Annotated in this window: 59 protein-coding genes (2 of these 59 running past the window's edge); 28 read left to right on the top strand and 31 right to left on the bottom strand. The window is 57.8% G+C overall.

Annotation, left to right across the window (positions count from 1 at the left end):
• The 3 genes in view from GOX21_RS19120 to GOX21_RS19110 are tightly spaced (at most 9 nt apart) and all read left to right on the top strand, a layout consistent with a single transcriptional unit that may run on beyond the window.
• Positions 1–347: the 3' portion of a YeeE/YedE family protein gene (locus GOX21_RS19120; RefSeq protein WP_170379201.1), read on the top strand. 76 nt of this gene lie to the left of the window's left edge; only the last 347 of its 423 coding nucleotides appear in the window; the start codon falls outside the window, past its left edge; the stop codon is at positions 345–347.
• Positions 347–778 (top strand): DUF6691 family protein, encoded by a 432-nt coding sequence (locus GOX21_RS19115; RefSeq protein ID WP_170379199.1) that lies wholly within the window; start codon positions 347–349, stop codon positions 776–778. Before GOX21_RS19120 ends, GOX21_RS19115 begins: the two co-directional genes overlap by 1 nt.
• Before the next feature lie 9 nt (positions 779–787).
• Complete coding sequence (locus tag GOX21_RS19110) at positions 788–1,219, top strand: TIGR01244 family sulfur transferase (RefSeq protein WP_170362573.1); 432 nt, start codon at positions 788–790, stop codon at positions 1,217–1,219.
• 1 nt (position 1,220) lies between these two features.
• Here the strand turns inward: GOX21_RS19110 and GOX21_RS19105 are convergent, their stop codons facing one another.
• The 5 genes from GOX21_RS19105 to GOX21_RS19085 all read right to left on the bottom strand — a co-directional run bounded on the left by GOX21_RS19105 (position 1,221) and on the right by GOX21_RS19085 (position 7,133).
• On the bottom strand, positions 1,221–2,327 hold the full coding sequence (locus tag GOX21_RS19105; protein ID WP_170379197.1) for a FliM/FliN family flagellar motor C-terminal domain-containing protein: 1,107 nt from the start codon (positions 2,325–2,327) through the stop codon (positions 1,221–1,223).
• A 77-nt stretch (positions 2,328–2,404) separates the two neighbouring features.
• Positions 2,405–5,083 carry a sensor histidine kinase gene (locus tag GOX21_RS19100; protein WP_170379196.1) on the bottom strand — a complete coding sequence of 893 codons (2,679 nt, stop codon included), beginning with the start codon at positions 5,081–5,083 and terminating at the stop codon, positions 2,405–2,407.
• On the bottom strand, positions 5,083–5,385 hold the full coding sequence (locus GOX21_RS19095) for a hypothetical protein (RefSeq protein ID WP_170351332.1): 303 nt from the start codon (positions 5,383–5,385) through the stop codon (positions 5,083–5,085). Before GOX21_RS19095 ends, GOX21_RS19100 begins: the two co-directional genes overlap by 1 nt.
• The gene (locus GOX21_RS19090) at positions 5,382–5,762 is read right to left on the bottom strand and encodes a response regulator transcription factor (protein ID WP_170379195.1); all 381 of its coding nucleotides are present in this window, start codon (positions 5,760–5,762) and stop codon (positions 5,382–5,384) included. Before GOX21_RS19090 ends, GOX21_RS19095 begins: the two co-directional genes overlap by 4 nt.
• Before the next feature lie 75 nt (positions 5,763–5,837).
• A complete protein-coding gene (locus tag GOX21_RS19085) occupies positions 5,838–7,133 on the bottom strand; it encodes a helix-turn-helix transcriptional regulator (RefSeq protein ID WP_170379193.1) in 1,296 nt (431 codons plus the stop codon).
• 206 nt (positions 7,134–7,339) lie between these two features.
• Here GOX21_RS19085 and GOX21_RS19080 point away from each other — a divergent pair, with 206 nt between their 5' ends.
• The 4 genes from GOX21_RS19080 to aat all read left to right on the top strand — a co-directional run bounded on the left by GOX21_RS19080 (position 7,340) and on the right by aat (position 10,571).
• Complete coding sequence (locus GOX21_RS19080) at positions 7,340–7,876, top strand: LuxR C-terminal-related transcriptional regulator (RefSeq protein ID WP_170379191.1); 537 nt, start codon at positions 7,340–7,342, stop codon at positions 7,874–7,876.
• Positions 7,877–8,027: 151 nt separating this feature from the next.
• Positions 8,028–8,531, top strand: coding sequence for an acetyl-CoA carboxylase biotin carboxyl carrier protein (accB, locus tag GOX21_RS19075; protein WP_170351336.1), 504 nt, complete (start codon positions 8,028–8,030; stop codon positions 8,529–8,531).
• A gap of 9 nt (positions 8,532–8,540) precedes the next feature.
• Complete coding sequence (gene accC / locus GOX21_RS19070; RefSeq protein ID WP_170351337.1) at positions 8,541–9,890, top strand: acetyl-CoA carboxylase biotin carboxylase subunit; 1,350 nt, start codon at positions 8,541–8,543, stop codon at positions 9,888–9,890.
• A 48-nt stretch (positions 9,891–9,938) separates the two neighbouring features.
• On the top strand, positions 9,939–10,571 hold the full coding sequence (aat, locus tag GOX21_RS19065; protein WP_170379189.1) for a leucyl/phenylalanyl-tRNA--protein transferase: 633 nt from the start codon (positions 9,939–9,941) through the stop codon (positions 10,569–10,571).
• Here aat and GOX21_RS19060 read toward each other — a convergent pair.
• The 6 genes from GOX21_RS19060 to GOX21_RS19035 form a co-directional block, all read right to left on the bottom strand.
• Positions 10,526–10,894: a DUF2155 domain-containing protein gene (locus tag GOX21_RS19060; protein WP_170379187.1), complete on the bottom strand. Its 369-nt coding sequence runs from the start codon at positions 10,892–10,894 to the stop codon at positions 10,526–10,528. The genes aat and GOX21_RS19060 overlap by 46 nt on opposite strands.
• On the bottom strand, positions 10,891–11,343 hold the full coding sequence (mlaD, locus tag GOX21_RS19055; RefSeq protein ID WP_170379185.1) for an outer membrane lipid asymmetry maintenance protein MlaD: 453 nt from the start codon (positions 11,341–11,343) through the stop codon (positions 10,891–10,893). Before mlaD ends, GOX21_RS19060 begins: the two co-directional genes overlap by 4 nt.
• Before the next feature lie 12 nt (positions 11,344–11,355).
• Positions 11,356–11,739, bottom strand: coding sequence for an NADH:ubiquinone oxidoreductase subunit NDUFA12 (locus tag GOX21_RS19050; RefSeq protein ID WP_170362565.1), 384 nt, complete (start codon positions 11,737–11,739; stop codon positions 11,356–11,358).
• 79 nt (positions 11,740–11,818) lie between these two features.
• On the bottom strand, positions 11,819–12,181 hold the full coding sequence (locus GOX21_RS19045; RefSeq protein WP_170379183.1) for a RidA family protein: 363 nt from the start codon (positions 12,179–12,181) through the stop codon (positions 11,819–11,821).
• Positions 12,182–12,243: 62 nt separating this feature from the next.
• Positions 12,244–13,509: an ATP-dependent Clp protease ATP-binding subunit ClpX gene (clpX, locus tag GOX21_RS19040; RefSeq protein ID WP_170351343.1), complete on the bottom strand. Its 1,266-nt coding sequence runs from the start codon at positions 13,507–13,509 to the stop codon at positions 12,244–12,246.
• Positions 13,510–13,643: 134 nt separating this feature from the next.
• Complete coding sequence (locus tag GOX21_RS19035; protein WP_058282412.1) at positions 13,644–14,276, bottom strand: ATP-dependent Clp protease proteolytic subunit; 633 nt, start codon at positions 14,274–14,276, stop codon at positions 13,644–13,646.
• Between the two features lie 310 nt (positions 14,277–14,586).
• Between GOX21_RS19035 and GOX21_RS19030 the strand changes: the two genes are divergently transcribed.
• Positions 14,587–14,928, top strand: coding sequence for an ArsR/SmtB family transcription factor (locus GOX21_RS19030; RefSeq protein ID WP_170379181.1), 342 nt, complete (start codon positions 14,587–14,589; stop codon positions 14,926–14,928).
• Positions 14,929–14,940: 12 nt separating this feature from the next.
• Here GOX21_RS19030 and GOX21_RS19025 read toward each other — a convergent pair whose 3' ends face one another.
• Positions 14,941–15,993 (bottom strand): zinc ABC transporter substrate-binding protein, encoded by a 1,053-nt coding sequence (locus GOX21_RS19025; protein ID WP_170379179.1) that lies wholly within the window; start codon positions 15,991–15,993, stop codon positions 14,941–14,943.
• Positions 15,994–16,088: 95 nt separating this feature from the next.
• Here GOX21_RS19025 and GOX21_RS19020 point away from each other — a divergent pair, with 95 nt between their 5' ends.
• From GOX21_RS19020 to GOX21_RS19005, 4 genes are all read left to right on the top strand, one after another.
• The gene (locus GOX21_RS19020; RefSeq protein WP_170362560.1) at positions 16,089–16,568 is read left to right on the top strand and encodes a Fur family transcriptional regulator; all 480 of its coding nucleotides are present in this window, start codon (positions 16,089–16,091) and stop codon (positions 16,566–16,568) included.
• Positions 16,569–16,594: 26 nt separating this feature from the next.
• Positions 16,595–17,314 (top strand): ATP-binding cassette domain-containing protein, encoded by a 720-nt coding sequence (locus tag GOX21_RS19015; protein WP_254428622.1) that lies wholly within the window; start codon positions 16,595–16,597, stop codon positions 17,312–17,314.
• Positions 17,314–18,108 (top strand): metal ABC transporter permease, encoded by a 795-nt coding sequence (locus tag GOX21_RS19010; RefSeq protein ID WP_170379177.1) that lies wholly within the window; start codon positions 17,314–17,316, stop codon positions 18,106–18,108. Before GOX21_RS19015 ends, GOX21_RS19010 begins: the two co-directional genes overlap by 1 nt.
• 75 nt (positions 18,109–18,183) lie before the next feature.
• Positions 18,184–18,321, top strand: a complete 138-nt coding sequence (locus GOX21_RS19005; protein ID WP_082643663.1) for an entericidin A/B family lipoprotein — start codon at positions 18,184–18,186, stop codon at positions 18,319–18,321.
• A 1,109-nt stretch (positions 18,322–19,430) separates the two neighbouring features.
• On the opposite strand, the gene GOX21_RS19000 is transcribed toward GOX21_RS19005, so the two are convergent.
• From GOX21_RS19000 to GOX21_RS18985, 4 genes are all read right to left on the bottom strand, one after another.
• Positions 19,431–19,880, bottom strand: coding sequence for a hypothetical protein (locus GOX21_RS19000; protein WP_170351349.1), 450 nt, complete (start codon positions 19,878–19,880; stop codon positions 19,431–19,433).
• Between the two features lie 178 nt (positions 19,881–20,058).
• Positions 20,059–20,544, bottom strand: coding sequence for a hypothetical protein (locus GOX21_RS18995; RefSeq protein WP_170379175.1), 486 nt, complete (start codon positions 20,542–20,544; stop codon positions 20,059–20,061).
• A 131-nt stretch (positions 20,545–20,675) separates the two neighbouring features.
• Positions 20,676–20,855 carry a CTP synthetase gene (locus GOX21_RS18990; RefSeq protein ID WP_170362555.1) on the bottom strand — a complete coding sequence of 60 codons (180 nt, stop codon included), beginning with the start codon at positions 20,853–20,855 and terminating at the stop codon, positions 20,676–20,678.
• A gap of 99 nt (positions 20,856–20,954) precedes the next feature.
• Positions 20,955–21,275: a hypothetical protein gene (locus tag GOX21_RS18985; protein ID WP_170379173.1), complete on the bottom strand. Its 321-nt coding sequence runs from the start codon at positions 21,273–21,275 to the stop codon at positions 20,955–20,957.
• Between the two features lie 264 nt (positions 21,276–21,539).
• Between GOX21_RS18985 and GOX21_RS18980 the strand changes: the two genes are divergently transcribed.
• On the top strand, positions 21,540–23,246 hold the full coding sequence (locus GOX21_RS18980; protein ID WP_170379171.1) for an AIPR family protein: 1,707 nt from the start codon (positions 21,540–21,542) through the stop codon (positions 23,244–23,246).
• Between the two features lie 5 nt (positions 23,247–23,251).
• Here the strand turns inward: GOX21_RS18980 and lepA are convergent, their stop codons facing one another.
• The gene (lepA, locus tag GOX21_RS18975; protein WP_170379169.1) at positions 23,252–25,051 is read right to left on the bottom strand and encodes a translation elongation factor 4; all 1,800 of its coding nucleotides are present in this window, start codon (positions 25,049–25,051) and stop codon (positions 23,252–23,254) included.
• A 226-nt stretch (positions 25,052–25,277) separates the two neighbouring features.
• On the opposite strand from lepA, the gene GOX21_RS18970 reads away from it, so the two are divergent.
• From GOX21_RS18970 to GOX21_RS18960, 3 genes are all read left to right on the top strand, one after another.
• Positions 25,278–26,321, top strand: coding sequence for a Hint domain-containing protein (locus GOX21_RS18970; RefSeq protein ID WP_170379167.1), 1,044 nt, complete (start codon positions 25,278–25,280; stop codon positions 26,319–26,321).
• On the top strand, positions 26,318–26,623 hold the full coding sequence (locus GOX21_RS18965) for a hypothetical protein (protein WP_170351356.1): 306 nt from the start codon (positions 26,318–26,320) through the stop codon (positions 26,621–26,623). The genes GOX21_RS18970 and GOX21_RS18965 overlap by 4 nt, the downstream gene beginning before the upstream one ends.
• A gap of 66 nt (positions 26,624–26,689) precedes the next feature.
• Positions 26,690–27,631, top strand: coding sequence for a LysR family transcriptional regulator (locus GOX21_RS18960; RefSeq protein ID WP_170362549.1), 942 nt, complete (start codon positions 26,690–26,692; stop codon positions 27,629–27,631).
• On the opposite strand, the gene GOX21_RS18955 is transcribed toward GOX21_RS18960, so the two are convergent.
• Positions 27,628–28,071, bottom strand: coding sequence for a low molecular weight protein-tyrosine-phosphatase (locus GOX21_RS18955; protein ID WP_170379235.1), 444 nt, complete (start codon positions 28,069–28,071; stop codon positions 27,628–27,630). The two genes, GOX21_RS18960 and GOX21_RS18955, sit on opposite strands and share 4 nt — an antisense overlap.
• A 28-nt stretch (positions 28,072–28,099) precedes the next feature.
• Here GOX21_RS18955 and GOX21_RS18950 point away from each other — a divergent pair, with 28 nt between their 5' ends.
• Together GOX21_RS18950 and GOX21_RS18945 are read left to right on the top strand one after the other, a co-directional pair.
• A complete protein-coding gene (locus GOX21_RS18950; RefSeq protein WP_170379233.1) occupies positions 28,100–28,795 on the top strand; it encodes an NAD-dependent deacylase in 696 nt (231 codons plus the stop codon).
• Between the two features lie 60 nt (positions 28,796–28,855).
• Positions 28,856–29,464 carry an HdeD family acid-resistance protein gene (locus GOX21_RS18945; protein WP_170351359.1) on the top strand — a complete coding sequence of 203 codons (609 nt, stop codon included), beginning with the start codon at positions 28,856–28,858 and terminating at the stop codon, positions 29,462–29,464.
• Positions 29,465–29,551: 87 nt separating this feature from the next.
• Here GOX21_RS18945 and GOX21_RS18940 read toward each other — a convergent pair whose 3' ends face one another.
• From GOX21_RS18940 to meaB, 5 genes are all read right to left on the bottom strand, one after another.
• The gene (locus GOX21_RS18940) at positions 29,552–30,025 is read right to left on the bottom strand and encodes a copper chaperone PCu(A)C (RefSeq protein ID WP_170379165.1); all 474 of its coding nucleotides are present in this window, start codon (positions 30,023–30,025) and stop codon (positions 29,552–29,554) included.
• A 41-nt stretch (positions 30,026–30,066) separates the two neighbouring features.
• A complete protein-coding gene (locus GOX21_RS18935) occupies positions 30,067–30,417 on the bottom strand; it encodes a hypothetical protein (protein WP_170379163.1) in 351 nt (116 codons plus the stop codon).
• 402 nt (positions 30,418–30,819) lie between these two features.
• Positions 30,820–31,107: a 50S ribosomal protein L28 gene (gene rpmB, locus GOX21_RS18930; protein WP_170362546.1), complete on the bottom strand. Its 288-nt coding sequence runs from the start codon at positions 31,105–31,107 to the stop codon at positions 30,820–30,822.
• A 146-nt stretch (positions 31,108–31,253) separates the two neighbouring features.
• Positions 31,254–32,423 (bottom strand): Hint domain-containing protein, encoded by a 1,170-nt coding sequence (locus GOX21_RS18925; protein WP_170379161.1) that lies wholly within the window; start codon positions 32,421–32,423, stop codon positions 31,254–31,256.
• A 100-nt stretch (positions 32,424–32,523) separates the two neighbouring features.
• The gene (gene meaB / locus GOX21_RS18920; RefSeq protein WP_170351482.1) at positions 32,524–33,501 is read right to left on the bottom strand and encodes a methylmalonyl Co-A mutase-associated GTPase MeaB; all 978 of its coding nucleotides are present in this window, start codon (positions 33,499–33,501) and stop codon (positions 32,524–32,526) included.
• 205 nt (positions 33,502–33,706) lie between these two features.
• On the opposite strand from meaB, the gene hrpB reads away from it, so the two are divergent.
• The 3 genes from hrpB to GOX21_RS18905 all read left to right on the top strand — a co-directional run bounded on the left by hrpB (position 33,707) and on the right by GOX21_RS18905 (position 38,292).
• Entirely contained in the window at positions 33,707–36,148 is a 2,442-nt protein-coding gene (hrpB, locus tag GOX21_RS18915) for an ATP-dependent helicase HrpB (protein ID WP_170379159.1), read from the top strand.
• 112 nt (positions 36,149–36,260) lie between these two features.
• Positions 36,261–36,719 carry an NUDIX hydrolase gene (locus tag GOX21_RS18910; RefSeq protein WP_170351364.1) on the top strand — a complete coding sequence of 153 codons (459 nt, stop codon included), beginning with the start codon at positions 36,261–36,263 and terminating at the stop codon, positions 36,717–36,719.
• A 94-nt stretch (positions 36,720–36,813) separates the two neighbouring features.
• Positions 36,814–38,292: an inorganic phosphate transporter gene (locus tag GOX21_RS18905; protein WP_170351365.1), complete on the top strand. Its 1,479-nt coding sequence runs from the start codon at positions 36,814–36,816 to the stop codon at positions 38,290–38,292.
• Positions 38,293–38,298: 6 nt separating this feature from the next.
• Here GOX21_RS18905 and GOX21_RS18900 read toward each other — a convergent pair whose 3' ends face one another.
• From GOX21_RS18900 to GOX21_RS18890, 3 genes are all read right to left on the bottom strand, one after another.
• Positions 38,299–39,273 (bottom strand): 2-dehydropantoate 2-reductase, encoded by a 975-nt coding sequence (locus GOX21_RS18900; RefSeq protein WP_170379157.1) that lies wholly within the window; start codon positions 39,271–39,273, stop codon positions 38,299–38,301.
• A gap of 65 nt (positions 39,274–39,338) precedes the next feature.
• A complete protein-coding gene (locus GOX21_RS18895; protein WP_170379155.1) occupies positions 39,339–40,301 on the bottom strand; it encodes a pirin family protein in 963 nt (320 codons plus the stop codon).
• A gap of 125 nt (positions 40,302–40,426) precedes the next feature.
• Positions 40,427–41,269: a phytanoyl-CoA dioxygenase family protein gene (locus tag GOX21_RS18890; RefSeq protein WP_170351368.1), complete on the bottom strand. Its 843-nt coding sequence runs from the start codon at positions 41,267–41,269 to the stop codon at positions 40,427–40,429.
• Positions 41,270–41,455: 186 nt separating this feature from the next.
• Between GOX21_RS18890 and GOX21_RS18885 the strand changes: the two genes are divergently transcribed.
• Together GOX21_RS18885 and GOX21_RS18880 are read left to right on the top strand one after the other, a co-directional pair.
• Positions 41,456–41,944: a twin-arginine translocation pathway signal gene (locus tag GOX21_RS18885; RefSeq protein WP_170379153.1), complete on the top strand. Its 489-nt coding sequence runs from the start codon at positions 41,456–41,458 to the stop codon at positions 41,942–41,944.
• Positions 41,945–41,952: 8 nt separating this feature from the next.
• A complete protein-coding gene (locus tag GOX21_RS18880; RefSeq protein ID WP_438826473.1) occupies positions 41,953–42,549 on the top strand; it encodes a ferric reductase-like transmembrane domain-containing protein in 597 nt (198 codons plus the stop codon).
• On the opposite strand, the gene argF is transcribed toward GOX21_RS18880, so the two are convergent.
• Together argF and GOX21_RS18870 are read right to left on the bottom strand one after the other, a co-directional pair.
• Positions 42,546–43,472 (bottom strand): ornithine carbamoyltransferase, encoded by a 927-nt coding sequence (gene argF / locus GOX21_RS18875; RefSeq protein WP_170379151.1) that lies wholly within the window; start codon positions 43,470–43,472, stop codon positions 42,546–42,548. The genes GOX21_RS18880 and argF overlap by 4 nt on opposite strands.
• Positions 43,473–43,547: 75 nt before the next feature.
• Positions 43,548–44,735, bottom strand: a complete 1,188-nt coding sequence (locus tag GOX21_RS18870) for an aspartate aminotransferase family protein (protein WP_170379149.1) — start codon at positions 44,733–44,735, stop codon at positions 43,548–43,550.
• Between the two features lie 292 nt (positions 44,736–45,027).
• On the opposite strand from GOX21_RS18870, the gene GOX21_RS18865 reads away from it, so the two are divergent.
• Positions 45,028–45,909 carry a DMT family transporter gene (locus tag GOX21_RS18865; protein ID WP_170379147.1) on the top strand — a complete coding sequence of 294 codons (882 nt, stop codon included), beginning with the start codon at positions 45,028–45,030 and terminating at the stop codon, positions 45,907–45,909.
• 41 nt (positions 45,910–45,950) lie between these two features.
• Here the strand turns inward: GOX21_RS18865 and GOX21_RS18860 are convergent, their stop codons facing one another.
• Complete coding sequence (locus tag GOX21_RS18860) at positions 45,951–46,754, bottom strand: ABC transporter permease (protein ID WP_170351485.1); 804 nt, start codon at positions 46,752–46,754, stop codon at positions 45,951–45,953.
• A gap of 126 nt (positions 46,755–46,880) precedes the next feature.
• Here GOX21_RS18860 and GOX21_RS18855 point away from each other — a divergent pair, with 126 nt between their 5' ends.
• Positions 46,881–47,456, top strand: a complete 576-nt coding sequence (locus GOX21_RS18855) for a GcrA family cell cycle regulator (protein WP_170351487.1) — start codon at positions 46,881–46,883, stop codon at positions 47,454–47,456.
• Positions 47,457–47,461: 5 nt separating this feature from the next.
• Positions 47,462–48,106, top strand: coding sequence for an NUDIX hydrolase (locus GOX21_RS18850; RefSeq protein WP_217353055.1), 645 nt, complete (start codon positions 47,462–47,464; stop codon positions 48,104–48,106).
• Position 48,107: 1 nt separating this feature from the next.
• On the opposite strand, the gene GOX21_RS18845 is transcribed toward GOX21_RS18850, so the two are convergent.
• Together GOX21_RS18845 and GOX21_RS18840 are read right to left on the bottom strand one after the other, a co-directional pair.
• A complete protein-coding gene (locus tag GOX21_RS18845; RefSeq protein WP_170379145.1) occupies positions 48,108–49,184 on the bottom strand; it encodes a DUF2235 domain-containing protein in 1,077 nt (358 codons plus the stop codon).
• Positions 49,162–51,453: a xanthine dehydrogenase family protein molybdopterin-binding subunit gene (locus GOX21_RS18840; RefSeq protein ID WP_170379143.1), complete on the bottom strand. Its 2,292-nt coding sequence runs from the start codon at positions 51,451–51,453 to the stop codon at positions 49,162–49,164. Before GOX21_RS18840 ends, GOX21_RS18845 begins: the two co-directional genes overlap by 23 nt.
• A gap of 141 nt (positions 51,454–51,594) precedes the next feature.
• Between GOX21_RS18840 and GOX21_RS18835 the strand changes: the two genes are divergently transcribed.
• A complete protein-coding gene (locus GOX21_RS18835; protein WP_170379141.1) occupies positions 51,595–54,756 on the top strand; it encodes a valine--tRNA ligase in 3,162 nt (1,053 codons plus the stop codon).
• 136 nt (positions 54,757–54,892) lie between these two features.
• A protein-coding gene (locus tag GOX21_RS18830; protein ID WP_170379133.1) for a benzoate/H(+) symporter BenE family transporter crosses the window boundary here: on the top strand, positions 54,893–55,762 show its 5' portion. 294 nt of this gene lie beyond the right edge of the window; 870 of the gene's 1,164 nt are visible here — the first part of the coding sequence; the start codon lies at positions 54,893–54,895; the stop codon falls past the right edge of the window.

Raw genomic sequence — 55,762 nt, 5'->3', positions numbered from 1 at the left:
ATGGGCGCATCATGGGGGCCAGTGGCATTCTGGGCGGGCTGGTCGACGGCAGTGATCGATCACTTGAACGGCTGGCTTTTCTTGCGGGATTGATCGGAGTGCCCTTGTTGCTGCGACCCCTGCTCTTGCCCGCGGCCCAAACTCATCTGACCGGGAACATCACCCTCGTGATTATCGCCGGTCTATTGGTGGGCTTGGGCACACGCATCGCCAATGGGTGTACATCGGGGCACGGCGTTTGCGGAATATCCCGATTTTCCCTGCGGGGCATTGTCGCCACAATCGTCTACATCATGGCTGGGATCGCAACGGTCGCTCTGCTGCGCCATGTCTGGGGGCTGATCTGATGCGCGTAGTCATTTCATTTCTTGCAGGATCGTTGTTCGGAATCGGCCTGCTGATCTCTGGTATGACCGACACAACCAAAGTGCAGGGCTGGTTGGATATGTTCGGACAATGGGATCCAACGCTCGCCTTTGTGATGGCTGGGGCGATCCTTCCCATGCTTGTCGCATGGCGGTTGACGTCCAACCGCCGCCCACTGACCGGAGGGAGGTTTCCGCAAAAAGCCGCACCCGAATTGGACCGCCAGTTGATCTTTGGCTCTGTTCTGTTTGGCTTGGGTTGGGGATTGGTTGGGCTGTGCCCCGGACCGGCCCTTGCCTCGCTTGGCTATGGGGGAGTTGGCGGAATTGTTTTCCTGATCGCCATGATTGTGGGCATGGTTGCGGCCCCTACCCTTGGTGCGCAACTGGACAGAGCCGCCAACGCGGCCTAAGCAATTGCCATGGAGATTCGCCCGATTACCCCCCGCTACGCCGTCTCGCCGCAAATTTCGGTCGAGGACGTCCCAGCCATCGCCGATGCCGGTTTTGTCAAAGTGATTTGCAACCGGCCCAATGTCGAGGTTCCTGCGGACATGCAATCAGACGCCATCGGCGACGCGGTGCGTGCGGCGGGTATGGAATACGAGGTTCTGGAACTGACCCACCAGACCATGACCCCTGAAAATGTGGCCCTGCAACGCGAGTTGGCCGAAAGCTGCGGCGGACCGGTTCTGGCCTATTGCGCCTCGGGCACGCGGTGTTCGGTAGTGTGGGCATTGGGGCAGTGCGATCGGATGAGTGCGGACGACATCCTGAACGCGACCACCAAAGCGGGTTACACGCTGGACAACCTGCGCCCGATCCTTGAGCAGATCCGCGGCGACACTGAGTAAACTAGCTAGAATTATTGGGATCAGTTGTGGGCGTCGACAACCCGGCCAGCTGCGAAATTTCGGCAACCATTTGATCTGAGTCGGCGAAATTCAGGTTCGTTTCCAAATCCTCCGGTGCGATTGAATCGAACGGGACAGGCATCTGCGACATCTCTGGTTGTGCGGGCATGTCCGGTTCCTGATGTGATGCCACAGGCGACCGAGCCTCCAGAAACTCCTCGGCTTCAGTTTGGGTCAACGCCGTAAGCGGTGCGCATTCGTTCAGGCGCACGGCGCGCATCCCGCCACATTGCCCCAAGCGACCAACGGCAGCGCGCGCGCGGTCGATCGTCAATACCTGCGCCCGATCCAGCCGTGATCCCGTCAACGGCAGCACATCCCCAACGGCGAGGTCAGACAGCGACGCCAGCGGCAGGGTCATTCGGCAGATCACCGCGTTTAACTCTGCCCGCAAAACACCCGAAGCCTGTTCAAGGTTTGGACCTGTGTCCTCTTGCCTGACCTCCCCCTCCTGCTCTGCCGGATGATCGGGCAGGAAGACAGAAATCTGGCCCTGCCGTAGGCCACCGCCCAGTTCCACGGTAAGGTCAAACACCCGATACGTATCTTCAACCATCGCCAGCGACAATGTGCGCAAATCTGCCAAACGCGTGGAAAATTCATACCCCAACAAACTGGATTGATCCAAGGGCGCATCCACCAGTTCCACAGACCGTGCCAAGACCTGCTCGACCAACGGGGCAACCATCGCACCATCCGTGTGCGTGAAGGCACGTGGCGCAGGATCACCTGCCATTACCTCACCAATCGTTTGCACTTGAACGATGGCTGAAACAGCGCCCAGATCCATGCAGACAGCGGCAGAGATCCCATCGCTGTTCATAAACTGCAGCATCAACCAATCTTCCCCAACCGGCCCCGCCAGCATGTCCGGCGTACGGTTGGATTGTTTGGCCCCTATGACAACAAGCGGGAGTTGCAAATTGTCCCCGGCCGCGCGTGCAAAAGCCAGCCGCAGCGCCCGCAAGATCGAGCGTGGCTTATCGCCCTGCTCTTCCTGTCCCGCTGAAAGCTTGCGCGCCAATGCTGCGCTGACCGTTTGCGACATTCCCGAATCCGCTGTGTTTTTCCGCGTCTGACTCCCTGTCTAAACCGGTGCTGGTTACGAATGTCTTTATAAGCACATCACTGCGCGGCCTGCCGATAGGCCAGTGGCAAACGAACACGGAAGGCCGCCCCACCCTGACCGGGCAGATAGGTGATTTCACCGCCCAGGCGCTGCATAATCTCGCGGCAGATCGCCAAACCCAATCCGGCACCCCCCGCCTTGTCGACGCCAACACGGGCGAATTTTTCGAACACCATCGAGCGCGCCTCGGGCGGGATGCCACTGCCGTTATCGGCAAAATCAATCACAACTTGCCCACCAACATCATGGGCCGAGATTGTCAGTTCGGGCTCGTCGGCATCGCAATATTTCTGAGCATTGGAAATCAAATTGATGAACACCTGCCCCAGCCGATCCAGATCGGTTAACAGCGGGATACGCTCGGACGCTTTCGCGCGTTTGACGGTCAGTGTTTGCCCGGTTCCGGCCAATGCACTGGACACCGCCCGATCCAGAACCGAGCGAAGCGTATCCCCGCCCACGTTCAGGCTGACCTGTCCGCTTTCCAGTACGCTAAGATCAAGTAGGTCATCCAACAATCGCGTCAGGCGCAAAGCTTCGTCATGAATGATCGCGGCATAGCGCGTCTGTTCTTCGGGGCTCAGCCCGTCGGTGTCACGCATGATCTCGGAAAACGCGCGGATCGAGGTCATGGGTGTGCGCAACTCATGGCTGACCTGGCTAAGGAAACTATCCTTCTGTTCCGAGATTTGCGTGAGCTTGGTGTTTGCCTCGCGCAATTGCCGCGCGGTGCGGGACAGCTCGGCGGATTTGACCTCCAGTTGGCTGGAATATTCCAGCAACTGAGCGGATTCGTCGGCCACCGCCAACAGGTCTTCGACCGAAACGGATGATCCCCCGACGATCTGGCCAATCATCGCATGCGCTGTGGCCGCACCGACAGAGCCGCTGAGTTCCCGTTCCAGACGTTCCAGAAAGGCGGGCGTGGGTTCCGGCAGGCTAGAGCGACCACCCTGCTGTTCTGCCTCGGCATGAAAGAAGTCTTGCGCCGGGCCCGCCCCCAATATCCGCTGGGTCATGATCATCAAGTCTTCGCTCTGAGCCACCGATCCCGTCCAGCCGCGCGGCGCGACCGAATGGTCGAAAACGTTAACGAATTGCGCCCCTTGCAGGCGTTCCAACGGGCTGGGAACGCTTAGCAACGATGCAACACAGAACGCCACCGTATTCAGGGACAGTGACCACATAACGGTGTGTACCATCGGGTCCATACCTTCGATCCCAAACAGGGCCTGCGGGCGCAGCCAACCCCACCCGAAGGGCCCGTTTAGAACGACCGTTTCGGGTATCAACGCCCCACTCATCCCCGGCAACAGCAGTGTGTATATCCAAAGCAGGAAACCTACCGTCAGGCCCACCAGCGCGCCGGTCCGCGTAGCACCGCGCCAGAACAGACCGCCGACTAGTGCGGGCAGGATTTGAGAAATCCCGGCAAAGGCCACCAATCCGATTGACGCCAAAGCCGCGCCGCCACCGGACAGGCGGTAGTAAAAGAAACCCAGCGCCATGATGACAGCGATCGACACCCGACGCGCCATCAGAACGACATTCCGAACGTCCCCCGAAACTGAGCCGGACCCTTCCTGCGTGCTCAGCCAGATTGGCATGACCAAATGGTTTGACACCATGGTCGACAACGCCATTGCGGTAACGATGACCATCGATGTGGCCGAAGAGAAGCCGCCGATAAAGGACAACATCGCCAACCAATCATTGCCCTGAGACAAGGGTACAGTCAGGACAAACAGATCGGGATTTGACCCTTCGGGCATCAGGTCCAGACCAACGACCGCGATCGGCACCACAAAAAGGCTCATCAACAGCAGATACAGCGGAAAGGCCCAGGCAGCGGTCCTCAGGTGCCCTTCATCCGCGTTTTCAACCACCATCACCTGAAACATACGCGGCAGGCAGATAAAAGCCGCGGCGGATAGGAAAATAAACGTGGTCCAGCGCCCCGCATCCACATTCCACTGGCCGATCTCAGAGGCGTCGATCCGGTCCATCATCGGCCCCACGCCCCCCGCAACGCCCCAGACCACAAAGGCGCCAACCGCCAAAAGCGCGAACAGCTTGACCACGGATTCCAATGCGATGGCCGTCACTACTCCGTGGTGCCGTTCATTGGCATCCAGGTTCCGGGTACCAAACAGGATCGCAAAGATGGCCAACCCTGCAGCAACCCAAAAAACGCTGGCACCTTCGCGATACAGCCCCGAGGGGTCAGCCTCGGCAAAGATAGAAAATGACAGGGTAATGGATTGCAGTTGCAACGCGATGTAGGGGGTTCCGCCTAGCACAGCCAGAATGGTCACACAGATCGCCAGTGTATTGGATTTGCCATAGCGTGAAGAAATCAGGTCAGCGATCGAGGTCACCCGCTGACTGCGCCCGACCCGCACCAGTTTGCGCAGTCCCCACCACCAACCGACCATCACCAGCGTTGGCCCCAGGTAAATGGTCACGAATTCTAACCCCGACCGCGCGGCGTTGCCCACGGCGCCATAAAACGTCCAAGCCGTACAATAGATCGACAGCGACAGTGTGTAGATCAGTGGAGAACGAAGCCAAGCCCCCCGCCCGGCCGCCGCCATCCGATCCGCGGCAAACGCGACCCCGAACAGCAGAACAACATAGGCAAGGCAGACCAGAATAAGGACGTTCAGCGTGGCCATCAATCCGTCTCGGGCTCGGAATCGTCCGGAATGGCCATACGCCGGGCAGCAAAGCCAAACACTAGGCTGGCAACAATCAGGCCCGCCCAGCAGGCAAAGATGTAAAAAATCGCTGAGGACAGGGGCACCCCTTCCGGCGCACCCGGCTCATCAGGCCACAGCAACGGAATGGCCAGCAGCGCCGCCCCCAAAAATGGCAACAGGCGCGCGGCGTCTGACAGCCTGCGACGGCGATAACTCTGTCGCTCAAGAAAAAGCGAAGGCCGAACCCCCGAGGGCGGCCGGTCTTCGCCTGTGCTCATGACTGTGTCGCCTGCGCATGCAGGTCGCGCACTGCCGTCAGCATCTCGGTATTGGAAAACGGCTTGGTCATGAAGCGGCTGACACCGGCGTTTTCGGCCATTTCGCGATCTCGGGACTGGCCGCGGGCTGTCAGCATCAAAACCGGAAGGCCCTGCATATCCTCAAGCTCACGCAAGTCGCGTAGAATCTCCATCCCACTTTTGCCCGGCAACATCACGTCCAGAATGACCAGATCCGGGCTTGCCCCCTGAATGACCTGCAACGCGTCCGCGCCTTCGGCATGGGTTTCCACCTGCCAACCCTCACGCGTCAGCAGAAACCGAATGGCCTCGGCGATGTTGGGCTCATCCTCAATTAACAGAACCTTACGGCTCATTATCTGTCCTCCCCGTGACGGGCTACAAACTGGCAGACCCGTCTCCGACAGCTTACGCGCAGTGTCAGGAAACTGTCAAAAACCTTCGCTCAGAATTGACGGTTCGCGCCGCGACTTGCAGTCGCTGTGCGGGCAGACCCTGCAACTGGGCCCAACCCGGGCCACGGCCTGTTCGTCATGCGCCACGTCTTCGACCGAGCGTACCAGCATCACCGAGCGATAAACTGGCCCCTCGTCGTACCCGGAAACGGATTGCGGCCAGGCATAGGCATAACAGTCGAAGACAGCGGCCGTCCGACCAAGCTGTACAATGCGTTGCCGAATGGGCACCAAGGGCCTGTTCAGGGCCTGAAACAACGGCCACAGGGGGCAGGCTTCGCCAAAACGCGGCATAGCAAAGCCGGGGACGGATTTGTTGAACAGAATGCTGCCGGATGCGTCACACACCACCAGACCCGTCGGGCGGCCCAGATACCCGTCCGGCAGGGCCGCCAACCGACGCAGCACCGTCGCAAGATCCACCGAAAACCGGGACGCCAATTGCAGCGGGTTCAACGCAGATTCTGCCAAAGCCGCTTGCACATCCTCTAGCGGCATGGCCCGGGCATCTGCAGCATAGATGTCAAGAAAGTCTCGTGTCAGGGATTTGGCTGTCGCCGAATCCAGATCGCTCAGATCAATTTCAGCGCCGGGCCCACCCTGTTCGATCTGCGGGAAATGATGCCCGTTGGCGTCGAAAAACGCCTCGACATCCTCCAGCGGAACGCCCCGATGATCCCCGGCGGAATCGCTTTCATCAAGGTAAGCCACAAGCGATTTCGAGCTATCCGCCAAGCGTTCCGCATCCTGATGCAGGTTGCTGTGAAACCGGTCCCGCCATTCTGGTTCGATTTCCTGCGTGTCTGCCAGAATAGCCGCGGTTGAACGAATCGCAGCAGCGGTTGACAAGACCTCGTGCATGGACGCCGCCAGATGGGGATCATGAGTCAACCTGTCGGATAAGGTTTCGACTGTGCGCTCCAACGACACCACACGCCGATGCATCTGGGCCAGTACACCCGCCCATCCAGGGAACCGGCCCGCGAATTCTTCTAACCCGTCCAGTTCAGCCTGTTGACCAACGGCATCAGCCGCCGCCTCGCGTAGCGCGGCAATCAATGTAGCTTCGATCCCCTGTGTCAGCACCGAAGGTTCCACCGCCAGCACCGTCGCTATATTGACCAGCAACTTGCCACCGATCCGGCGGCGGTTGTGTTCGATAAGATTAAGGTAAGATGCCGATATCCCGACCCGCCGCGCCAGCTCAGCCTGGCGCATCCCGGCGATCTGACGCCTTTCCCGAATGCGACTGCCTGTCAGCGTATCGCGCATACCCTTACCCCTATCTTACACGAACTTAATTAGCCATTTCCTAACGATGTTTTCAAAACTTGTTTTTCTTTTCTATTAGTTATGCACAAATTTTCATAGCCACTTTACAAATTTAACACATCTGCACGCCTCATCGTCCGCCAGCCGTGATCAGAATCTGCGTACTGCCCCTTCTCATTTCACCCAATTCCCGGCACGATAGCTGGATGAGCGATCCCGCCTTTGAATATGCGCCAATCGGATTAGTCGAATTGGAAAACCGGATTATCCGGCGCTGCAACCTGCAGTTCGCCCGCACCTTTGGCGGCGAGGTTGCGGATTATCGGAACATGCCTCTGTTGCATCTGTACCCCTCGGTCGCCGATTGGGAGCGCATAGGCGCACGCAGCCTGCAGGTGATGCGCGACACCGGGTATTACACGGATGAGCGGGTCATGCGGAGGCGCAACAGCGATCTGTTCTGGTGCCGTGCCCGCGGGCGCTCGTTAACACCGGACGACCCGTTCCGACATGGCATCTGGAGCTTTTCCGACATCTCGGAAGAACGTCCCCTGGTCGAACTGACTGTTCGCGAGCGTGAGGTTGCCATCATGTCTTGCCGTGGCCTGTCCGCAAAGGAAATCGGGGGTGAATTGGGCCTTAGTTATCGGACGATCGAAGCCTATCGCGCGCGCCTGCTTGAGAAATTCGGGGCACGCAAACTACCCGAATTGGTGGCGAAACTTTCAGGAATGCCACTGTAGCCCCTTCCCCCCCGGGAAAACTTGGGTAAAACCCTTATCTGTCAGGCCGAGACTGCGCTTTTCATGGCCGGGCGCTTGGCTTATAACGCTGCGTAATTAGACCAAAGCCCGCAGGAACAGACGGGCCAAAGGGGAACCGTCGAGGACACTCATGACAGACACCAAACACGAAGCGGATGTGGCATTCATCAAGGCACTGGCTGAATTGCTGCGCGAAAACGATCTGACCGAATTGCAGGTCAAACGCGAATATGGCGAAGAAGACAGCCTGAACGTGCGCGTCAGCCGCATGAACCAGGTCGCCGCTGCTCCGGTTCAGGTTGCCGTTCCTGCCGCAGCCCCGGCCGCGCCCGTTGCCGCCCCTGCTGCCGCGCCCGCAGCAGCCGAAGCCCCCGCCGCACAGGAAGATCCGGCCAGCCACCCCGGCGCCGTAACCTCGCCCATGGTCGGCACCGTGTATATGCAAGCTGAACCGGGCGCACCTGCGTTCATTTCGGTCGGCGCGTCGGTGTCCGAAGGCGACACACTGCTGATCGTCGAAGCGATGAAAACCATGAACCATATCCACGCGCCCAAAGCAGGCACCATCAAGCGTATTCTGGTTGGTGATGGTGACGCTGTAGAATTCGGCACCCCTCTGGTCATCGTTGAGTAGGGCGGGCCCATGTTCGACAAAATCCTGATTGCCAACCGAGGCGAGATCGCCCTGCGCGTCATCCGCGCAGCGCGCGAGATGGGGATTAAGACGGTCGCCGTGCATTCAACCGCTGACAGCGACGCGATGCATGTGCGCATGGCGGACGAATCGGTATGTATCGGCCCTCCGCCCAGCCCGCAGAGCTATCTTTCGATGCCCGCGATCATCTCGGCCTGTGAAATCACCGGCGCACAGGCGATCCACCCCGGTTACGGCTTCCTGTCCGAGAATGCCGAGTTCGTGCAGATCGTCGAAGATCACGGCATCACCTTTATTGGCCCCACCGCGGAACATATCCGCATCATGGGCGACAAGATCACCGCCAAAGACACGATGAAACAACTGGGTGTGCCCTGCGTTCCCGGTTCGGATGGTGGTGTGCCTGACCTGGCAACCGCTAAAAAGATCGGCGAAGATTTCGGCTATCCCGTTATCATCAAGGCCACCGCAGGTGGCGGTGGGCGCGGCATGAAAGTCGCGATGAACGCCGATGAGATGGAAAGCGCATTCATGACCGCACGGGCCGAGGGCAAAGCCGCCTTTGGCAATGACGAGGTCTATATTGAGAAATACCTGACCACGCCGCGCCACATCGAAATTCAGGTGTTTGGCGATGGCAAAGGCAAAGCGGTTCATCTGGGCGAACGCGACTGTTCGCTGCAGCGTCGCCACCAGAAGGTGTTTGAAGAGGCCCCTGGCCCCTGCATCACGCCAGAGGAACGCGCCAAGATCGGCAAGGTCTGTGCCGACGCCGTGGCCAAAATCAACTATATCGGCGCGGGTACCATCGAGTTCCTGTACGAAAACGGTGAGTTCTATTTCATCGAGATGAACACCCGTCTTCAGGTTGAACACCCGGTAACCGAAGGGATCTTTGGCGTCGACCTGGTGCGGGAACAGATTCTCGTGGCTGCCGGTGAAGACATGTCGTTCGGTCAGGACGATCTAGAAATCAATGGCCACGCCATCGAAGTTCGGATCAATGCTGAAAAACTGCCCAACTTCTCACCCTGCCCGGGCAAGATCACGGCCTATCATGCGCCCGGCGGATTGGGCGTGCGGATGGATTCAGCGCTTTATGATGGTTACTCAATCCCGCCCTATTACGACTCACTGATTGCCAAACTGATCGTACAGGGCCGCGACCGGGCCGAGGCGCTGGCGCGTCTGGAACGCGCATTGGGCGAACTGATCGTGGACGGCATTGATACCACTGTGCCGCTATTTCACGACCTCCTGCAGGAACCCGACATTCACAGCGGCACCTACAACATCCACTGGTTGGAACGCTGGCTTGCTGAGAATATGCCTGACTAACCTACTGGGGGCGAAGGGCTGCAATCCTTCGCCCTTCGAGCATTCCGCATGAGCCTTTCCCCGGAACTCTTACTACACGGCTATTCCATCGGAATTTTTCCGATGGCTGAAAACCGCGACGCACCAGAATTGTTCTGGGTTGATCCCAAGTTCCGCGGAGTCTTTCCCTTGGATGGATTTCACGTCTCGCGCAGTCTGGCACGCCGCATCCGAAATTGCGGGTTCTCTGTCACCATAGATCAGGAATTTACCGGGGTGGTCGACGGCTGCGCAGATCGCGCCGACACCTGGATCAATGCCGAACTTCGCGAGCTTTACATACAAGTTCATCAGTCAGGCTATGCGCATTCTCTGGAAGTTTGGGAAAAGGATCAATTGGTTGGCGGTGTTTACGGCGTTACATTGGGGGCTGCATTCTTTGGGGAAAGCATGTTCTCACGCCGAACAGATGCGTCAAAAATCGCACTGGCCTATCTGGTGGACCGACTGCGCCAAACCGGGTTTCGGCTGTTTGATACGCAGTTTCTGACAACTCATCTGGCGTCCTTGGGTGCAATCGAAATTCCGCGCTCGCAATACCGTCAGGAATTGGACGAGGCATTGAACGCCAACGCAGATTTTACCACGCCTTTGGTTCAGTCGCCCGAGGGTGTAATACAGCGGATCACCCAGACGTCATAGCGTGCATGATCCAGCGCGTTCAGGGCTGGAGACGTTGCAATCATCCAGCCGTCAAACAATTGATCCGACTTACCTTTTTCCCAGATCGTCAAATAGGCAAACGCATCACCTGTCGGGTTATCGACAGGATAGCGGCAATCCCCCAATGCAACATCCAGACCGAATACCTCTCCGGTCTGACCGTTTTGCATTTCGACATCGACGGTTTGGCCGCTGACTTTGTCCAGGCCCCGCAGGATTGCTCCGGGGGCGGATTGAACCTTTTCCTGAGCTGATGCGCCAGAGGCGAGCAGCAGCGCAGCGATTAGGGCGAAACGCCTCATTCGCTGCTATCCCCGGCCACGAATTTGACCAGTAGTGAGATCAGGCTCACCGCGCCTTGGGTATCTTCGACCTGATCGCCCGGCTCGAAATAGAAAGGCGAACCACCGGGCATCACCTCAACGAAATTGCCGCCCAGCAGCCCTTCGGAAGAGATCACGATGGCACTGTCATCAGGCACCAGAATACCGTCCCGGATCGTGAATGTCGTGTCCGCACGATAGGTGTCTGCGTTTAGGGTAACACCGGTTACCGTGCCAATCTTGACCCCGGCCAGACGTACATCCGTGCCGACACCGACACCTTCCAGCGACCGGAAGGAGGCCCCCAGTTGATACCCTTCACCGCCTTGCGACAGACCGGTGGATTGGCTTGCATAGACGCCAAAGGCAACGGCACAGGCCAAAACGGCCCCGCCGACAAGAACTTCGGTCACATTGTAAGTAGACATTGCTCGCCTCGTTTATTCCGGGCTCCAGGCCTCGTAATCTTTGCGCTCGATCGGATCTTGCCGACGCAGAGATCCCGCGGGTGCATAAGCCAGTGCGGTACCCGTCAGGTTTTCTTGATGGGGCTTTTCCCAGGATTTGTGCTGTAACGGTTTGTCGGTTGGTGGCTCGTCCCAGGTACGGTGCAGCCAACCGTGCCAATCCGGATCGATCCGGCTTGCCTCGGCTTCGCCGTTGAAAATCACCCAGCGCTTACTGTCATCGGCGTTTTGGTAGAACACGTTGCCTTCGTTGTCCTCACCGACCTTGACGCCCTTGCGCGCGGTATAAATCTGCGTGTTCAGAGTGGCCCCGTTCCACCAGGTTACGGCCCGCAATAGCGTGTTCAGGATTCCCATCGGCTGCCTCCGGCATTTCTGTCCCCGCAGATATGGACCAAAGGCACGCCAAGGTCCAGTGTCACAAAGGCTGCACTCACTATTCCGGCAAATAAGCCGTTACTTCAATTTCGATCCGGAATTTCGGATCAATCAAACCGCATTCGATCATGGATGTGGCCGGAGGGTTTTCTCCGAAATACTCTCGCAAAATCGGCCAGCAGGGTTCAAATTCGGCACGGTCCGGCAGCATGTATGTTACGCGAACAACATCAGCAAAGCTGGCCCCAGCCTCGCTCAGAGCTTTTTCGATCGTCACCAGTGCTGCACGACATTGTTGGATCACATCATCGCCCTGCCCGACCGTCCCAGCCACATGAACCCAGCCACCGGCTACCACCGCACGGCAGTAGCCTATTTTGGCTTCGAATTCTCCGCCCGAGGAGATACGTTTGATCGTCATGATGCCTCCAAAAGAAAACGGCGCGGTCCATGCCGCGCCGTGTTTGCTAATTCGTTTTGAACTTAACCGGCCGAAGCCGATTCCGCCGCGTCCGCATAGATAATCAGCGGCTGCTTGTCGGACGACACAGCCTCTTCGTTGACCACAACCTCGGTCACGTTTTTCATGCCGGGCAGTTCGAACATCGTATCCAGCAGGATGTCTTCGAGGATCGAGCGCAACCCGCGCGCGCCGGTCTTACGTTCGATGGCCTTCTTGGCAATCGCCTTCAGCGCGTCGTCGGTAAACGCTAACTCAGCATCTTCCAGTTCGAACAGGCGCTGATATTGTTTGACCAGAGCGTTCTTGGGCTTGGTCAGAATGGTAACCAGCGCGTCCTCATCCAGATCTTCCAGCGTTGCCAAAACCGGCAGACGACCGACAAATTCCGGGATCAGACCGAATTTCAGCAGATCTTCGGGCTCCAGATCTTTGAAAATTTCGCCCACACCGCGTTCATCATTGTCACGTACGTCAGCACCAAAGCCCATGGCCGAGCCCTTGCCACGTTGCGCGATGATCTTGTCCAGACCCGCAAACGCACCACCGCAAATGAACAGGATATTCGTCGTGTCCACCTGCAGGAATTCCTGCTGCGGATGCTTACGACCACCTTGCGGCGGAACACTGGCCACGGTGCCTTCCATCAGTTTCAGCAGCGCCTGCTGAACGCCTTCGCCCGACACATCGCGCGTGATCGACGGGTTTTCGGACTTGCGTGTAATCTTGTCGACTTCATCGATATATACGATGCCGCGCTGCGCGCGTTCGACATTGTATTCGCTGGCTTGCAGCAGTTTGAGAATGATATTCTCGACATCCTCACCCACGTAACCGGCTTCGGTCAGCGTGGTGGCATCTGCCATGGTGAACGGTACGTCCAGAATTCGAGCCAATGTCTGCGCCAGCAAGGTTTTACCGCAACCGGTTGGGCCGATCAGAAGGATGTTGGATTTCGCCAACTCAATATCGCCACCCGCCTTTTGGGCGTGGTTCAAACGCTTGTAGTGGTTGTGAACCGCAACCGACAGAACCCGTTTGGCCGTCGCCTGACCGATCACATAGTCGTCCAAAACCTCGCAGATATCTTTCGGTGTCGGAACCCCGTCCGAGGACTTCAGACCGCTGGCCTTGGTTTCCTCGCGGATGATGTCCATGCACAGTTCGACGCATTCATCGCAGATAAACACGGTCGGTCCGGCAATCAGCTTGCGCACCTCATGCTGGCTCTTGCCGCAGAAGCTACAGTAGAGCGTGTTCTTGCCGTCACCGCCTGAATTCGTCGCCATGTTCTACCTTTCGGGCTTCGTCCCTGCGGCCCATCCTGAACCGCGCTTGCCACCTGTTGGTGCAGCTTAGGCCAGCACCGAGACGGCTACAATCTCAAAATGCGCCCCCGCACCACCGGCCCGGGGGCTTAAACTCAGGCCTCGTCGCCGTCCATTTTCGCGCGGTTTTCAACGATTTCGTCGATGTGACCCCAATCTTTCGCCTCTTCCGGGCTCATGAAATTGTCACGATCAAGTGCTTTTTCAACTGCCTTTTTGGTCTGGCCCGTATGACGCACGTATATGTCATAAAGGCGATCCTTCAGTTTCTGTGTCTCGGCTGCGTGAATCATGATGTCGCTGGCCTGACCCTGATACCCGCCGCTGGGTTGGTGGACCATGATGCGGCTGTTGGGCAGCGAAAACCGCATGCCTTTTTCGCCACCAGCCAGCAAAACCGACCCCATCGAGGCCGCCTGACCGATTACCAATGTCGAACATTTCGGCTTGATGTACTGCATTGTGTCGTAAATCGACAAACCCGAAGTCACCACTCCACCTGGCGAGTTGATGTAGATCGAGATCTCTTTGCTGGGGTTTTCCGCCTCAAGATGCAGCAGCTGCGCCACGACAAGATGGCTCATCCCGTCGTGGATCGGGCCGTTGATGAAAATGATCCGCTCTTTCAAAAGGCGCGAGAAAATATCGTAGGCCCGTTCGCCCCGGCTGGTCTGTTCGACCACCATTGGGACGAGCGTATTCATATAGGTATCAACTGGATCGAACATTCTGAACCTGCCTGCTTTGCTATGGATCGGGACATTACCCGAAGAAACGTTACCCGAGTCTTAGTGTCGCCATCGGGGGGCTGCAAGGGGGACCGGATACTTCACCCCCTATCGCCGTGTTTTAAGGCCCAATCCCGCTGTCGCCAAAGTTATCGCGGTGATGTCCATCAAATCTCATCGCTGTCACATCACATCATTTTGATCCGTGCATATGGAAATACATGATCATAATATGTAACCAAACATAACGCGTATCGGATCCGCTCAAAACAACACCCACCCCGCTTACGCGTAGAAAAGGAAACAAACGATGGCCCTTCCCCAGCTTTCGCAAAATATGCCTCCCGAGTCGTTCGACAAGATGGTCCACAACGCGACGCGCGCGTCGAATTTCCTGAAAGCCATCAGCCATGAGGGTCGCCTGATGATCCTGTGCCACCTGGTGTCTGGCGAAAAATCCGTGACCGAATTGGAAGAATTGTTATCGGCGCGTCAGGCTGCCGTGTCCCAGCAATTGTCGCGCCTGCGCCTTGAGGGGCTGGTGACGCCCCGCCGCGAGGGCAAGGCGATCTATTACCGTCTGGCGGATGACCGCCCGCGCCGCATGCTGGAACTTGTCTACGACATGTTCTGTGGCGAGGAAAAAGGCTGAACCTTCAGCCTTTTACGATCCGTTGGCACAGGCCTGATAACCGTCGACCAATGCGCGCAGCAAATCCGTATATTGATCTGCGCCAGGGTTAAGGGCCACGCCGATCGGATCCAGATGATAGATTGCGGCGCCCGTTCCCTCAATCGCAGTTTTCACCAAACGAGTGTCGTATTGCGGTTCCGCAAAGGCGCAGACGATCTGATCTTCGGAGACTTTTTCCTGCAGGGCGGCCAGACGCGCGGGTCCCGGCGCCGAGGCGTCGCCCAAGCTGACGGATCCAGAGGTTTCCAAGCCAAAGCGCTTTTCGAAATACTGATAGGCATCATGGAATGTGATGAAGCTGCGTGCCTGCATGCCGCTTAAGTCAGCAGCTATCTCATCCTGCAAGCCAGCCAGTTCGGCATCGGCGGCCTTTGCATTGTCTCGATACTGTTGCGCGTTTTCCGGATCAGCGGTCGCCAGAGATTCCGCGATTACCTGAATCCAAACCCGCGCATTTTCGGGGTCCAACCAGGCATGCGGATCAATTCCGTCATGGTCATGACCGTGATCGTCGTGGCCTGAGTGCCCTTCTTCGTGGTCGTCGTGGCTTTCATGTTTGTCTTCGGCATGATCGTCATGACCATCATGATCGTCGTGGTCGTCATGATCAGAATGGTCGTCATGCTTGGCGTGGTCATCGTGATCATCATGATGATCCTCTTCATGACCCTCTTCGGTAACATCGCGAAAATCGTACAGAACTGTTCCATCTGTATCCAGCAAAGTCACAAGCTGCGCATCCTCGGACAATGCACTCAGCGGCTTGGCCATCCAGGGAGTCAGCTCTTCGCCGACCCAGAACACCACATCCGCCGATTGCAATGCACGCGCCTGAGAAGGCCGCATCGCGTTACTGTGCGGTGAAGCACCCGGCGGGATGATCAGATCTGGCGATCCTACCCCATCCATGACGCGTGCCACCAAGGAATGAACCGGAGCAATATCAGTGGCGACCTTTGGGGCTTCGGCTGCAGCTTGACCTGCCAATCCGGCACCAATTACATAAAGGGAAAAACGGATCATGCGCACTCCAAGATGATATGTTATCACATTCTTTGGGCGCTTGATAAGCCTGGTGTTATAACATATCAAGCAGAAAATACCCGGAGCGCATCACCATGAGTACAGTTGGCTTCAGACAACACGACCACACGCATTGCGTTCACACAGCCCTGGCTCAGGCCGACGCAAAGTGCAAAGCGCAGCGCCTGCAATTCACACCGGTCAGGCGCCGCGTACTTGAGATTCTGCTGGAAAAACATCGGGCAATGGGCGCCTACGACATCCTCAGCGTCCTGTCCGCCGAGGGGATGGGTTCGCAACCGCCCGTGGCTTATCGCGCACTGGATTTTCTGGTGCAGAACGGGTTTGTCCACCGGATCGAGCAACTGAACGCCTATACCGCCTGCGCCCACCCGACCCATGACCATATTCCGGCCTTCCTGATCTGCCGATCCTGCAAAGCTGTAGCCGAAACTGAAACCGAGCTGACGCAGGGCCGTTTGGGCGCTGCGGCCAGCACCTCGGGGTTTCGGATCGAGCGGGTTGTGGTCGAAGCCGAAGGTCTGTGCCCCGAATGCATTGGGGATCAACCGTGACAAAAACGCTGATCTCTCTGAAGGACATGTCCATTCGCGTGGATGGCCGAACCATTCTTGAACATGTGAACGCCTCGGTTTCCGAAGGCGAGATTGTCACGATTGTCGGACCAAACGGATCGGGCAAATCGACCCTTCTGCGCGCGATGATTGGTGCGGTCTCTCCTGCCCAAGGCACCGTGCAACGCGCGCCAGGCCTGCGTATCGGTTATGTGCCCCAGAAACTGGCGCTTGATGCGGCCCTGCCGATGACAGTCCAGCGGTTTCTAGGTCTTCCCAAGCGCATCTCGGCCCGCGACGCCGTCAATGCATTAGACATTGCCGGGGTCCCCGACCTTCGCAGCAGACAGATGACGAAACTGTCCGGCGGCCAGTTTCAACGCGTTCTTCTGGCGCGTGCTTTGCTGGAAAATCCGCAACTGCTGCTATTGGACGAGGCGACACAAGGGCTTGATCAACCCGGTGCGGCTGCGTTCTACCAACGGATTGAACAGGTTCGCCGCGAATTGGGCTGCGCGGTCGTGATGGTCAGCCACGACCTGCATGTGGTCATGGCGGCCTCGGACCGAGTGCTGTGTCTGAACGGACATATATGCTGTGAAGGTTCGCCCAACACTGTCGCTGACGCACCTGAATACCGGGCATTGTTCGGCAGCGGCACCAAGGGCACCATGGCTTTGTATCAACATAAGCACAGCCATTCCCACCATCACGATCACCATCACGCACAGGACAATACCAACTGATGCTGGACGATTTTATGGTACGCGCCGCCCTTGCAGGGGTTGGCGTTGCAATTGCGGCGGCCCCTCTGGGTTGTTTCGTGGTTTGGCGTCGCATGGCTTATCTGGGTGAGGCGACCGCGCATGCCTCGGTTTTGGGGGTTGCGCTGGCGCTTGCGTTTTCGCTGCCCTTCCTGCCTGCTATTGTCGCTGCCGCTTTGGCCATGGGTCTGACCGTGACGCTGCTGCGTGGTAAGGGTTTTGCCATGGACACGTTGCTGGGCGTTATCGCCCATACTGCACTCGCAGCCGGATTGGTCACCGTAGCCTTGTTGGCGGATGTCCGACTGGATCTGAACGCCTTTTTGTTCGGCGACATCCTAGCCGTCACCAAAACCGATTTGACGACAATCTGGGTTGGCGGCACATTGATCCTTGCCCTAATGATCTGGAGGTGGTCGGCCTTGTTGGTGGCCACGCTCAACCCGGACCTGGCCTACGCCTCAGATATCGACCCAAAGCGCGAAGAAATGTGGCTGACCCTTGCCATGGCTCTGGTCGTGGCCGTTGCAATCAAGGTGGTTGGCGTTCTTTTGATCGCAGCCTTGCTGGTAATCCCTGCAGCGGGTGCGCGGTCTTTGGTCAGAACACCCGAAGCCATGGCGTTCTACGCCGCGATCATAGGCTCTGTGGCCGCATTGGGCGGGCTGTGGGGCGCGTATCTGGCCGACACGCCGGCCGGGCCCAGCATCGTTTGTGCGGCGGCTTTGATCTTTGTTGCAACCGCGCTGTTTGGTCCGTTGATCCGCAAGGAATAATACGGGACCCAAAGCTCTGGTTCCGTTCGGGAAAAACTGCTACGCAACACATAACTGACACAAATGGAGACACCGATGACCCGTGCAATTCTGATTGGCCTGGCCCTGTTCACCCTCACCGCTTGTGAAACCGCAAAGGGCGCTGGCAAAGACATCGAGAAAGCAGGCGACGCGATTCAAGGCGCGGCCACGGACGTGCAGGAAAACCTGTAAACCACTCCATTTATTGCTGGGTCGAGGCAGGAACCGCAACATATAGTTGATACCGGCCACGATCCACAGTAAACTGCGGATCACAGGTGCATAGACGCGGTATTGCATTTCTGACAACACGACGGGGTTCTTGTGTACAAACAAGAACCCCGTTCCCTTTTTTAAGGGGATAGAGTGGCAGTCTGTTTCAAGCCAATGTCCGGCAAAAGGAAAAGGCGTCAGGTGCGCAGACGCGGTCCATGCATGCATCCTTGCGGATACTCCTGACGCCTTGCCGGGTCGACACGTCCGAGGAACGTCCCGAGCCAGTTGCCCCGGCCCCCTAAAGGGCCAAAGCCGCTGCGTCGTACCTGCTGGCACCACACAGCACGCGCCGACCTTCTGAGAGGGTAATCGCCTGATCCAAATTCGAAACCTAGATCAGCCATTTGCCCACCGGTAAATCATTGCAACGAAAAACAAATCCTAAAATCCGCTCTCATCGCTCTGACCCCCTGGCCTTTGCGCCCCGCTCAGGTTCCGAAGAACCGTTGCAGTAATCAGACTGTTACATTCGGACCTGTCTCGAACAAGAAAATAGCACTGCAGCATGAAAATTAGACGGGGATAAGATGTTGATATGTGCCGGGAAGCTTATGTGGATAACTCTGGAAACTTCGAAGTGCCACTGGCTTGGCGGTGGAAAAATAAAATCATCCGACAATAACGCAATTTTGCAGTCTTTCTGCGAGTGCAAAGGCCATTAATCGGTCAAATTAGTAACAACCGTGAGATTCACCGATCCCCAGAGGCAAGTTTCCAAGAATCGATCCCACTTTTCGCAGCGGACATAATGTGAGTTTTGGGTCGAGCGCCATTGCCCACTTTCTGCAATACCGCGCTGAAGGATCGCGAAACCCGGCTGGCCTGTACCGAGGAACGCCGCTTTTGGGCATAGACCAATCCGAGCCCTGTCGCAGGTGGCACCATCACCGCCCGACCCGCCCCCTCACCGAGGGGATCATAGTTCCGCTTTTTGAGAAGCGCTCCGACCCGATCAGGATTACCTATTACGTGCTGCAACAAACCGCAGCCAGTACCCCCTACAGACCGATCGGGCCGGAAACGCTTCAGTTCACCTGACGTTCCAGAACGGTGCTGTAAGTCGTTCCGTTACGCAGGCTACGGAAATCCGCATAGATCTTTCCATCTTCGTACCGGGCGTCGATCAACGCGTTTGCGCCGATGATCATGGGCGAGGTTTCGATGATCCCGATACTTCCCGAACCGTCCAGGCTGATGGTGCCAGTGGCCTCATTTTCGTTCCACTCGGCATCGCCTTCACGACGCCATTTGCTGGGACCCCAGAACACGTTGTCTTCCTGAATCTGGACATCCAGCATCCATTCAGCCTGATTGAACCTGGGCTCATCGCCGCGTTGATAATGGCTTGGTGAAACGGTTGTGTACGAGCCCAACCAAGTACCGCGCAGATCAGGCGCGGTATCGGCCAGCGCGGCCGTACCAAGGGTGAGGGTCGTGGCCAGAGCGGCTGCTCCGGCAGTCATGTATCTGGTCATTGGCTCTCTCCTTCTGTCGGGCCGATGCTGGCCTTCTCAACAGATTGGAAGGGCGCGATCCAGTTACAACTTACCTGAGGGAAACTTCATGATTGGTTCATGGACCCCTTAGACATCCACAGCGAACGGGGGCACGTCAAACCCCGCACCCCTATCGCAAGCCTTTGTGAAGATTGATTTATTCGATTGTGATACTACCTGTGATCGTATTCACAAACTTCTTGGTGTCAGGATCAGTCAGCGACGAAAAACTCCCGCTTCCGGTGGCGCTGGCCCAACTGCCCGAACCGCCCGAGACGGTCCAGTCGCCCGTCAAAGCCCCATCCGCACCAAGGCCCGTGGCCGTCCAGGTCATCACCGCCTTATCGCCCGAGGTGGTATCGAACACACAATTCCCGGTGCCCGAGACCGCAGCCCCGTTGACCAGCAGCGCACCGAAGCACGAACCCGTTGCCCCCTCCAGCGGGTGCCCGGCGGTAACTTCGAAACTGTCATAGTCGGTCTGCGTTTTGACCACGGCGTTCCCGTCCGAGATGCCATAGACTTGGTTCGCGTTCGTCCCCATGCCTTTGCTTTCGCCGTCATAGGTCTCGGCCTGGGCCAAACCTGCGGACAAGCCTAGGGTCAGAACTGTGGCTGCGGTCGTCGTTAAGAATTTGTGCATAATAACCTCTCATTTCTGAGGGTCATGCGTTGCAGGCACCCGAAGAATAAAGCCGCCCAAACGCGGTCCCCCGCGGACACAATAACAGATTGAGATGTGTGCGTCTAAAGCGGGGAACTATGCACCACGGATCAGCTTTCGAGCTTGCGAGCCACCAGATACGAAACCGGGAACGCCGCCACAAACCCCACGACAGCTGCGACCAGAATATGCGTCGCCGACGTGTAACCCATTGCCAAAACCGCAATTACAGCGGACCCGGCAAGGGTGGAACCAAGAAAGATGTGAAGGATCAGCATCAGGGTCAGCATAGGGTGCCTCGTTTTTCCAGTCTGTTTTCGCGCACACTAAAACCAAGCTTGAGGGTGGTCCTTGATCTGGGTCAGAATAAGTGGAAGTTCGAGGCGCGATCAGGCCCATGCCAAGGCCGTGCCGACCAGGACTAGGCCAATCCCGGCGACTTCGCGACCAGAGAAGTTTTCGCCGAACAGGAAGTAAGAGGCGATGGCGATCAGGATGACCTCGGCCCCCAGAATGCCGGTATAGATGATGCCCAGCCGCTCGTCGCGCAGCGCGGCAAGCTCCAGTGTCGCCCCGGCCAGCAGGGTTGCAACGATCAGCAGGCCAAGCCCCACGCCGGGGAGTTTCCACCAGAACTTCATCGCGATCATGGCCACGGAATAGAGACCCGCCGACCCGAGGGCGATGATGGGGATCATGGATGTGGACATCTGCGCCTCCTGCTGAGGGTTCCGTTGGGTCAAGTGTAGCAGGAGGGAGGGGTTGGGGCTGTGAGGTGGGTCACAGTTACATGTGGAAGCAACGCTGCGCAAGTGAACCGGCAGACGACACAAAAACTAGATGTTGGAACTATTCCTCACCTTTTCGGCTAGTCGTAGATAAGCAGATCAATGCTACTCATGCTTGTATTTTTGGCATTGACTTCCCGCAAAATATTTCTCTGATAGCAACTTAATGAAAGCAGGAGATTTATAATGGACCCGATTTTAGATGGCTATGTTTCCGACTATACAAAAAAAGCAGAAATTTCCTCAAGCGATCAGGGGAAAGCGTTCGAACACTTTGCAAACCACTGTGTAATCGCACGCGACTTTCCGTCACTTACCAACACTCAAGATATAGTCGTTGGGGGAAGTAACGATACAGGCATAGACGGTGTCGCATTTTTTGTTAACGGAATTCACATAGAAGACACAACAACAATTGACTACTTCGCAAATAAGACCAGAATTTCCGTCGACCTAGTCTTCATTCAATCGAAGTCCGGACCAAAGGTATCGGCGAGTGAAGTGGGGACATTCTGTGAAGGCGTATACAATTTCTTTAAAAATACCGGGATGAAAGAAAGTTCAGAAATAACAGAGTTAAAAAAACTTGTATCGCATGTATTTCAAAAAGCTGCGTCGATGGCCAGAAGGCCAAATATCTACATGTACTATTGTACTGCCTCCAATTTTAAGGGTGATCAAAATGTCGACTCGCGATCAAGATCGGGGTGCGAACGGTTAAAAGAACTTGACCTATTTAACCAAGTCAATTTTGAATTTTTAAACAAGAAAAAATTGACCACGCGCTATGATGAAATTAGGTTGAAAATTGAGCGGACGATAAATTTTGAGCGACATGCCGCTTTCCCGAAGATAGATGGAATTCGTCAAGCATACATTGGCTTGTTAAAATGTGAAGAACTTGTCAAGTTAATCTCTAACTCTGACGGCGAACTACAACGCAATCTCTTTTCCGAGAACATTAGAGATTTTTTGGGTGAGAACAAAGTCAACAAGGAAATAAAAAACACAATTACCTGCCAAGATTCTCGAACTCGTCTACCAGCTCTAAACAATGGAATTACTATCGTCGCAAAGGAAGTCGCAAACGTCGCTGATCAATTCACGCTTAGAGACTATCAAATTGTTAACGGCTGCCAAACCAGCAATGTAATATACCTCAACAAAAGCCACTTAAACGAGGATGCATTTGTTCCAGTAAAAATTGTTGAGGTTGCAGAAGACGAGCTTGTAAATGAGATTGTGAAGTCAACAAACCGCCAAACTCAGGTGACGGATGAGGCTTTTGTTGCACTAGAGGACTTCCACAAACAATTGGAGAAGTTCTTTTCGAACATACACCCAGAGAACGGGCAAAAATTGTATTATGAGCGTAGAAGAAATCAGTATCAAGAACACGCTATTACTCAAAAGCAAGTCGTGACACTCACGCTATTGACGAAGAGCTTTGTCGCAATTTTTAAAGAAGAGCCACATAGCACACAGAGGTACTACGGAGAATTACTTGATGCCAACAAAGCAACCATGTTTATTGATGGGCAGTCTTTGTGGGCGTACTATGCCGCCGCTGTTATATTCTACAGGATCGACAAGAAACTCAAACAATTGAAACCAGCTTGGCTAAAGAAGTACCGGTATCAATTTTGCTTACTTTATTACCGCTCCTTTGGAGTATCTCCCGAGATTCAGTCTCACAAAAAGATGCAAGCGCACTGTTCACGCCTGATTTCTGAAACTTGGGTCGATGAAGAATTCGAACGTAGGTTCAACGTTTGTAAGCGCATAATTACTGATGCAGAAAAGAATGAACCTAAAGACCATCAAGGCAACCCGCCATACAGAAGAAGAGAATTCACGCGGAAGATCTTGACTGAAGTAGAGAGTGGCATCTAGCCACTCTAACTATCCATCTTCAACGCTGAAATAAACGCCTCCTGCGGGATATCCACCTTCCCGAACTGACGCATTTTCTTCTTACCCGCCTTCTGTTTGTCCAGCAGTTTGCGTTTCCGCGTGGCATCGCCTCCGTAGCATTTCGCGGTCACGTCCTTGCGCAGGGCTGAGAGGGTCTCGCGGGCGATGACCTTGCCGCCGATGGCGGCCTGGATCGGGATTTTGAACATGTGGCGCGGGATCAGGTCCTTGAGCTTTTCGCACATCGCCCGGCCCCGCATCTCGGCCCGGTCGCGATGAACCATGGTCGACAGCGCATCAACTGGCTCGTCATTCACCAGCACCGACATCTTGACCAGATTATCCTCGGTATAACCGGTCATCTGGTAGTCGAAGCTGGCATAGCCCTTGGTCACCGATTTCAGGCGGTCGTAAAAGTCAAAGACGACCTCGTTCAGCGGCAAGTCATAGACGACCATGGCGCGGCTGCCCGCATAGGTCAGGTCCAGCTGGATGCCGCGGCGGTCCTGGCAGAGTTTCAGCACGTCGCCGAGGTATTCATCCGGCACAAGGATGGTCGCCTTGATGCGCGGTTCCTCGATATGGTCAACCTTGGAGGGGTCGGGCATGTCGGCGGGGTTGTGCAGCTCGATCATCTCACCGTCTTTCATGTAGACGTGATAGATCACCGAGGGCGCGGTGGTGATGAGCTCGATATCGTATTCGCGTTCGATGCGGTCACGGATGACCTCAAGGTGCAGAAGGCCCAGGAAGCCGCAGCGGAAGCCAAAACCCAGCGCGGCCGAGGTTTCCATTTCAAAGCTAAAGCTGGCGTCGTTCAGGGCCAGCTTGTCGATCGCATCGCGCAGGTCTTCGAATTCGGAACTGTCGACGGGGAAAAGACCACAGAACACCACCGGCTGCGCGGGTTTGAAGCCTGTCAGGGCCTCTTCGGTGCCGTTACGGTCATTGGTGATGGTGTCACCGACGCGGGTGTCGCGGACCTGTTTGATCGAAGCGGTGAGAAAGCCGATCTCACCAGGGCCAAGCGAGTCCACCATCTCCATCTCGGGGCGGAAAACACCGACGCGGTCCACATGGTGCAGGGTGCCGTTCGACATGAACTTGACCCGCATCCCCTTTTTCAGCGTGCCGTCCATGATGCGGACCAGAACGATGACGCCGAGATAGGCGTCGTACCACGAATCCACCAGCATCGCCTTGAGCGGTGCATCCAGATTGCCCTGCGGTGCGGGCAGTTGCTGCACGATGGCTTCAAGCGTCTCATGGATGCCCTGCCCCGTCTTGGCCGAGACCTGAATGGCGTCGGTCGCGTCGATGCCGATGACGTCTTCGATCTGTTCGGCCACGCGGTCACAATCGGACGCGGGCAGATCGATCTTGTTCAGCACCGGCACGATCTCATGATCGGCGTCGATGGCCTGATAGACGTTCGCCAGCGTCTGCGCCTCAACCCCTTGGGTCGAGTCCACAACCAGTAGCGAGCCCTCGACCGCGCGCATGGACCGGCTGACCTCATAGGCGAAGTCCACGTGGCCGGGGGTGTCGATCAGGTTCAGCACGTAATGCTCGCCGTTGTCGGCGGTATAGTCGATGCGGACCGTGTTGGCCTTGATGGTGATGCCACGCTCGCGTTCGATATCCATGCTGTCGAGCAGCTGTTCTTTCATGTCGCGATCCTTGACCGTTCCGGTCTCTTGGATGAGCCGGTCAGCAAGGGTGGATTTGCCATGGTCGATATGCGCGACGATGGAGAAATTGCGGATATGAGCGAGGTCTGTCATGGGTTGGGATATGTCCGGAGATTTGGGTCTCGTCAAGCCGTGAAGCGTTGCAGCATAGGCGCGCAGTGGGTCTTTCTACCTAAATGCATTTACCCAGTATTTGCGAACGGATAGGATTATGCCGTTGATTGGCCCGAACACTAACAAGAAAGCAGTTTAAACGTTGGCCGACTATTCGATTTTCGTTCTTGGTGAAAGCCAACTGTCGATCACGGTGCCTCAGGGGTTGGACGGTATCACTCAGGGCACGGGCATACATTTGATCGGTCAGACGATCACGATTGACTCTCGCGCGGCGACCGAGGTCTTCATCACCGACGCGGGAAGCGACACCAATTTTGCCGACAACGATGGAAATCAGCGTTTGGATGGCGACCAGACGATAGACGGCACGCTATTCACCGACGGCACGCGAGTTGAGGCTGAGTACGGCATCACCTTAACAGATGGAGTGAACACTTGGCAGGCGGTTGCGTTCAACGTAACCAACTCTTCTCCGGCATACGCAACCGTTGAGGGGATTGCCTTTATCGGAGGGCCCGGTCAGTTTCCCCCCGCTGGCGTGCCCTTGACCGTTGTCAGCACGCAGGAAGGCCCGAGCTTTGATGAAAGCGAATATGTTACACCGATCTGCTATGATGCTGGAACTTTAATTGAAACGGAACAGGGTCACCTGCCCATCGAAGCATTGAAGCCGGGTGACAAGGTTTGGACACAGGATGATGGGTTTGTTTCGGTGCAATGGACGGGTGTCCAGGATGTCATTGCTGCAGGCCGCTTCAAACTAGTGAAAATTCCCGTTGGCGTTCTATCCAACTTTGCCCCGCTCAAAGTCTCCCAGCAACATAGGATATTGATTTCACATCCATTGGCCGAGTTGTTGTTCGCAGAGAATGAAGTTTTTGTCCCCGCCATAAGCCTTGTGGATGCCGGTATCGCATATCTGGCTACAGATCGAACGGCCCGCTTTCATCACTTTTTACTGGAACGGCATAACGTCGTCCGGGCGAACGGCGCAGCCTCCGAAAGTCTGCTGGCCGCATGTTTGGCGGATCAGCTAAACCCAGACAGGCTGTTTTTTCCCGAACTCACGGGGCGTGTTATGGAAACAACAGACACGGCAAGACTGGCCTTAAAACGCCGTGAGGCCGCATTTTTGCTCCAATCGCTGTTGTCCATTGATCCGCAAACCCGATTGATTCATACTCCGCCGCAGACCGAGAGGGGCGTCAGATCACTCCGGGCAGGCAAAAACGAGGCAAGAGCATGAAAAAGTTCCTCCTAATCGCACTATGTGCCACATCTCTGACGGCGATAGCACCGGTCGAAGCTGCGCAGATCAAACGGGCGTGTCTGGCGTCTGATCGTACAGCCGCGACACGGGATCGATGCAACTGCATTCAACGCGTGGCCAATCAGGCATTGACCCGCAGCGATCAGAAAACCGTCGCGAAGTGGTTCACCGACCCCCACCAGGCGCAAGAGTTGAAGATGTCGCAAACTGCGCGCGATGATGCGCTTTGGGATCGGTATCAGAACTTTGGCCAGATGGCACAGGCGATCTGCAGCTAAGGCATTCTGAATCCTTGACCTGATCCGTCCTGCGCCCCAGAAAAGGCGCAGCGAAAGGTGTATCTAATGGTAATGAAAGGGCTGACCCTGCGTGGGCTCGAAGTGTTCGAAGCCTTGGCGCGGACGGGATCGGTGGCGCAGGCGGCCGAGATCACCGGGCTCAGCCAGCCTTCAGTGTCACAGCAATTGCGTAATCTGGAAAACGCTCTTGGCACCGAATTGGTGGATCACGGGCGACGCCCGATGCGGCTTACCCAGGCCGGGCACAGCTTTTTGGTACGAACCGAGTCAGTTCTGGCCGAGTTGCAAATAGCACAAAGCGAGTTGACCGTGATGGACCTGGGGCACCTCACCACTTTGTCCATCGGGCTGATCGACGACTTTGACAATGACCTGACGCCTCGATTGGCGACCCTATTGGCCGACAGCCTGACACGGTCGAATTTCAAGCTCATTACCCTGCCCAGCCTGGATCTGTTCGCCGAGTTGGAAGCGCAACGCCTGCACCTGATGGTCTCGGCCCATTCCGGCGAAGTGCTTGAAGGTGTGGTCGAATATCCCTTGGTCCGCGACCCATTTATTCTGGTGACCCCCAAGGGGGTCGACAATGCCACGCAGGACCTGCCCTTTCTACGCTATGCCCGTGAACAGCTGATCAGCCGCCAGATCGAGTCGCATCTGGCGCGGCAGCAACAGAAATATGAGGAACGGTTCGAGATCGGTTCGCATCTTGCCTTAATGGCCATGGTCGCACGCGGGTTGGGCTGGGCGATCACAACACCGCTGGGCTATATGCGGGCAGCGCGTTTCCACGACGCGCTGGCGGTCCATCCCGTACCATTCGGAGAGTTTTCGCGCACAATTTCCCTGTTCACGCGCACCGATTGGTCCGATCAGGTTCCACAAGAGGTCGCGGGCATGATGCGTCGCCTTATGCGCAATCAGATCGTCGACCCGGCGTTGGTGCAACTGCCATGGCTGACGGATAAACTGAAAGTAATGGGCTAGGCCCGCAGATGCGCTTGAAGCCCTTCAACGGCAGCTTCGATTAGGTCCAGCGCCCCGTCGAAATCACGGGTGTAATACGGATCGGGTACATGATCGGCACCCGTTTCGGGTGCGAAATCGGTGAGCAACTGTACAGGGGTAGTGCTCCCAGCGGGGCGCAACGCCTCGATACTTGCAATGTTTTTGGCGTCCATACCGATGATCAAATCGAACCGTTCGAAATCCTCGGCTACAAACAGCCGGGCTCGCAGGTCGCTAAGGTCAATTTCGCGGGCCTGTGCCGCTGCCTGCATCGGCCCATAAGGCGGATTACCAATATGCCAACCCGAGGTTCCGGCGCTATCGGTGGTGTGATGCGGCGCGCGGGCGCGAAACACGCCTTCGGCAGCAGGAGAACGGCAGATATTGCCGAGACAGACAAAGAGGATACGGTGGGTCATGGGCCAAGGTGTAACGCGAAGGGCAATGATGGAAAAGATCGTCATACTGACAGGGGCCGGTATTTCTGCCGAAAGCGGGTTGGGCACCTTCCGCGATGAAGGCGGGTTATGGGCACAACACCGGATTGAGGACGTCGCCACTCCCGAAGGTTTCGCCCGCGATCCCGCTCTGGTTCACCGGTTCTACAACGCCCGACGCGTGCAGGCCGCCAAGGCCAAACCTAACGCTGCGCATGCCGCGCTGGCACGGTTGCAAATGGACTTTCCCGGCGAGGTGGTGATCGTCACTCAGAACGTCGACAGCCTGCACGAATCTGGCGGCGCCGAGCATGTGATCCACATGCATGGCACGTTGGCCGGAGCGTTTTGCCCGGCATGCAGCCACCGCTGGGCATCACCACCCGAGATGGCCGTGGGCGAACCCTGCCCTACCTGCGGTGCCGCCACCGCGCGACCGGATGTGGTCTGGTTTGGCGAGATGCCCTATCACATGGACGCAATCTACGACCATCTGGCCGAAGCGACCCTGTTTGCTGCCATCGGCACCTCGGGTCAGGTCTATCCAGCCGCCGCCTTCGTTCATGAAGCCTTGCAATCCGGCGCCCGCACGGTCGAACTGAACCTCGAACCTTCAACCGGAGCCTCCAGTTTTGATGAGGTCATTCTCGGCCCCGCAACGGAAACAGTCCCATCTTGGGTAGATGGCTTGCTCAGCCCCAGATGACAGCAGACACCGGCAGGATTTTCCGTTTATAGTGAAGGCCTAACCAGCTGGGAGAGCATCATGTCAGACCCTCAATCCCCGCACGAGGAAATCCTCGAGGATGGCACTTTGGACGGCCGCGACGCTTTGGGCGATCAACTCGCGGGACTGTGGTGGACGTTCCTGTTGCGCGGCATCTTCGCTGGGGCACTGGGCATCGCTGCGCTGTTCTGGCCGACAGGCAGCATTTCACTGCTGTTGCGTCTGGTCGGTCTGCTTCTGATCGTGGATGGCGGCCTGACTTTGCTGGGCTTTGGTCGGCGTGGATTGATAGGGGGCGTAGGGGTCGGCGCCCTGTTGATCGGTCTGGTACTTCTCCTGTGGCCCGAAGGCGTGGCGCGGCTGACCTTCTTCTTGTTAGGGGCGTGGGCCCTGATCATCGGCGTTGGCTCGCTGATGGCATGGCGGCAAATGTCGGATCAACACCCCGATGCGCCCTCAGTGCGCAATTCCGGGGTCATAGCGCTGCTGATCGGGTTGGTGCTGATCTTCTGGCCCGGCAGCGGAATGGTGGCGCTGGGATGGGCCATTGCCTTCGGGGCCCTGGCCTTTTCGGCGGTGATGTTCTGGCTGACCGCCCGGTTCAAACGCGCCCATGACCGGGTCGCCATGCGCGTGGTCAATCGCTAACCACCTCCGGAAACGGCAACAGGCCGGGCAAAGCCCGACCTGACGCATGGATGAGGGCCGCAGCGCGGCCTGAAGACAGGCGTAGCCTCAGTTCGAATGTGTCCCGTGGCCGCCAGCGTCCTGACGTTCCAGATCAACCGGCACCTCGATCTCGATCTCTCCGGCCTTCTCAAAAATCAGCGTCACCGGTACGGTCGCGCCTTGCTCGAATGGGGCAGTCAGCCCCATGAACATCACATGGTCGCCACCGCGCTTCAGCATGTGGGTTTCACCGGCTGGAATGACAAAACCTTCTTCGACGTGCATCATCTTAGCTACGCCGTTGTCATCAATCTTGTGGGTATGCAGCTCAACACGTGCAGACGCATCGGATTCCACGCCAATCAACCGGTCGTCAGCCTCGCCCGTGTTTTTGATCATCATAAAGGCAGCACCGGCCTTGGCTGCTTTGCCTGCGGAGCGCGCATAGGCGTCATCAACGGCAATCGTACCCTGAGCAAAAGCAGATGTTGCCAGCGTTGCAGCGACCAGAGTGATCAGAAGTTTGGATTTGAGGGACATTGCACCTCTCCTTGTATAAGTGTCTGAAAGAAAATGTGTCTTCAGATCACAACCGGAGGCGCGCGCGCCGGTCTGAAGGGAACCGGCAGGGCAACCAGATTACCCGCCTTGCGCAAAGGCGCGGGCTGAAACTGTTCTGGCGCAACGGGCATGGCGGCTGCCGGGACAACGACCGCCCCCAAGAGGGTCAGCGCGTATTCAGGGCAGAAATGAGGGGGCTGAGTCGGCTGGCCTTCGGCGTCCATATAGACCACCACCGGGCCTGTACCAGTGCAAAGCACCATCTGCCCCACCGCCCTGTCCATTCCGCGCGATGCAGCCACCCCCTGCCCTGTCAGAATGACAAGCAGCGAAAGCGCCAAAGGCAGAAATCTGTTCAGAACGGGTTTCATCCTGCGCCTGATATAGGCCGGACTCAAAGCGGGCTTCAAGCGCAATCGAATACGCCTGAAACCCGCAACCACTGGGTTCGTGTCAGCTGTCCACGCCAGGACGTTTGACGGACCCTTTGGTCAGGCTCGTATGCAACCTGTTCACCTGTCGTTGCATCCGAAAGCATGTCCCAAACGTCTTGCCAAAAAAGGCAGCCAACAGGGAGAGGAAATCAGACAATTTAAAAGACATGGGGGTAAACTCCGCCAGATGAATATGACCAAACATAAAACAGTCTTGGCGCAGGGTATGTGAACAATATCACCGTGGTTGAAAAATTAATTCCAGTTCAGGAGCAGGCCGCGCAAGAAAAAACCCTGCACCTTGCGGTACAGGGTTGAATTCTTTGAAGGGAAAAGGGTTTACGCCGTGGCTTGTGCCTTGGCAATTTCCTTTTTCACTTTCAGCGCGTTTGCCGACAGTTCGTCATCTTTGGCTTTGGCCAGGAACGCATCCAGACCACCACGGTGGTCGACCGAGCGCAGTGCAGCCGCCGAGATGCGCAGCTTGACGCCACGGCCAAGGGTTTCGGACTGCAGGGTAACGTCGTTCAGGTTCGGTAGAAAACGACGACGAGTTCTGTTTTTGGCGTGGCTGACATTGTTGCCAGTCATCGGGCCTTTTCCGGTCAGTTCGCAACGGCGCGACATGGTTTCTTCCTTTGTTTCTGGAGGCCGGGCATGATGCCAGCGGCCAAATCACAAGGGGCGCAACCCGAAGTCGCGCCCGAAAACTGGTTGGATGCGTGTAGTGGGAATCGCCAGAAGGGTCAAGACAGATCGCGCGAAATCTTTGCTCAGGCATCACCGGGCGGTTGGATACACGCCTGCAAAAGCGGTTTTTTGTTCTTGCGATGGCGTTCCAACAGATGCGACTGCTGCCGTCCGCGCGGAATATAGCGGGCGGGCCGCGGTGTCAGTTTCTTTTCGATCAGCTCAGGAAATATCTCAAAAATCTCGCGGCGGGCCTCTGAACTCAGAGTTTTCAGCGCCTCGGGCCCTGTAAACAGGCTTTCTGTCGGCGCGCCTTCGGCAAAGATGACCTGATGTTGATCGAAAAGCAGATGGTAGTACTCAACCGATGTGACGTCTTTGTCCACGAATATACCGGGCAAGGCTGTTAGCTTGATGGCGGGAATCAGCACTTCGCGTTCGTCGAACATGCGTTGGGCAATGGGGGACTGGACCAGCATCCGATGCTGTCGCGAAACCAATAAGTCCCGACTTGGAAAACCGCCGCCCAGCGCCCCTGCCAGAATTCGAATGGGATAAAGTTTGGGGTTCCTCTTCAATCCGTCCAGATCAAAGCGTCGCCTCCCGATCCAGCGAATCTGTTGCAACCCCTTACCCAGTGTCTCAATCATGTCGCCGGTGCAGAGATCTTGGATAAGCACGGGGCCGGATCGTGTCAAAATCTCAGTGTCGCGTGTGAAGCATGGAACCCCTGTTCCGTTCTCGAATGCCTGATAAGAGACGGACGGCCCAGACGGTAGGTTCGACGGCAGGATAAAAGTGCCGCTTGAGACCGAGTAGGAAACGCCTTCGGCAACGGTGAAAGTTCCAAACGTATCGTCGGTGACGACCGTGCCAACGGGCAGGTTCAAGCTGTCCGTTCCACCGCCACCGCGAACGTCGCCTGTAACGTTTGTGCTGTTGATGTTCAGGGTGTCGTTGCCCTGCCCCAGCCGAACATCACCAACGGTAGATCCCTGAAGGTTGACCGTATCATCATCAATTCCGGCATTCACTTGCCCGACCACAGTACTGCCGGTGATAACGATATCGTCGTCTCCGCGATTGCCCCGCACGGAACCGGAAATCGTACTGTTGGTAACGGTGACATCGTCATCGCCCTGTCTGGCGCGAATATTGTCAATTGGTCCGGGTACCGTTGTCCCGTTTAAAGAACCGGTATTGTCGGTGACTTCAATGTCGTCGTCGTTATTCGTCCCGTTGATATCGGGCATGTTCGACGGTTCCTGTCGCCTGAGCCAATCGCACAACTCAAAATTGCATTCGCTTTGATCTTACACGACAAATGATGAACGCGCCACTCTGCCCGGCCGGTTAGTCTGCCGCCAATTCAGTCAGCATTTGTTTGGCCGCGATCGATGGGCTAAGGACACCTTCACCTACCTGAGTGCTGAAACGATCCATCATCGCACGCGCCTGTGGTGTTTCGAGCCGGGCCAACAGGGCATGCCGGACCTCTTGATCGAACCAATATCGCGCTTGATTGGTTCGATTGGCCTCCCAATGGCCAGCTTCGCGCCGCCAATCAGTCAGCGATTGCATTTCGGACCACGCGTCTTCCAAGCCGTGTTCCTCCACCGCCGACACTGTCATAGCCTTGGGAAAGGTCTCGGGGTCCTGCGGGCGCTTTCGCAACAGGCGCAGCGCTCCGGCATAGTCGGCGCAGGTGCGGATGGCTGTAGGCTTCAGATCTCCGTCTGCCTTGTTAATCAGAATCATGTCGGCCATTTCCATGATGCCGCGCTTGACGCCTTGCAATTCGTCTCCGCCCGCTGGGGCCAGCAGCAACAGGAACAGGTCGGACATTTCGGACACAACGGTTTCTGACTGACCCACACCCACGGTTTCGATCAGCACCACATCGAAAGCGGCGGCCTCGCACAGCGCAATCGCCTCGCGCGTACGTCGGGCCACACCACCCAGATGCGACTGGCTGGGGGATGGGCGAATAAAGGCGTTTCTCTCGCGACTCAGACGCTCCATCCGGGTCTTGTCGCCCAGAATCGAGCCTCCGGAGCGGGACGAGCTAGGGTCAACCGCCAGCACCGCCACCCGCAGCCCCTGGGCGATCAGCATCATGCCAAAGCTTTCGATAAAGGTGGATTTGCCAACCCCTGGCGTCCCCGACAGGCCGATACGCAGCGATTGCCGTTTGGATTTAGCCAGATGTGCCAGCAATTCGGTCGCCTGCGCCCGGTGATCCTCACGGCCGCTTTCGACCAGAGTGATGGCGCGGGCAAGTGCGCGCCGCTCACCGTTCAAAATTCTGTCGCTCAGGCTGTCTATGTCCATTTCATCCTCGATATTTTGCGGCACGACTACTTGCCGTCCCGACAAACCGTTTGTCCAGACTGGACCGCTGAGGAAATACGCCGCACACCAATTATTCGCACCCATGTGTTGCCGTTCCTCCGCTGTTAGCGGTCGTGCCACCCTGGTTTGCGCCGCGCACAGGGCGGAACTGGACCTTATCGTGCCGTTGGCGGATAAAGCCCGCATGACACGACTGCCCATTGAAGACGCCATCCCAGACCTGCTTGCGGCCCTCAAGAGTTCCGGCCGCGCTGTGCTTCAGGCTCCTCCGGGGGCGGGTAAGACGACACGCGTGCCCCTGGCGATACTCGAGGCGGGCTTGTGCGACGGCAAGATCGTGATGTTGGAGCCGCGCAGATTGGCCGCGCGCGCTGCTGCCGAACGGATGGCCGACACTTTGGGCCAACGCGCGGGTGAGACCGTAGGTTATAGGGTGCGGGGCGAAGCCAAGGTTTCAAAATCAACCCGGATCGAGGTCGTGACCGAAGGCATTCTGACCCGGATGTTGCAATCCAATCCCGACTTACCGGGTGTGGACGCCGTGATTTTCGACGAATTCCACGAACGATCCCTGAACGCCGATCTGGGATTGGCCCTTTGTTTGGAAGTCACCGGCGCTCTGCGGGATGACCTGATGCTACTGGCCATGTCGGCAACGTTGGATGCCGAGCCGGTTGGACGGTTGATGGGCGCGCCAATGATCACCTCCGAAGGACGCAGTTTTCCGGTCAAAACACACTGGCTGGACCGCCCTTTGGGGGCGCAGGCACGGCGGCTGGACGCTCTGGTCGATCTGGTTGTTCAGGCTGAAAGGGACACGCGCAAAACCGGCGGCGGGGTGTTGGTGTTCTTGCCAGGTGAGGGTGAAATTCGCCGGGCCGAGGCCGCCTTGTCCGCGCGCTTGCCGGAGAACTGCGTGCTGCGCCCCCTGTTCGGGGCCATGCCTTTTGCCGCCCAGCGCGTTGCGATTGCGCCGATGGATCAAGGGCGCAAAGTGGTGTTGGCCACGTCGATTGCCGAAACCTCACTGACCATTCCCGACATTCGGGTCGTGGTTGATATGGGGCAAGCGCGACGGGCGCGGTTCGATCCCGGTTCGGGCATGTCCCGTTTGGTAACCGAGCGTGTAACCCGCGCCGAAGCCACCCAGCGCGCCGGCCGCGCAGGCCGCGTGGCCGAGGGCAAGTGCTATCGGTTGTGGTCCAAGGGTGAAGAAGGTGCGTTGTCTGCTTATCCTCCGGCCGAGATCGAGGCCGCGGACCTGACAGGTTTGGCATTGGAACTGGCGCTGTGGGGTGCGGAACCGGGCGATCTGGCCTTTCTGACACCGCCGCCCGAAGGCACGATGGTCGAGTCAAAGGCTCTGCTGACGATGCTGGGGGCGCTGGATGCCAAGGGGCGGATTACGGACCACGGGCGCGCCCTGGCTGCCCTGCCCCTGCATCCGCGTCTGGGTCATATGTTGGTGTCTGCCGGTTCCGGTGCCGCCACTTTGGCCGCATTGATGGCCGAACGCGATCCGCTAAAGGGCGCGCCGTTAGACCTTTTGCTGCGACTAGAGGCCCTGCGCGACATCCGCGCGTTTCAACGTAACCGCGTCTGGCAAGTGAATGCAGGCGCAGTGGATCGAATCAAAGCCGAAACCAAACGTCTGCGTACCAAGGGCCAGGCCAGTGATCTGAGCCCCGCCGCCATGGCCGCGCTGGCCTATCCCGACCGCATCGGACAGCGCCGCAAGGGTGACGTTCCCCGCTATGTTCTGTCAGGCGGCAAAGGTGTGGTGCTGGACAGCGGCGATACGCTGGCCGCGGCACCTTATCTGGTGGTCACGGACACCGACGGTAATCCGCGCGAAGCAAGGGTGCGCATGGCCGCCCAGATCAGCGAAGGCGAAATCCGCAATCTGTTTTCCGGGCAAATCAGCTGGGTCGACAGCTGCGCCTGGTCAAAACGCGACCGCCGGGTGGTGGCGCGCAAACAGGAAAGGTTCGGCGCGATCACGCTAAGCGACCGTCTGTGGAAGGACGTGCCGGACGATACCGTGGCGCAGGCCATGCTGGATGGCGTGCGCGATCTTGGATTGCGTCTGGACGGAGCGGCGGCGCGGTTGGCGGCGCGCGTTGAATTGGTGCGGGCCGAAGGGGCTGATCTGCCTGAATTTACCATCGAAGGGCTGACCGAGTCGCTTGAGGACTGGCTGCTGCCCATGCTCTCGGGCGTACGCAACGCCGAAGAGTGGAAGCGGTTTGACCTGCTGCCCGCTCTGCGCGCCCGGCTAGACTGGACCCAGACGCAAGAACTGGATCGCCGCGCGCCCGGATCGTTCGAAACACCGCTGGGCCGAAAGGTGGCGATTGATTATGGCGGCGCAGTGCCTGAGATTTCCGTGCGCCTGCAAGAGTTGTTTGGCGTCACGCAGCATCCGGTTGTGGGGGGCGAGGCGTTGAAAATCACCCTGCTTTCTCCTGCGCAACGACCGATCCAGATCACCCGTGATCTACCGGGATTCTGGGCGGGCTCTTACGCCGATGTTCGCAAGGATATGCGCGCGCAATACCCCAAGCATCCCTGGCCCGAAGACCCGACACAGGCCAACCCAACCCTGCGCGCAAAACGGCGGAAATAGCCGCGACCCCGACATTTGTGATAGAGTTGGCTCAGGCAATTGTTTGTATCAGCCCTATTTCACTGTTATGTGCCGGCGTTTCAGGCAAGAAAAGCACAGGATCGATCGACCAATGACGAAATGGCTGCGAAAAATCTGGGACGAGGTCGCCCGACCAATTTTCCTGCGCCCGCAACGGGTGCAGTTTGCAGCCCTTTGCACCCGTGAAACCCCAAGCGGACCAGAGGTTCTGTTGATCACAAGTCGCGACACCGGGCGCTGGATCATTCCCAAAGGTTGGCCGGTTGATGGCATGGACGGTGCCGAAACTGCACTGCAGGAGGCGTGGGAGGAGGCAGGCGTGCGGGCGCCGAACCCCTCCAAGGAACCGATCGGGCACTATACTTACGATAAAATCCTGAACGATGGCACGGCCTATCCCGTTCTGACCAGTGTCTATCGGGTTGATGTTCAGGATCTGGAAGATGACTTTCCCGAAGCTGGCAAACGCGAGCGGGTCTGGGTTTCGCCCTCAACTGCGGCTGATCGTGTTAACGAGCCGGAATTGCGCGATTTGCTGCTGCAAGTGTGATAGTTTCGCAAAAAATTGATAACATAACTGTTGTCCCGAGGGGGGAAACCGTCTAGCCGCGTGCCGAAATGCACTGGCTGCTTGAAAAAAGATCATGTCGAATTTGACCTCGAAATCCCGCTGGCAGGCTCTGGACAGCGACCTTCACCGTATCTCGCGCGTTGAGAATGCCAACGCCCATGTGGCGCGCCCGCTGTTGGCCCCTGGTATTTCACTGGCCTTTATTGCGCTGGCCGGGTTGTCGGCGGCGATAGTGTTCGGGCTGGCGGATGGCGGCCTGATCGTCGCTGCGGCAGCCGCCTTTGGGGCCTATATGGCGATCAATATCGGTGCCAATGACGTGGCCAACAACATGGGGCCCGCGGTTGGTGCCAACGCACTGACCATGGGTGGTGCTATCGTCATCGCCGCCATTGCCGAAAGCGCCGGTGCCCTGTTGGCAGGCGGAGATGTCGTTTCGACCATCTCTAAGGGGATCATCGATCCGGCCTCGGTTCAAACCAGCAATGTATTCATCTGGGCAATGATGGCTGCGCTGATTTCGTCGGCCTTATGGGTCAACCTGGCCACATGGGTCGGGGCACCGGTGTCAACGACGCACTCGGTTGTCGGCGGCGTGATGGGGGCCGGCATCGCCGCAGCGGGCCTGAGCGCCGTCAACTGGAGCACAATGAGCGCGATTGCCGCAAGCTGGGTAATCTCGCCAGTATTGGGTGGCTTGATCGCGGCTGGGTTTCTGGCACTGATCAAAGCCAAGATTCAATATCAGGACGATAAAATAGCGGCAGCACGGCGCTGGCTTCCGATCCTTGTGGCCGTAATGGCTGCGGCGTTTGCCACCTATCTGGCCGTTAAGGGTCTTAAGCGGATCGTGAAGATTGAGCTTGAGGTGGCGCTGCTGATCGGCCTTGCAACGGGGTTCCTGGTCTGGTCGGTCACGGTGCCCTGGGTACGGCACAAATCCGAGGGGATGGAAAACCGCACCAAATCACTGAAAACTCTGTTTGGCCTGCCGCTGGTCATCTCGGCCACATTCCTCAGCTTTGCGCATGGCGCCAATGACGTGGCCAACGCGGTCGGCCCCCTGGCCGCTATCGTACACGCAGCGGAATTCGGCGACTTTGCCGCAAAAGTCGCGATCCCCAACTGGGTCATGGTGATCGGAGCCTTTGGAATTTCGTTCGGCCTGTTTCTATTCGGGCCCAAATTGATCCGCATGGTCGGTAGTCAGATCACCAAACTGAACCCAATGCGGGCCTTCTGCGTGGCGCTGTCCGCAGCCATTACCGTTATCGTGGCCAGCTGGCTTGGCCTGCCGGTCAGCTCAACTCATATTGCCGTAGGCGGCGTGTTTGGGGTTGGTTTCTATCGCGAATGGCATTCAGATCGCCGGTGGAAACACTCCAACCGCCAGCGTCCGGTCGAACAGCGGCTGGCCCGGGAAGAGCATCAGCGCCGCAAGCTGGTGCGGCGTTCACACTTCATGACCATCGTGGCCGCCTGGGTGATCACGGTCCCCGCAGCCGCGGCGATGTCAGCGACAATATTTCTAATCCTGACGGCCTTCGCCTAATCCGGCCTAAGACGCAATTTGATCCACAGAAATCGCGGTTTCAGGCGCGTCCTCGATCAAATCTCGTATCTTGGCGCAGATCGGGGTTTCGACGCCAATTTGCGCGCCCAGGCGAATGATCTCACCCTGAAGACTTTCGATTTCGGTCGGGCGACCTGCCATCAGATCATAGGCCATCGAGGTGCGCGCGCTGGGGTCAATGGTCAGCATTCGCGCAGCGATCCTGGAAAAGATCGGCGTAGGCAGGCGCAGGATATGCGGCGTCATCCACGCAGGCAGCGGAGTAGTCGAAGCGACCGGATGGTTCGCGGCGTTCAACACCATCAGAGCCTCGGTCATCTGATCCGCCATCAGGCGTCGCCAGTTCCGGTCCAGCAGTTGATTTTTTAACGTCAACCCCGACAGCGCATTCAGCGCGTTGTTGAGGTTGATTACCAGCTTACCCCATTGGACCGCTTCAATATCATCGCTTTCCACAACCGGCATGTCAGCGCTACTCAGCTTCTGACCCAGCGCACCGGGACCGCTTTGGATGACGATCTCACCAGAGGTGGCGCGATGAAAGCTGGCCGGTTCAGTCGGCACCACATTGAACGGCACCATTCCGGCGCGCACGTCATGCTCTGACAGAACCATGCGCAAAGTACGGGCGTTTTCCATACCGTTTTGCCACGATACCACCGGAATTGAGATGGGCGTGTATTCCGCGATCTGCGCAGCCATTTTCGCTGTGGCACCTGATTTAACGGTCACGATGACGACCTGGGCACCGGCCAGGCAGGTTGCATCTTCGGTCAGGGTCAAATCCTGCGCAGCCACATACCGGGTCAGCCCCGAAAAATCCGAAATCGTTAATCCCTTTTCCTGGATCGGGTCCAGAATGCGTGGACGGCCCAACAGGGTGACGTCATGCCCTGAATGCGCCAACAATGCCCCGCAATAGCATCCGATACTGCCTGCACCCGCAATCACGATTTTCATGACATCCCTCCTGGCGCAAAGGATCGCCGGGATCGAGGGCACGGACAAGGCCCCCTGACGCGCGGTCAGCGCGCGCGCCTTGGTCGAGTACGCTCCAGTTCATCCGAGATCGGTATGAACTCTTGATCATCGCCCGGCGGCAGGTGGAACGCTCCTTTTGCCCAATCGGCGGTTTTCCATTCACGCGTGGCCGCCTCGATCTTTTCCTTCGAGGATGACACGAAATTCCACCAGATATAGCGCTCTTCGTTCAATGTCGCCCCGCCCAGCAGCATTAACCGCGCGCCTTGCGGTCCGGCCTTGACTGAAAGGGGATCGCCGGGGCGGAACACCATCATACGGCCCTGTGTGAACGTATCGCCTGCGATCTCGACGGAACCTTGGGTGACATAAACACCCCGGTCTTCATGGTCATCCGGCAAAGGAAACGACGCGCCGGGATCAAGTCGCACGTCCAGATAGAAGGTCTCGGACAGCAACGTAACCGGGCTGGTTTCACCATAAGCTGACCCCAGGATTAACCGGGCGCTGACACCTTGGTCCTGAAAATGTGGCAGCGCACCTTGCTTGTGATGCTCGAAATCCGGGGCCATATCCTCATGCGCTTCGGGCAATGCTATCCAGGTCTGGATGCCGAACAGGCTGTGTTTCTTGTCTCGTGTCTTCTGACTGGTCCTTTCGGAATGAGTCACCCCGCGCCCGGCAACCATCCAGTTGACCTCGCCGGGGTAAATCATTTGATGCGTGCCAAGACTGTCGCGATGCTCGAACTCTCCTTGATAGAGATACGTCACCGTCCCAAGACCGATATGCGGGTGTGGTCGGACGTCGATGCCGTCACCAGTCAGGAATTCGGCTGGACCTACTTGGTCAAAAAAGATGAATGGCCCAACCAGCTGCCGTTTACTCGAGGGCAGCGCCCTACGTACTTCGAACCCGCCCAGATCACGAGCGCGCGGAATGATCAATGTGTCCAGCGCCGTGTTGTGTGACAGAGATTCGAGGCTTTGGGTCGGGTTCCAACTCATTGCTGCGCTCCTGCGATCAGGTAGTTGCGTTCACCATCGCAGAATACACGGTATTTTCAGCTTGAGTATTCGCCATTTCGCACGGATTAAGTGCAATTTCGATGTTATGTTATTTCATCCATTGCTCAAAGTGCCTCTCTTGGCCAAAGCCGGGGGAAAAACGGCCCGTCGATGCGGTCGCCTTCGCTGTAACCGGCGGCCTCGAACTGCGCACGTTCGTCTTTCGCCCAATCTCCGCGATATCGGATAATCCCGTCCGGCGCTGTCATCCGCAGGCTAAACCGACGCACTGTTTCCGTCGGCGTGACCGAGGACAGACCACCATGCAGTGTTCGCATATCGAAATAGATGCAATCCCCTAATTCCATATCCCACTGCAACAAGTCATAGGCGCCGGGATCGGCGTTGATATCCGGGGGCTGGTGATACGTTCGGCCTGCGACCTCAGTGGCCCCAAGACTAGGATGACCATCCGCAAACCGAACCCGCATGAACAGCTTGTCCCACAGATGCGAGCCTTTGACGAAGGCAATGCCGTTTTCTTTAGTCACCGGTTCAAGAGGCAGCCAAAGGACGCACATGGTGCCTTCGAAATCGAAATAGGACAGGTCCTGATGAAAGGGTGGGCGCGAGGTCGATCCGGCCTCACGCAGGAACCAGTTATCCATCACAAGGTTGATCGACGGGGCATCCAATAAACCCGCAGCCAGTGGGGCGCACGGCGAGTGATGCACGAAATCCCTAAATTGCGGAATCTTGTTCCACGCCCAGAAATCCTCGAAATAAGCAGGGGCGTCTGGGTCCTTGGTGTGACGAGTGAAATTGTCGGTCGGGTTGGCCAGGTCCGCACTGATACCTTCGCGCAACAAGTCCAACCAATGTTCCGAGAATTTCGAGCGCAGCACAACGGCACCGTCCCGCTTGAAGGCCGCAATTTCGTCGGGCGAAACCGATTGTGTCTTGTCCATTTTTCAGCCTTTCGCATCGTTATACCGACGATGGCACCGCAACCAGCACAGGGTCAAAGAAATTCGCCGGGGCTTGGGGTGATCACAGAGTGGTGAAGATCGCCTCGGAATTGATCTGAACCGTGCTATCTTTGCGCTGTGGCGCGCTCAGGTTGCTATGGATGTTACCTTGCAGGAGGTCCCGACATGACGAATTCACACTTGTCTCGTAGATCCGCAATGGCGCTGGGCGGGGCTGCTCTGGTCACTGGCGGTTCGGGATTGCTGATGCCCGCACGCGCCGCCGGGCTGGCCCCGACACGGTCCATGCGTGGTGGGTCGAACAACTACCGCCCCGGCGCACCCATCGTCGAGCGGATCGGCGGCGGTGGGTTCTGGATGACCGGCACTGTGCGGCGGGCTGGGGACGGTGCCCCTCTGCCCGGCCAACGTATCCAAATCTGGGCTCACACAACCGAAGGGCATGAGCGGGATCCGCAAAGCCATGGTGCTACACTGACCGACGCCAATGGTGAGTTCCGGTTGGAGATGCCGCAGATCGTGCCCGCCTTTGGCCAGCCGCACGGGCATCTGGCCTATGACAGCGGCGAGTTTGAGACGGTATTCCTGCGCCCGATCATGGCAAGTTCAAAAGACCAGACCCTTGCCGCGCATTTCGTCCTGCAACCCGCCTAATTTACGTGATCCGCAGCCTTTTGATCTGGGCGGCTGTGATCGCCGCCATAGCTGTGCCGCTGATTGCGGCGGCGCATAGCCCCTTATTGGCGTGGCGCGATCCAGTCTACATCGTGGCCGGGTTTGCCGGAGTGCTGAGTATGGGGCTGTTGTTGCTGCAACCTTTGCTGGCCGGGCGCGACTTGCCTGGATTACTGCCTTTGGCCAGCCGGCGCTGGCATCGACGGGTTGGCTTCACTCTGATCTTCGCCCTTGTGGTGCATGTGGGCGGCTTGTGGATCACCAGCCCCCCGGATGTTGTGGATGCGTTGCTGCTCGTCTCACCTACCCCGTTTTCAGCCTGGGGCGTCGTTGCGCTGTGGGCCGCCTTCGCTGCCGCCTGTTTGGGCATCTTTCGGCAGCGTCTGGCCCTGCGGTACCGTATCTGGAGGCTGGGTCACACAGGGTTAGCCGCCATAACCATTGTCGGCAGTGTCGTGCATGCGATGCTGATTGAAGGGACGATGGAGATCATGACCAAAACCGCCCTCTGCGTTCTGGTTCTGTTGGCGAGCGCCCGAACGCTCGCCAGATTGCGTGTGTGGGATATCCGGCGGCGCAGTTAAACGCCCAGACACCAGCGCATGACCGCCTTTTGGGCATGCAGACGGTTTTCAGCTTCGTCAAAGATTACCGAGTTCGGTCCGTCCATGACCTCGGATGTCGCCTCTTCCTCGCGGTGCGCAGGCAGGCAATGCATGAACAGCGCATCCGACTTGGCATGAGACATCAACTCGGTATTCACCTGATAGGGGCGCAGCAGGTTGTGACGACGCTCTTTGGCCGATTGGGAATCGTGCATCGAGACCCAAGTATCGGCCACGATCAGATCGGCATCTTCCACCGCTTTGTAAGGGTCACGCTCGACCACGATTTTCGAACCCTTCTGACGGGCGAACCCCATGAATTCTTCCTCGGGGTCGAACTGAGCGGGACCGGTGAAGGTCAGATCGAATCCAAACTGGCCCGCCGCATGCAGGAACGAGGCGCAGACGTTGTTGCCGTCTCCGGTCCAGACCACTTTTTTTCCTTTGATCGGCCCGCGATGTTCTTCAAAAGTCAGCACGTCAGCCATGATCTGGCAGGGATGCGTACGGTCGGTCAAGCCATTGATCACCGGCACGTCGGAATATTCAGCCATCTCGGTCAGGATGGTTTCATCGAACGTCCGGATCATGATCATGTCGACATAACGCGACAGGACACGGGCCGTGTCGGCGATGGTTTCGCCGTGGCCCAGTTGCATGTCCTTACCCGACAACACCATGGTCTGCCCGCCCATCTGCCGTACGCCCACATCGAAGGACACGCGCGTTCGGGTCGAGGGTTTTTCAAAGATCAGTGCGACCATGCGGTCCTTGAGCGGCTGATCATCATCCTGCGCGGCTTTGGGGCGACCCAGACGGGCCTGTTTCATTTCGCCGGCCTGATTGATCATCGTCCGCAGATCGCCTGCATCGGTTTTGTGGATATCGAGGAAATGGTTCATATCGTTTCGCTTTTGGCTGTCGGTCGCCGGGGGCGCTGCCCCCGGCCCCCCGGAGTATTTAGAAAAAGATGAGGATTACGCGGATTCGAGGCTGGCTTCGACTTGTGCGGCAGCCTTGTCGAGGCGGATCATGGCCTGAGCAATGTCATCCTCGGTCAGCGTCAGGGGCGGCAAAAGGCGGATGACATTGTCGGCGGCGGGAACGGTGATGACCTCATTGTCATAGCCCGCGTTAACCACATCGGTATTGGTCGCCTTGCATTTCAAGCCCAGCATCAGGCCCGTACCGCGCACCTCTTCGAACACGTCGGGGTGATCGGCGATCAGGCCTTCGAGCTTCTGGCGCAGCATCCCCGCCTTGCGGTTCACGCCTTCAAGGAAAGCAGGCGTTGCCACCTGATCGATTACCGCGCAACCCACGGCGCAACCCAGCGGGTTGCCCCCATAAGTCGAGCCATGGGTACCCACGGTCATACCGCTGGCCGCGTCTTCGGTGGCCAGCACCGCACCCAAGGGGAAGCCGCCGCCGATGCCTTTGGCAACCATCATAATATCGGGGGTAATACCTGCCCATTCGTGGGCAAACAGCTTGCCGGTGCGGCCAACGCCGCATTGCACCTCATCCAAAATCAACAACAGGCCATTGTCGTCGCATATCTGGCGCAGGGCCTTGAGTTCCGCGTCGGGCACCGGACGAATGCCACCCTCACCCTGAATCGGTTCGATCAGGATCGCGGCGGTCTTGTCCGTGATCGTATTGGTCACGCCGTCAAGATCGCCGAATGTGACATGCACGAACCCGGGCAACAGCGGGCCAAAGCCCTTGGTCATCTTTTCAGATCCGGCCGCCGCGATACCAGCCGACGACCGGCCATGGAACGAGCCGTCAAAGGTAATGATCTCGACCCGTTCGGGTTGCCCCTTGTCATAGAAATACTTGCGGGCCATTTTTACGGCCAGCTCACAGGATTCCGTGCCCGAGTTTGTGAAGAAAACCGTATCGGCGAAGGTAAGTTCAACCAACTTATCCGCCAACGCTTGCTGCTGCGGGATGTTGTACAGGTTCGAGACATGCCAAAGTGCGTGCGCTTGTTCAGTCAGCGCGTTGACCAGCGCCGGATGTGCGTGGCCAAGCGCGTTCACCGCAATCCCGGCACCTAGGTCAAGGAAACGTCGGCCATCCGCCTCGGTCAGCCAGGCGCCTTCGCCCTTCACGAAAGTCAGGGGCGCGCGATTATAGGTCGGCAGAACGGACGGGATCATCGGATCATCCTTTTCGTTAGGTTAAGCCCCGTGAGTGATACACGAAGGCCGGATTCGTCAACAGATTTGGTGGGATTTGCGCGGATTTACAGCGCGCAATGGATCAAACAGGCCGGTTACGCAGTAATGCGTCGGCGTCGGAGTCGCAGGATATGTGCGTGTTTGATCATGCGGGGCCGTATAGCCGTGTGTTTGACTTCTGAAAACCCCGAATTTCCAAAATCAGAAACTTCACTTTGAATATCAGCTTTTATCGCTTGCCATTTAGGGCGCAGTGACGCACCGCTGGGTCATGACACCCGCGCGCCAGAACCCTGCCCTTGCGGCTTTGCTGATCGTCACCGCCAGCGCCTTTCTGGCCGCCACCACACTTCTGGCCAAAGCGTTGGGGACGGATACCTTAGGCCCGGCGTTGCATCCGTTGCAGATCAGCCACGGGCGGTTCCTGTTCGCGTTTCTGGTGATCGTCTGCGCGGTGGGCGTGTTGCGCCCACGGTTAAGCCGCCCGCATTGGGGGTTGCATATTGGGCGGACGAGCTTTGGCTGGGTGGGGATTACGCTGATGTTCGCCTCGGTCGCGTTCATCCCGATCTCGGATGCCACTGCGATTTCCTTTTTGAACCCCGTCTTTGGCATGGTCCTGGCCATCCCGCTGTTGAAAGAGGGCGTTGGGCCGTGGCGCTGGCTGGCCGCTGCTGTTGCTCTGACCGGTGCATTGATCCTGCTGCGTCCGACACCGGCCAGCTTCCAACCTGCGGCGTTGCTTGCCCTGACGGCGGCGGCTGTGATCGGGATGGAGCTGATCTTTATCAAAAAGCTTTCGGGCCGTGAAATTCCCATCCAGATTCTGTTGATCAACAACGCGATGGGGCTGACCATCGCCTCGGTCGCGGTCAGCTTTGTGTTCCAGATGCCAACGCCCGAACAATGGATCGCGCTGGTGGCAATTGGGGTGCTGATGGCCTGTGCCCAAGCCTGTTTCGTCAACGGGATGGCGCGCGCGGATGCATCCTTTGTGGCGCCAATCAGCTATGCCACACTGATCTTTGCCGCCCTCTATGACTTTGCGGTGTTTGGCGTAATCCCGGATGTGGTTAGCCAAATCGGTTCTGCAATCATTCTGACGGGCGGACTAATCCTTGTCTGGCGCGAGGCACGCGTCAGAATCGCCTAGCTCGGCGTTTTTTAGGATTTCGGGATCCAAAACCTGCACCGTCATGCTTTCAGCCTGTATCCCTTTCGCAGCATCTGCCAGGTAATGGCGCAGACAATCAACGTTGCGCCACTGCAAACCGCGAAACCCAGTGCGGGTGAGCTGTCAGACACCCCGATCATGCCATTTCGCAACCCATCAATCAGGTAGAATACCGGGTTCACGTGGCTGAGGCGGTTGAGAACAGGTGGCAACGCTTCAACCGAATAGAATGTGCCCGACAGGAAGGCCAGCGGCGTGACGATGAAATTGGTAATCGCCGCCATTTGATCGAACTTGTTGGCGAATATTCCCGCAAACAGGCCCAACGCCCCCATGAAAGCACCGCCGAGAACAACAAACAGCAGCGCAATCAACGGGTTTCGCGGCACCAGCCCCAGCACCAGCGCCAGCGCAACGGCAACCACACAGGCGATAAGAACACCACGCACGATGCCTCCCGCCAGATAGCCCAACAGAATTTCCAACGGAGACAGTGGTGGCATCAACGTATCAACAATGTTGCCCTGTACCTTGGCAATCACCATCGAAGACGAGGTGTTGGCAAAAGCATTCTGAATCACGGTCATCATCATGATACCCGGCGCCAAAAAGGTCAGGAACGGCACCCCCATCACGTCGGGTCGGCTGGGGCCAATAGCGATGTTGAAGATCAGCAGAAACAGACCTGCGGTCACCAGCGGCGCCAACAGGGTCTGGGTCCAGACCGCCAGAAAACGCAATGTTTCGCGCTGAGCCAACGTATAAAGACCCATCCAATTGACCGCTCCGAAACGGTGTTCGTTCTGCTCAAGGGGTATCTGCATCATCTGACCTCAACCTGATTCGAAGACTGCTTGTAACTCGGGGCGCAGTGATTAGAATAGGGGGCTGAGACGATTTCCCAAGGCGGCCCGAATCCGGGGCCGCTTTCCGCTTTTGAAAGGCAAATGATGTCCTGGACTGACGAGCGTGTAGAGCTGCTGAAGAAAATGTGGGGCGAAGGCCAGTCGGCCAGCCAGATCGCCAAGGAACTGGGGGGGGTGACCCGCAATGCGGTGATCGGCAAGGTCCACCGTCTGGGCCTGTCGAACCGCGCCACCGGTGCGTCCCCGGCCAAGGCTGAGCCCAAGGAAAAACCGGCCCCCGCGCCCAAAGCCGAGGCCAAGCCGAAACCGGCCCCTAAAACCGAACCGGCCCGCCCTGCCCCCGCGCCTGCGGCCGAGGCCAAGCCCGCCGTGCCTGCCCGCCGCCAGATCATTCCGGCTGGTCAGCCGCTGCCGCCACAGCCTTCGGCCAACGAAATCAGCCCCGAGGCTTTGGCCAAGGTCAATGAGATCGAGAAGAAGGCTAAGAAACTGACGTTGATGGAACTGACCGAGAAGACCTGCAAATGGCCTGTCGGCGACCCTGCGACCGAGGATTTCTGGTTCTGCGGCCTGCCTGTGGAAGCCGGCAAACCTTATTGTGAGGCGCATGTGGGCGTGGCATTTCAGCCGATGAGCTCGCGCCGCGACCGTCGGCGGTAAGGAAGATGCGCCAGGATCCGACTGCACTGGAGGATGCCTGGCTGACACGGGCAAAACGCTTGTTGGCGCTGGCCGAAACCGGCCAGCATTTCACCAAAGACCCATTTGATCGCGAACGCTATGACGAGATCGCAGCCATGGCCCGCGCCATGCTGGCTGATTTGGGCCGGGTGCCCCTATCGCGGATCGAGGGGCTGATCTCGGATCATGCCGGTGGTTATGCCACGCCCAGCATCGACATTCGCGGCGCTGTAATCCGTGATGGCCGCATTCTGCTGGTCCGCGAACGACTAGACGGGCTGTGGGCCATGCCGGGTGGTTTTGCGGACATTGGCAGTTCTCCAGCGGAAAATATGGAACGTGAAGTCTGGGAAGAGGCTGGGCTGCAGGTCCGTGCCAGACACCTCTATGCTCTGCGCCACAAGGCACGGCATCCCTACCCGCCGGATTCGCGAGATTTTTATAAACTTTTCTTCCTGTGCGATGAGGATGGCACGGACGCCCCGCAGCCGGGTGCCGAGACCAGCGACGCGGCCTTCTTTCCCCCGGACAAAATACCTGCACTATCTTTGGCACGAAATATTCTCGCGGATGTCACAGCAGCGTTCCGCGCCCATTCAACAGACCAATCCCAAACTCTGTTCGATTGACCTATTGCGCCGGGTGCGAGGACGAATCCGGCATCGGTACCCAACCCGGCAGTTCATCGGGGGCGACCGAGACATGCAGTTGCTCGGACTGGTCCATCCCGACTTTGCGATGCTTGCGCAGCAGGAAAACCTTGCCCCACCCCCGCCAGGTCCCGACCGAAGTTGCAGTAATTGAAGTTGGGAACCGGTCGCGCCAGCCTTCGGGCAGCGGCAATCCATGCTGCTCGGCCTTGTCCAGCATCCAGATCAGGGAAATATTGCTGAGGGGACGCGCCTCTTCAAACCCGTTCAATTGCCCGCCCACGTCACCATGTGTTCCACGGAACCAGACCTGTTCAACGTGGCCCTTAAACTCGGGCGTACATTTCCACAGAACCGGCTCGTACACCTCGCGCGTCTCGTCCAGCGCCATAGCGTGATAGCCGTGCCGGGTGGCGGGGCCAAGTTCATGGTTGTGAAACGCGTGCTTATCTTCGGCCCAGCGCCACAGCAGCGGAAGACGCAGGCCCAACGCCTTGACGGTGTCCCAGACACCGATCATTTCAATTGCGAGCTCGTCATGACAGAATTTTTGGCGGAACTCACAGGCTGCCTCGCCGCTAGGCGTACATTCATAGTGGCGATAGGCCTGCTTGATGTTGCGCTCGGTCGCGTGTTCGGCCTTGAGCAGACCGATCATGTCGATCACGCCCGCAAGGCTGCGGACGCCGTAAGCGCCGCGCGAATAGCCGATGAAAAATATCTTATCACCAGGTTTGTAGCGTGACGCCAGATAGCCATAGGCCCGCCGGATTTGCCGGTTGATGCCGCGCCCCATCATCACATCCAGAGAGGTTTTCCAGCTTTCCCACTGCACACCGGATTCGTAAAAGACCGAAACTTTGCCGCCCATCTCGCGGCACAGATGGTAGGTCTGCCCCGCATGAGTTTCAAACCCCGGCTCCAACGTCGACATGGTGCCGTCAAGGATAATGACATGACTAATTGGTTCACGGTGCAGCGCCTCGGCCGAATGTTCGGACCGCAAAGGCCGTCCGAGCCATCCAAGTATCTTTTTACTTAGCCGTGACAGAACCATGCGTCAGCAATTCCCAAACTCTTAGGGGTGTGAATGGCATATCCGCCTGCCGTACCCCATGTTCCCAAAGCGCGTCCTGCACTGCGTTCGCCACAGCGGCCAGCGCGCCCACGGTGCCGGCCTCTCCGCATCCTTTCATACCCATTGGGTTCGAAGTTGACGGAACCGGCGCCGAGGTAAACTTTATCATGGGTATCTCAGACGCACGGGGCAAGGCGTAGTCCATCAACGAAGCCGTGAGCAGTTGCCCCTGGGCATCATGCTCAACACGCTCGGACAGGGCTTGACCAATGCCCTGCGCCACGCCGCCATGCACCTGCCCCTCGGCCAACATCGGGTTGATAAGATTGCCGAAATCGTCAACTACGGTGTAGCGGTCGACCCATGTTTCGCCGGTGAAACAATCAATAACGATTTCGGCAACATGTGCGCCATTCGGATAACTGCGTGCGTCCAGCGTAATGCGCGCCTCATGTTGCAGAAGATCGGTTCGGCCATCGGCGCGGGCCATCTCGGCCGCTTCGATCAATGTAGGCGTCAGGTTCGACCCTGGTGCGCGGAATGTTTCGTGATCAAAATTCACGTCAGCCTCCTCGACCCCCATCTTATCGGCCAGATAAGGCGCGAATGCGGCGATCATGACGTCGATTGTGGCCAGGGTGGCCGTGTTTTGGACTGTAACGGACCGCGATCCTCCTGTCCCTCCTCCGGCAGGTAACTGATCGCTGTCCCCCTGGATGACATTGATCTGATCCAACGGAACACCGATCTGATCCGACAAAAACTGGGTATAGGCCGTCTCATGGCCCTGGCCGTTTGATTGCGTCCCCACATAGAGGTTCACGGTGCCATCCTCGCAGAATGCGATCTTTGCGTTCTCGGAAGGGTCGCCCAAAATACTTTCGATATAGTAACAGATGCCCTGCCCCCGGATCAGGCCACGTTCGGCATCAGCCGCCTTACGGGCAGCAAAACCTAATGTCTGTTCACTCGCGCGGCTCAGGACCATGTCGAAATCGCCGACGTCATAGACCTCACCAGTCGTCGTTTTGTAAGGGAAAGCTTCAGGCCGGATGAAGTTTTTGCGCCGCAACTCCCACGGATCGACGCCCAATTCACGCGCGGCGCGGTCCATAGCCCGTTCAAGCACATAGATAGCCTCGGGCCGACCAGCGCCGCGATAAGCGTCCACCTGCGTTGTGTTGGTAAAGAACCCTTCGACCCGCAGAAAAGAGGTCTGCACATCATAGGCGCCCATCAGAACTTTGCTGAACAGATTTGTCTGGATTGCCTGACCGAAATGGCTGTTATAGGCCCCAAGATTGACCTTGCTATGCACGCGGTACGCGGTAATTCGGTGGTCTTCATCAAAGGCCAGCTCAGCCAGCGAAGTCAGGTCGCGCCCATGGTGATCAGACAGCATCGCCTCAGATCGGTCCGACATCCAGTGAACAGGTTGGCCCAGTTTCATCGCAGCGACGGCGACACAGAAATACTCGGGATACGGCATCACCTTCATGCCAAAACCACCGCCCACGTCGGGCGTGGTGACCCTAATGAATTCAGGTTCCAGATTCAGCTTCTGCGCCAATTGCCCGCGCATCGCCCAGACGCCCTGCCCGCTATAGGCAAAGTGCAGCCGCCCGTCGGACCAAGCAGCCTGACAGCCGCGCGGCTCAATCGATGTAACGATCACCCGGTTATCCGCAACGTTCAGTTGCACTCTGTGCACGGCGTCCTGAAATGCCGCCTCGGTCGCTGCCTCATCCCCCATGCCCCAGTCAAAGGCACGGTTGTCAGGAGCTTCGATGTGCAGCGGTTCGCCGCCCACCTCCAGATCAAGCTTGGCGGGCAGATCCTCGGTTTCCATCCAGATCAACTCGGCTGCATCACGGGCCTGTATCTTCGTTTCGGCGATGACCACCGCGACCGGCTCACCGACAAAACGCACGCGGTCCTTGGCCAGCATGTGGCGATCCGGCGCCGCCGCTTTCGAGCCGTCCCGGTTCGACACAAGCGCCGCGTTTAAAACCGTGTCGATCCCGGCCTCAGTCAGTTCGTCCAGCGCCATGACCAGCCGCACGCCACTCGCCTCACGCGCGGCATCCAGATCCAGCGCGGTAATCCGCCCATGCGCAACCTGGCTGCGATAAAACGCCGCAAACAGGGCGTCGCCGGGCACAGCATCGTCGATGTACTGCCCCGTCCCGGTTAGAAACCGCTGATCCTCGGTCCGTTTGACCGGCTGACTTTTTCCGAACTTGTCCATTGGATGCTCCTGCCTCGGCCTGTAGGGGCGACTTTAGGCTGCACCGGTTCGTTGTCCAGAGTACCCGCAGACCCTTCCCCTTCCCCTGCGCATTCGTTATTGCAGGCGCTGACCCAAGATTGATGACGCAGGACGCACCCCATGGCGATGGAAAAGACATTCAACGCGGCCGAGGCTGAGGCCCGCATTTACGAGACCTGGGAACAGGCCGGAGCCTTCAAGGCAGGCGCAAACAAATCGCGCGACGAAAGCTTTACCATCATGATCCCGCCGCCCAACGTGACGGGCGCGCTACACGTGGGCCACGCCTTCAACAACACGCTGCAGGACATTCTGATCCGCTGGCACCGTATGCGTGGCTTCGACACGCTGTGGCAACCGGGTCAGGACCACGCCGGTATCGCCACCCAGATGCAGGTGGAAAAGATGCTGGCTGCGACCCAACAGCCCGGACGGCGCGAGTTGGGCCGTGAGAAGTTCCTTGAGAAAGTCTGGGAATGGAAAGGCGAATACGGCGGCACGATCATCGAGCAGTTGAAGCGTCTCGGCTCATCCTGCGACTGGTCGCGCAATGCGTTCACCATGGCCGGTGCGGCGGGTGATCCACGCACGGGGCACGAAAATTCTGCGAATTTTCATGACGCGGTGATCAAGGTCTTCGTCGATATGTACGAAAAGGGCCTGATCTATCGCGGCAAACGACTGGTCAACTGGGATCCTCATTTCGAAACGGCGATCTCGGATCTGGAGGTCGAGAATATCGAAGTCGCAGGGCATATGTGGCACTTCAAGTATCCCTTGGCGGGCGGTGAGACATATGAGTATTTGGAAAAAGATGATGATGGAAATGTGACTTTCCGCGAGGAGCGCGACTATATCTCGATCGCCACCACGCGGCCCGAAACCATGCTGGGGGACGGCGCGGTTGCGGTTCATCCGACGGATGAGCGGTACGCGCCAATTGTTGGTAAACTCTGCGAAATCCCGGTTGGTCCGAAAGAACACCGCCGTCAGATCCCGATCATCACCGACGACTACCCTGATCCTGATTTCGGCTCGGGCGCGGTGAAGATCACCGGTGCGCATGACTTCAACGACAACATGGTTGCCAAGCGCGGCGGCATTCCGATGTACCGTCTGATGGACACCAAAGGCGCGATGCGGGCCGATGGCGCCCCTTACGCAGACGAAGCAGGGAAAGCGCAGGAATACGCGCGAGGGCGTAAATTTACCGAGAACGAAATTGACGCAATCAACCTTGTCCCTGATCACCTACGTGGCCTCGACCGGTTCGCGGCGCGTGCGAAAGTGGTCGAAGAAATCACCGCCGATGGACTGGCCGTCATGTGCCGTGCCGATGACGCACGTCTGGGTTCGACCGCGCTGAAACCCGAGCATGAAGGTGCCGACAAGCTGGTCCCGCTGGTCGAGAGCAAACCAATCATGCAGCCCTTCGGCGACCGCTCGAAAGTTGTCATCGAGCCGATGTTCACCGACCAGTGGTTCGTCGACGCCGAAAAGGTTGTCGGCCCCGCGCTGGACGCGGTCAAAGACGGCACGGTCAAGATCATCCCCGAGTCAGGCGAGAAGACTTATTACCACTGGTTGGAAAACATCGAGCCTTGGTGCATCTCGCGTCAGCTGTGGTGGGGGCACCAGATTCCGGTTTGGTATGGGATCGACCTGTCCGCAGAAGGGTTCAAAGACGACGAGAACGACGGCGATCTTGATCTGGTCGAGTTGGGTCGTTTGCTGAACGAAGGCGGCATGCTGCACCGTGGCAATGTCATGGAATGCGCGGCGAGCCTTGAGGCCGTCACGGAAAAATTCCTCGACGACAATGCCAACATCCCCAGCCCGTTGAGCCACGCGACCGTTATCGAAGTCGCAGACAAACAGGAAGCGATCCATCAGTTCGCTGAAAGCCTTGCTCAATACGCTGTCGACCAAGACCCGACCAAGCTTGTCTATCCGGTGTGGCGCGACCCCGACGTCCTCGACACCTGGTTCTCTTCCGGCCTATGGCCCATCGGCACCCTGGGCTGGCCCGAGCAGACCGAGGAGCTAAAACGCTACTTCCCCACGGATGTGCTGATCACCGGCTTCGATATCTTGTTCTTCTGGGTCGCTCGGATGATGATGATGCAGCTGGCCGTGGTCGATCAGATCCCGTTCCACACCGTCTACCTGCACCAGCTCGTCCGCGACGAGAAGGGCAAGAAGATGTCCAAAACCACCGGCAACGTCATCGACCCGTTGGAGATCGTCGACGAATTCGGCGCTGACGCGCTGCGTTTCACCAACGCCTCGATGGCGGCGATTGGCGGCGTGCTGAAACTGTCCCGCGAGCGCATCACCGGTTATCGCAACTTTGGCACCAAACTGTGGAACGCCGTCCGCTTTGCCGAGATGAACGAGGTCTTCACCGACGCCGTGCCGCAACTGGACGTAGCCGACTTGAAACCCAAAGCCGCCGTCAACCGCTGGATCATCGGCGAAACCGCCCGTGTGCGGGCCGAGGTCGACGCGGCGCTGGAAAGCTACCGTTTCAACGACGCGGCCAATGGGCTCTATGCCTTTGTTTGGGGCAAGGTCTGCGACTGGTATGTGGAACTCTCTAAACCTTTGTTGCAAGGCGATGACGCCGAGGCGCAAGCCGAAACCCGCGCCACAATGCGCTGGGTTCTGGATCAGTGCATGGTCCTGCTGCACCCGATTATGCCTTTCATCACCGAAGAACTGTGGGGTCTAACCGGCAACCGCGCCAAGATGGTCGTCCACGCCGACTGGCCGACTTACGCCGCCGCCGACCTGATCGACGCCGATGCGGATCGTGAGATGAACTGGGTAATTTCGGTGATTGAAAATACTCGCTCGGCCCGTGCGCAGATGCGGGTTCCCGCAGGGCTCTATGTGCCGATGTTGGTGACCGAGATCGACGCCCACGGACAGGCAGCGTGGGACCGCAACGAGGCGCTGATCAAGCGTCTCGCACGGATCGACAGCCTGACCAAGGTCGACGACCTACCCAAAGGAACGATTTCCATTGCCGCACCGGGCGCCACTTTCGGCCTGCCACTGGCGGATATCATCGACATCGGTGCTGAAAAGGAACGGCTGGAAAAAGCCAAGGGCAAGTTAGCTAAAGAACTGGGCGGTCTACGTGGACGTCTGAACAACCCGAAATTCGTGGCCTCGGCCCCGGAGGAGGTTGTTGCCGAAGCCAAGGCCAATCTCGCCGCCCGCGAAGAGGAAGAAGAAAAGCTGAACGAGGCGCTGGCCCGCCTGGCCGAAATCGCCTAATCTTCATCTTTTCAAAAATGCTCAAATCCCAAACCCCGCCGCGTATGCCACGGTGGGGTTTACTTTTGCACACACAGCCCTTGCCCCCACTCGCAAGCCCTTGCTAGCAAAGGCGGATATAACCCCGAGGTCTCAGATGGCACGCGCATTCCCTCCGATCCAAACCATCTCAACCGGGCTGGTGGTCGCCATAGTCGGGTTCTTCAGCTCTTTCCCTATCGTGTTGCAGGGACTGGCGGCCATGGGGGCCTCGGCGCAGGATTCCGCGTCGGGCCTGATGATGGCGGCCATTGCCATGGGAGTGACGGCCATCGGTCTCAGCTTGTGGTATCGGCAACCCATCAGCGTTGCGTGGTCCACTCCGGGCGTTGCGCTGTTGGCCGTGTCCGCGATGCCAGCAGCAGGGTTTTCTGACGCGGTCGGCGCGTTCCTGTGCGCGGGAGCGCTGACCGTGCTGGCCGGGCTGTGGCGACCTTTGGGACGGCTGGCGGCGGCCATCCCGACAACATTGGCGCAGGCAATGCTGGGTGGTGTTCTGTTGCCCCTGTGCATCTTGCCCTTCAAGGCCGCTGTGGAACTGCCCTGGCAGGCTTTGCCGGTGATCCTGACTTGGTTCATCGCAGGGCGGGTGAACCGCTTGTTTGCGGTTCCGGCAGCGGTTGTCGTCGCAGCAATTGTTGTGGTTCTGAATGCGGGCGACACGTCCGTCACGCCAACCCATCTTGTCGCCGCACCGGTCTGGACAATGCCAACCTTCTCGCTGGCCTCTGCCGTCGGTATTGGCCTGCCTCTGTTCATTGTCACCATGGCGACGCAAAACATCCCCGGTATCGCGGTGATGCGCAGCTTTGGCTACACTCCCGCCCCCGGCAGGTTGTTCTCTTCAGTCGGCGCAGCCAGCATCCTGTCGGCCCCGTTCGGGGCGCCTGCCACCTGCCTGGCCGCGATCACAGCCGCCATGTGTTCGAATGAGGACAGTCACCCAGACCCGGCCCAACGGTATTGG

Source organism: Ruegeria atlantica (assembly GCF_013032005.1).
Classification (GTDB): Bacteria; Pseudomonadota; Alphaproteobacteria; order Rhodobacterales; family Rhodobacteraceae; genus Ruegeria; species Ruegeria atlantica_A.
This window is presented reverse-complemented; position numbering and strand designations above follow the sequence as displayed.

Coding starts and splice junctions, on each gene's coding strand:
- GOX21_RS18945 (WP_170351359.1), top strand. CDS start 28,856: ATGTCAGACCCTCAATCCCCGCACGAGGAAATCCTCGAGGATGGCACT.
- GOX21_RS18900 (WP_170379157.1), bottom strand. CDS start 39,273: ATGAAAATCGTGATTGCGGGTGCAGGCAGTATCGGATGCTATTGCGGG.
- mlaD (WP_170379185.1), bottom strand. CDS start 11,343: ATGTCTACTTACAATGTGACCGAAGTTCTTGTCGGCGGGGCCGTTTTG.
- GOX21_RS19060 (WP_170379187.1), bottom strand. CDS start 10,894: ATGAGGCGTTTCGCCCTAATCGCTGCGCTGCTGCTCGCCTCTGGCGCA.
- GOX21_RS18940 (WP_170379165.1), bottom strand. CDS start 30,025: ATGTCCCTCAAATCCAAACTTCTGATCACTCTGGTCGCTGCAACGCTG.
- GOX21_RS18950 (WP_170379233.1), top strand. CDS start 28,100: ATGGAAAAGATCGTCATACTGACAGGGGCCGGTATTTCTGCCGAAAGC.
- GOX21_RS18835 (WP_170379141.1), top strand. CDS start 51,595: ATGGCGATGGAAAAGACATTCAACGCGGCCGAGGCTGAGGCCCGCATT.
- GOX21_RS18955 (WP_170379235.1), bottom strand. CDS start 28,071: ATGACCCACCGTATCCTCTTTGTCTGTCTCGGCAATATCTGCCGTTCT.
- clpX (WP_170351343.1), bottom strand. CDS start 13,509: ATGGCGACGAATTCAGGCGGTGACGGCAAGAACACGCTCTACTGTAGC.
- accC (WP_170351337.1), top strand. CDS start 8,541: ATGTTCGACAAAATCCTGATTGCCAACCGAGGCGAGATCGCCCTGCGC.
- GOX21_RS18865 (WP_170379147.1), top strand. CDS start 45,028: ATGACACCCGCGCGCCAGAACCCTGCCCTTGCGGCTTTGCTGATCGTC.
- GOX21_RS19020 (WP_170362560.1), top strand. CDS start 16,089: ATGAGTACAGTTGGCTTCAGACAACACGACCACACGCATTGCGTTCAC.
- GOX21_RS19010 (WP_170379177.1), top strand. CDS start 17,314: ATGCTGGACGATTTTATGGTACGCGCCGCCCTTGCAGGGGTTGGCGTT.
- GOX21_RS18855 (WP_170351487.1), top strand. CDS start 46,881: ATGTCCTGGACTGACGAGCGTGTAGAGCTGCTGAAGAAAATGTGGGGC.
- GOX21_RS18845 (WP_170379145.1), bottom strand. CDS start 49,184: ATGGTTCTGTCACGGCTAAGTAAAAAGATACTTGGATGGCTCGGACGG.
- GOX21_RS18905 (WP_170351365.1), top strand. CDS start 36,814: ATGTCGAATTTGACCTCGAAATCCCGCTGGCAGGCTCTGGACAGCGAC.
- GOX21_RS18850 (WP_217353055.1), top strand. CDS start 47,462: ATGCGCCAGGATCCGACTGCACTGGAGGATGCCTGGCTGACACGGGCA.
- GOX21_RS19025 (WP_170379179.1), bottom strand. CDS start 15,993: ATGATCCGTTTTTCCCTTTATGTAATTGGTGCCGGATTGGCAGGTCAA.
- GOX21_RS19030 (WP_170379181.1), top strand. CDS start 14,587: ATGGCCCTTCCCCAGCTTTCGCAAAATATGCCTCCCGAGTCGTTCGAC.
- GOX21_RS18990 (WP_170362555.1), bottom strand. CDS start 20,855: ATGCTGACCCTGATGCTGATCCTTCACATCTTTCTTGGTTCCACCCTT.
- meaB (WP_170351482.1), bottom strand. CDS start 33,501: ATGGACATAGACAGCCTGAGCGACAGAATTTTGAACGGTGAGCGGCGC.
- GOX21_RS19005 (WP_082643663.1), top strand. CDS start 18,184: ATGACCCGTGCAATTCTGATTGGCCTGGCCCTGTTCACCCTCACCGCT.
- GOX21_RS18870 (WP_170379149.1), bottom strand. CDS start 44,735: ATGATCCCGTCCGTTCTGCCGACCTATAATCGCGCGCCCCTGACTTTC.
- aat (WP_170379189.1), top strand. CDS start 9,939: ATGAGCCTTTCCCCGGAACTCTTACTACACGGCTATTCCATCGGAATT.
- lepA (WP_170379169.1), bottom strand. CDS start 25,051: ATGACAGACCTCGCTCATATCCGCAATTTCTCCATCGTCGCGCATATC.
- GOX21_RS18840 (WP_170379143.1), bottom strand. CDS start 51,453: ATGGACAAGTTCGGAAAAAGTCAGCCGGTCAAACGGACCGAGGATCAG.
- rpmB (WP_170362546.1), bottom strand. CDS start 31,107: ATGTCGCGCCGTTGCGAACTGACCGGAAAAGGCCCGATGACTGGCAAC.
- GOX21_RS19085 (WP_170379193.1), bottom strand. CDS start 7,133: ATGCGCGATACGCTGACAGGCAGTCGCATTCGGGAAAGGCGTCAGATC.
- GOX21_RS18965 (WP_170351356.1), top strand. CDS start 26,318: ATGAAAAAGTTCCTCCTAATCGCACTATGTGCCACATCTCTGACGGCG.
- argF (WP_170379151.1), bottom strand. CDS start 43,472: ATGAACCATTTCCTCGATATCCACAAAACCGATGCAGGCGATCTGCGG.
- accB (WP_170351336.1), top strand. CDS start 8,028: ATGACAGACACCAAACACGAAGCGGATGTGGCATTCATCAAGGCACTG.
- GOX21_RS18885 (WP_170379153.1), top strand. CDS start 41,456: ATGACGAATTCACACTTGTCTCGTAGATCCGCAATGGCGCTGGGCGGG.
- GOX21_RS18985 (WP_170379173.1), bottom strand. CDS start 21,275: ATGTCCACATCCATGATCCCCATCATCGCCCTCGGGTCGGCGGGTCTC.
- GOX21_RS19015 (WP_254428622.1), top strand. CDS start 16,595: ATGTCCATTCGCGTGGATGGCCGAACCATTCTTGAACATGTGAACGCC.
- GOX21_RS18995 (WP_170379175.1), bottom strand. CDS start 20,544: ATGCACAAATTCTTAACGACGACCGCAGCCACAGTTCTGACCCTAGGC.
- GOX21_RS19080 (WP_170379191.1), top strand. CDS start 7,340: ATGAGCGATCCCGCCTTTGAATATGCGCCAATCGGATTAGTCGAATTG.
- GOX21_RS19095 (WP_170351332.1), bottom strand. CDS start 5,385: ATGAGCACAGGCGAAGACCGGCCGCCCTCGGGGGTTCGGCCTTCGCTT.
- GOX21_RS18910 (WP_170351364.1), top strand. CDS start 36,261: ATGACGAAATGGCTGCGAAAAATCTGGGACGAGGTCGCCCGACCAATT.
- GOX21_RS19035 (WP_058282412.1), bottom strand. CDS start 14,276: ATGTTCGATCCAGTTGATACCTATATGAATACGCTCGTCCCAATGGTG.
- GOX21_RS19045 (WP_170379183.1), bottom strand. CDS start 12,181: ATGACGATCAAACGTATCTCCTCGGGCGGAGAATTCGAAGCCAAAATA.
- hrpB (WP_170379159.1), top strand. CDS start 33,707: ATGACACGACTGCCCATTGAAGACGCCATCCCAGACCTGCTTGCGGCC.
- GOX21_RS19115 (WP_170379199.1), top strand. CDS start 347: ATGCGCGTAGTCATTTCATTTCTTGCAGGATCGTTGTTCGGAATCGGC.
- GOX21_RS18980 (WP_170379171.1), top strand. CDS start 21,540: ATGGACCCGATTTTAGATGGCTATGTTTCCGACTATACAAAAAAAGCA.
- GOX21_RS18935 (WP_170379163.1), bottom strand. CDS start 30,417: ATGAAACCCGTTCTGAACAGATTTCTGCCTTTGGCGCTTTCGCTGCTT.
- GOX21_RS18860 (WP_170351485.1), bottom strand. CDS start 46,754: ATGCAGATACCCCTTGAGCAGAACGAACACCGTTTCGGAGCGGTCAAT.
- GOX21_RS19050 (WP_170362565.1), bottom strand. CDS start 11,739: ATGGGAATCCTGAACACGCTATTGCGGGCCGTAACCTGGTGGAACGGG.
- GOX21_RS19000 (WP_170351349.1), bottom strand. CDS start 19,880: ATGACCAGATACATGACTGCCGGAGCAGCCGCTCTGGCCACGACCCTC.
- GOX21_RS19110 (WP_170362573.1), top strand. CDS start 788: ATGGAGATTCGCCCGATTACCCCCCGCTACGCCGTCTCGCCGCAAATT.
- GOX21_RS18960 (WP_170362549.1), top strand. CDS start 26,690: ATGGTAATGAAAGGGCTGACCCTGCGTGGGCTCGAAGTGTTCGAAGCC.
- GOX21_RS19100 (WP_170379196.1), bottom strand. CDS start 5,083: ATGGCCACGCTGAACGTCCTTATTCTGGTCTGCCTTGCCTATGTTGTT.
- GOX21_RS18895 (WP_170379155.1), bottom strand. CDS start 40,301: ATGAGTTGGAACCCGACCCAAAGCCTCGAATCTCTGTCACACAACACG.
- GOX21_RS18890 (WP_170351368.1), bottom strand. CDS start 41,269: ATGGACAAGACACAATCGGTTTCGCCCGACGAAATTGCGGCCTTCAAG.
- GOX21_RS18925 (WP_170379161.1), bottom strand. CDS start 32,423: ATGCCCGATATCAACGGGACGAATAACGACGACGACATTGAAGTCACC.
- GOX21_RS19090 (WP_170379195.1), bottom strand. CDS start 5,762: ATGAGCCGTAAGGTTCTGTTAATTGAGGATGAGCCCAACATCGCCGAG.
- GOX21_RS19105 (WP_170379197.1), bottom strand. CDS start 2,327: ATGTCGCAAACGGTCAGCGCAGCATTGGCGCGCAAGCTTTCAGCGGGA.